The sequence below is a fragment of the Vibrio sp. 10N.261.55.A10 genome, assembly GCF_041470825.1.
Classification (GTDB): Bacteria; Pseudomonadota; Gammaproteobacteria; order Enterobacterales; family Vibrionaceae; genus Vibrio; species Vibrio crassostreae_C.
Window position 1 is genome coordinate 1 of sequence record NZ_JBFRNC010000008.1, and the last position, 57,671, is coordinate 57,671.

Below are 57,671 nucleotides of genomic sequence, written 5' to 3' on the forward strand. Positions count from 1 at the left end.
ATTCTCAGTGTCAAACACTTTTGAAAATTAATTTCTACTTTCTAAAAGTAGGAGCGAATTATCGCTTAAAGCTAGTTGCCTTACTAACATTCTGCGCTGAAGCCTTGTGGCGTCTGCCGTGTCAGTGAGGCGGCATTATAGAGATGTTCATCACATTGGCAAGTGTTTATTAAAGAAAGATGCAAAAACAACGATTACATGGCGAATAAACACTCAAAGCCTTATTTGTGCAAGTTTAACTACAGAGTACTTACAAAATAACCACAGACTTATCCACAATTGATCTAATTTTCATCCTAGAAAACAAAAAAGCTGCCTCATGGCAGCTTTTTAAATGGCAACGAGTCTAAATCCCAGAACCATATTGCTCTCCATCATCTTCATGGAGACCACATTCTCGTTTCAGCCCATTAAAACGAGTTTCCTCTTCAGTCATACCCGGTTCCCACTTCTTAGTTGTATGTGTATCTCCAACAGAAAGGTAACCCTGCTCTCGAAGCGGGTGATAACCGAGACCATGCTCTTCTAGGTAATAGTGAACATCTTTATTCGTCCAATCGATTACCGGCAAAAATTTAAACACACCATTTTGGATAGATAAGATTGGCAAGTTTGCACGCGATTGAGATTGCTCCCTTCTTAAACCGGAAAACCATGTCCCAGCCTCGAGCTCATCCAACGCTCTTCTCATCGGTTCAACTTTATTAAGCTTGTTGTACTTCTCTATCCCTTCTATACCTTGATCCCAAAGTTTTCCATATTGCGCTTCTTGCCAATTAGGGCTCTGTTGGGCGCGAAAGACTTGAAGGTTTAGAGTCAACTTCTGACTTAACTCATCGATAAAGCGATAGGTCTCAGGAAATAGATACCCTGTGTCCGTCAGAATAACCGGAATATCTGGTTTTGCTTGAGTCACTAAGTGCAGCATTAACGCGGCTTGAATGCCGAAACTTGAAGACACAACATGTGATCCTTCCAAGTTTTCTAATGCCCATTTAACTCTTTCTAATGCTGTTAGCTGTTCTAACTCAGCATTAATTTGCCCAAGACGAAGTATTTGCTCCGTCTTAGTCAATGCGAGTAGCTCTGCTAACTTCAATTTTGAAGCGACAGAATTATGCATGCAGATCCCTCTTGGAAATAATCACCTCTTCGATGATGCCAGCTCGGATTGTAAAATCACCGAACCCTTCATTGTCGTTGCGTTCTGTAGCCCAACGTCCCACCAGCGAATCAATCTCCTCTAAGATCTGAGCTGATGTGATGTTCTCTTTATACATCTTAGGGATACGAGTTCCGGCCTTGTTGCCACCTAGGTGCATGTTGTAACGCCCCGGAGCCTTGCCGACTAAACCAAGCTCAGCCAACATTGCACGACCACAACCGTTTGGACAACCCGTAATACGAAGGATGATGTTATCTTCTTCTGGTAATCCATGTTTCTTCAGAATGTCTTCAACATCCGTTACAAACTCAGGAAGAAAGCGCTCAGCTTCTGCCATTGCTAAAGGACATGTTGGGAATGCCACACAAGCCATTGAGTTTTTACGCTGCTCGGAAACGGCATCATCCATCAGACCGTATTGACGTGCCAGCTTTTCAATTTTTGCCTTTTGGCTCTTAGGTACACCTGCAACAATTAGGTTTTGGTTTGCAGTCATGCGGAAGTCACCTTTGTGGATCTTCGCTATTTCAGCAACACCTGTTTTCAGAGCTTTACCCGGAAAATCAAGTAAACGACCATTCTCGATGAATAACGCCAAGTGGTGCTTACCATCAATGCCTTCCGCCCAACCAATGCGATCACCACGGCCAGTAAACTCATAAGGACGGCTTTCAGAAAATTCTACGCCTGCACGCTTTTCTACTTCTGCTTTAAATACATCAATACCAACACGGTCTAGTGTGTATTTGGTTTTTGCATTCTTACGGTTTGAACGGTTACCCCAGTCACGCTGAGTCGTTACCACCGCCGCTGCTACATCTAACGTTTTATCTAATGGCACAAAACCAAAGTCGTCAGCTTTACGTGCATAAGTAGAGGTATCACCATGTGTCATAGCAAGACCGCCACCGACTAACACATTAAAGCCCACCAGCTTTCCGTCTTCAGCAATAGCAACAAAGTTAAGATCGTTAGCATGGACGTCCACATCATTTTGCGGAGGAATGACAACCGTCGTCTTGAACTTACGCGGTAGGTAGTTGCTACCAAGGATAGGTTCTTCATCCGTTGTTTCTAGTTTTTCACCATCTAACCAGATTTCTGCATAAGCACGAGTCTTCGGTAATAGATGTTCACTGATCTTTTTCGCCCACTCGTAAGCTTCTTGATGAAGTTCAGATTCAACCGGGTTTGTCGTACATAGAACATTTCGATTTACATCACCCGCTGTCGCAATTGAATCAATGCCAATGCTATTTAGCGTTTGGTGCATCAACTTAATGTTCGGCTTCAAGACACCGTGGAACTGAAACGTTTGACGAGTTGTTAGACGAATTGAACCGTAAGAGGTACTTTCGTCTGCGAACTTATCAATCGCCAACCACTGCTTAGGGGTAATGATGCCACCAGGCATACGAGCACGAAGCATGACGTTATGTAACGGTTCGAGCTTTTGTTTGGTACGTTCGTTACGAATATCACGGTCGTCTTGTTGATACATACCGTGGAAACGAATCAACTGAAAGTTATCAGCAGTAAAGCCACCTGTTATGCGGTCTTGGAGATCTTGTTCAATCGTACCGCGTAGGTTATTACTTTCACGCTTAAGACGCTCATTGTCAGCCAAAGGTCCAAGTACTTGACCTAGCACTTCTTGCTCTATTACTTGCTTGCTCATTAGTACACATCCCTTTGGTAACGTTTCGCTTTACGTAAATCATTAATATATTGTTCAGCTTGCTCGCGGCTCTGGTTGCCATGCTTTTCCGCTATCGAAACTAACGCTTCATGAACATCTTTAGCCATTCGAGTCGCATCGCCACAGACATAGAGGTACGCGCCCTCTTGCAGCCATTGCCACACCTGCTCTGCTTGTTCGATTAAACGGTCCTGAACATAAACCTTTTCTTTTTGGTCACGGCTAAAGGCAACATCGAGCTTAGTTAGCGCGCCAGACTTGAGGTACTTTTGCCATTCAACTTGGTATAAGAAATCTTGAGTAAAGGTACGGTCACCAAAGAACAACCAGCTTTTTCCTTCAGCATCATTGTTTTCACGCTCTTGAACAAAACTGCGGAACGGTGCGATACCGGTACCCGGGCCGACCATGATGATTGGTGTATTGTCGTCTTGTGGTAATTTGAAGTTATTGTTGTTCTCAACAAACACCTTCACTTCACCACCCTCTTCAAGACGTTGAGCTAAGAAGCTAGAAGCTCCGCCTAAACGAGACTCTTCGCCTTTTTGGTATTCAACCAAACCAACCGTCAAGTGAACTTCTTCATCTACTTCTGCTTGGCTTGATGCAATAGAATAGAGACGCGGTGTCAGCTTACGTAACAGGCCAATTAACTCATCAGCCGATAGCTTAGTTTTCTTCTCAGCTAAAACATCGACAACTTGAGTATTACCCGCGTATTCACGAAGCTTGTCTTTATCTTCCACCAGCTTGATTAACTTCTTGCTGCCCGATAACTCAGCAAACTTAGCCACAAGTTGAGGGTTTGAAGTGGTAATCTCAAATTTACTCACTAGCGCACTATGGATAGATAGATTCTCACCATCGACATCGACACTTTCGATACCCGATAACCCAACCTTAGAAAGAATCTGATTTGCGAGTTCTGAACTGTTTTCATACCATACGCCTAGCGCATCGCCGGGTTGGTAGGTAATGCCCGACTCATCAAGATCAATCTCGATATGACGAACATCTTTACCCGAGTCACGACCCGTGATCTTTTGACTGGTTAATAGTGTCGCTGTATATGGATTTTGTTTGGTGTATTGCGAATGACCGGCAGCTGCTTGGCCTACTGGTAACTGAACGATATCAGCCTCGGCACCTGTCGATAGCGTTTCTTGAACTTGTGATAACGCTTTAGCGCGCCATTCCGTTGCTGACTCTTCGTAATCAACATCACAATCAAGGCGATCGACAAACGATTTCGCACCAAGCTTAGCGAGGAAGTTATCGAAGTCTTTAGCCGTTTGGCAGAAGAACTCATAGCTTGAGTCACCTAAACCAATCACACCGTATTGTAGGTTTGATAATTTTGGCGCTTTCTTCGATTGAAGGAATTCATGCAACTCAATCGCGTTATCAGGGGCTTCGCCCTCACCATTGGTTGAAGCGACGAAAATGACGTGTGTCTCTTTGGCTAAGTTCTTACCTTTATAATCACTCGCATCGAAAAGCTCGACGGCGATACCTAAGGCTTTTGCTTCTGCCTCGAGCGATTCAGCGACGCCTTTAGCATTACCGGTTTGAGAAGCGAAGATAATGCTGAGCTTACCCGCTGGCTTAGCCGCTACTGCAGCGGCCGCTTGAGCGATTGGCGCAGCAGCACCGACAGGCTGAGCTTGGCTCACTCCCCAAAGGTATCCACTGACCCATGCCAGTTGCTGTGAAGACAGTTCAGAAACAGTTTGCTGAAGATGACCTAATTGTTGGTCATTAAGTGGTGCTGCTAGCCCAGGTAACTCATTAGCCCCAGACTGTGCATTATTGTTTTGTGAAGACTCTTTCTTATTTAAAGACATGGTCACGACATCCCTAATCATTGCGTGACGATAGATTAACCACTCCTTTTAATAACAAGAAAGAATAGAAAAGTATGTTTTATAACTTTTTGGAAGTAAAAACCGATTGAAACGTAAATTGTCTTACTGGTTTTCAATGCGTACTTGCTGAAAGCCAACCGCCATTGCCGACTTAGATGCCAAGTCTAAATCCGCGTAATGACATTCTTCACCATGAACATCAGTAAGCAGAACGAAGCCACCACCCATATGACGAAACTCCACAACCCAAGACCCTTCTTGAATTGAGGGCTCTATGATGGCTTCAACTAACAGGTTTTCTCTATATAAATTTCTCAATTCATTGAGTGTCATATTCCATCCCTTGCTTTGACCTCACTACATAGACCTTATAAGAATAGACGCAAATTAGCTCTCTGTATTAAGGATGGTCGAAAGTGATGAATGTGCTAACTAATTCCAGAAAGATATATACTCAAGTAACCAATAGATATAAAAAAACGCCACTTAATAAAGTGGCGTTCTTAAAATTCGTTCTAAATTTGCTTTATATGGCCTAGAAGCGCACTTCAGCACCAGCAAACCAACCATCGACCATGACAAAGCTCTTGCCTAGTTCTGAGCTAAAGAACTCATCCGAATCTAAATCGATAACACGGTAACCACCACGCAGGGCAATCTCAGATTCTGCTACTGGAATTCGGTACTGAACACCCGCCATCAAGTCAGTGCTCTTAATACCACTGCTATCACCAAACTCGATGGTACCAATGATATCGAAGTTGGTGTCAGGAACGTTGATCTCTGCGTTACCGTAGAAGCTCCAAGTAAATTCATCAAAGGTTGCTTGAGTACTCGTTTTAGGCTCAATGTAGTTAGAGTTTGAGTACTGAGTGAACGTCACACCTGCATCAAAGTTCATCAGCTTGTGATCTAACAACGTGTAATAGAAGGTGTAATCGTACTTATCGAAAGCCAATGAATCTGCATCAACAGAAGTATAGCGAAAGCTAGCGTTTGGTAGCATCGGGGCATTATGCTCAAATGCGAAATACAACGAAGGTGAGTTAGAGTCATCATCTTGTCTAACTTCGTTTAGCTTTGTACTTCCCCACCACATATCGGCACCGACTTTAGCCGTGTAAGAAAACTCTTCTTCAGCAGACACTGCCGAGCTTAAAGATAGCATTCCCACTAAAGCAATTAATGGCATTTTATTCATTTGAGATAGCTCCAATTCCATATCGTTGTGCTAATTGTATGCACATTCATAGATTATTGGGGAAAATTCTATCACACATCTTAAATTCTCAAACGATAAACCGCTGACGATCAAAGATTTGACGACACCATGATCTTAGTAACGTCTTTGGTTAGAACTGTGTACAAAGTTTTTGAAAAACCACACACCGATTGCAATCACGATCAACCAAGGCAGTAACTTAAACACGACCCCCATCATACCTAAGACCAACATGACTAATAACGCTACTCCGGTTGCAGCCAATACCGTCATAAACGTGATACCAGTGACAAGTAGAGTTGCGACGAAAATAAGAACAAAGATTAATTCAAACATAATGGTCTCCCTAATGAGTTAATGACCTATCTTTCCTACTTTCTAACATTGCAGCTTCCATACCAAGTGTGCCAAACCAATAAAACCCTTATTTATCAGATAAATAAAAAGCCACACATCTTCATGCGTGGCTTTTCAGAAACTTACAGTGGTAAATTTAGCCTCTAATGGCGAATTTAACCTTAAGTTTTTAACTTAGAGGGAGCTTAAACATTTAGCTCTTTAGGGATCTTAGCCAATGCTGTTTGCATCACTTCAATACCTGCACCTTTCTTATGTGCGTTTTCACTGATGTAGCGACGCCATTGTCTTGCACCAGGCATGCTTTGAAACAAACCAAGCATGTGACGAGATATGTGACCTAAGCTTGCGCCATTTGAAAGTTCACGCTCGATGTACGGGTACATCTCTTCGACAACCTGTGAGCGCTTCTTAATTGGTGTGTCTAAACCAAAGATCTGTTGATCAACTTCAGCCAAAATAAATGGGCTATGGTAAGCCTCACGACCAATCATCACACCATCAAGGTGTTGCAAGTGCTCCTTAGTTTGCTCAAGAGTAGTAATGCCACCATTCACGGCAATCACCAGATCAGAGAAATCTTTCTTGATTTGGTATGCACGATCGTAATCTAGCGGTGGGATCTCACGGTTCTCTTTCGGGCTAAGGCCACTCAACCACGCTTTACGCGCGTGAATAGTAAATTGCTCACAGCCACCTTTTTCAGAAACCGTCGAAACAAACTTAGTTAGAAACTCATAAGAGTCTTGGTCATCGATACCGATACGCGTTTTCACGGTAATTGGAATATCAGTGACTTCTTTCATCGCTGAAACACAATCTGCCACCAACTCGGGCTCAGCCATCAAGCATGCACCAAATCGACCATTCTGAACTCGGTCTGAAGGGCAACCTACGTTAAGATTCACTTCATCATAACCGCGTTCACCAGCAAGCTTGGCACAAGCAGCAAGATCAACCGGGTTTGAACCACCGAGTTGAAGTGCAAGAGGATGTTCTTGCTCGTTATATTCTAGGAAGTCGCCCTTACCATGTAAGATCGCGCCCGTTGTTACCATTTCCGTGTACAGAAGAGTCTGCTGAGAAAGCAAACGGTGAAAGTAACGACAGTGGCGGTCAGTCCAATCGAGCATTGGAGCAACTGAAAATCGAGATTTTGGAAAATCTAAGCCAATATCTTGTTTTTCATTAAGTTTATCTGATTTGTGACTAGCACTATTTTGCATCATTTAACCCTATTTGTGCCCATTTTGGACCATTTTTCACCGACTGTGGGCACGTATTGGTCCCAAAAATTGGTAAAACTACAGCTTGTAAATTAACTAGCGAAAAAGACCTGCTTATTTGCAAAAGCCCTTTTCGAATCGTGGTTTCATTTGAAGAGCGCAGATTCTACATCAAGTTCAATCTGCGCCCAAGTATAGAGGTGCACGATGGCGTCATATCACATTCAAAAAATCAAAACACAATCAGGCATAACTAAATATAAGTGCCGGGTACGCGAAAGACAATCTGGTGTAACTACGGTTGATAAGACTAAGACTTTTACAAAGAAAGCATCTGCTACTGCTTGGGAAGATCAAGAAGTTGAGAAGATTGAAAGTGTTCGGCATGGGGGCATTATTCCAACGAAACAGACCATAGGTTTCTTGATTGAAAAAGCATTACAAACCCCCGAATTTTCGGATAAGCGAACTATGAGTTTCAACCTCCGACTTTTACTTCGCTACCCAATAGCCAGCACCACACTTACTGATTTTAACGATCATGACCTCATCAAGCATTGCCAATACCGAAGAGAACATGATGGTGTATTACCACAAACTATCGCTGTCGAGGTTTCAAATCTACGCTCGATATTTAAGCAAGCTAAACCTTTATGGCAAATAGCAATTAATGATGAAGTATTCAAATCAGCTCACCACACTTTAGTATTTATGGGCCTAGTCGGAAAAAGCGCTCGCCGAAGTAGACGACCAAATCAATTAGAAATAGAAATACTGGTCGCTGGATTAAAAGAGAGAGAGCAATCATTTGTCTCTTTCATTCCGTTTACCGACATTTTTGTTATATCAATACTGACATGTATGCGCATTGGAGAGATTTGCGATATCCGATGGGCTGACATCAATGAAACCCAACGAGCTGTTATGGTCAGAAATAGGAAAGATCCCCGTAAAAAGGCAGGTAACCATCAATGGGTACCTCTACTAGGCGATTCATGGGAAATCATTCAAAGACAGCCAAAGAATAATGAGCGCGTCTTTCCATATAACTCTCGCTCGGTTTCCGCAGGCTTTCAGCGGGTGCGAGATAGCTTAGGGATTAAAGACTTACGCTACCATGATCTTCGCAGGGAAGGAGCTAGTCGTCTTTTCGAAGCCGGTTTTTCGATAGAAGAGGTTGCACAGGTCACAGGTCACCGCTCCCTCAACACATTATGGCAAGTTTACACAGAGCTCTACCCGAACAGGCTTCATGGCAAGAAAGTTCGCTCAGTCATCTGATTTTGAAAACGGGGGGAGATATCTTGGCCAAATATGCACCTTGTGTAACACTAAATTTGTTCCTCCAAAGCTGAGGTGGGGACCTCAAGCAAGGGTTTAAGCCGCCTATATTGGCGGCTTTACTTTTTTATGAACTTAAACTTACAGGAAGTAGGAGTTTCTAATGAAGATCGCCAACCATTTAATTCTTTTGTCACTACCGTTTGTAATCACAGGTTGTGTGACACCCAAAACAAATGTCCATATAGATGGCCTCAATTACATCGATAACGAAATAGCTCAAGTACGGACTCGTGGTCACGCGTCTATTGGGAGTGACAGCGTCGATGCTTATGTTGAACAAGTTCAAGGGGTTAATGTCGAATCAGTTTCACTATTCAACACAAATAAAACATTCGCATTTCCAGCAAACAAACAACTTATGGTTACTTCTTCTTGCAAGATGACATTTAAAGGAGTGGATACCCCACCGAAGTACAAGAGATTCAGTACGACACTCTCTGCAGGCAAATGCTACATACTCGATGGACATAAAACGTTAACCACAACAGGAGCAGTCACAGAAATGGATGAATATGGTAATGTTCTCGACATAAAATATTCATCACTATCTAAGCAAACCGTCACCCCCTTTTGCCAAACATTGCACTTCAGACAAGTACCATGTGACAACATAAATTAGAAATTTGGTTTTGGTTCGTAGTAAATGCAAGAACCGAATATTTTAACATATTTGGCTTTTGCATTTACTCTCCAGAGATACACTTTAAATTAAACTGGGGTGATAACGTCTAATCTCTTGTTTCAAGATTTCCAAGTTCCGAACATTCATTTTATGAGCTTCTATATCTATCCCCTCAAATGAACAATACTTAATCAAGAGATCTGCCTCACACTCAAATGTAGAATAATACTGATTTTTTAAGTGGAAATATGTGTAAACAGCGGATGAGTTTTGGCGAAGAAACAAGCAAAACAGCTTATACTCAAACTCCTGCATAGAACGTTTAATTGCTTTAAAGTCGAAAAGACCAAACATGGGATCGCTAATTATATAGCAGTCCTTTATGTGCAACTCTAATTCTTTCCCCCGCATCCCACCATAGAACTTTTTATAACCGTCCCAGCGGCGCCAGTAATCCTTTATAACCCAGTTATAGCGAAATTCTTGATGAAAATTTTTCTCCCTCACCCTCTCCCTCTCAGTCGAAAAAGATACCTGCACCTCACCTTTATTAAGGTACTTATAGCGGCCAAGTTCTTCATTTTGAGCCATAGTTTTGCGATTCTTTTCCTGTTGAGGAATCGTATAGCAGCGTTCAACTTCTTCCTGAATAAACCGACCTAAACCAGTGACTATCTGAACTAAATTTTCGCGATTTGTATCAATGATACGTAAATTCTGCTCTAGGGCAGCAAAGCCCAATGATTGTTTGTCCATATAAACGCCTTTTTTGTTGGGATGGGACAAACGTAGTTTCAATCATCGTTGAGCTGTTTTTTTCAATTAGTGGGGCTTTTTTGGCTGTTTAACTGTCTAAGTTAGAAAATATAACGTCACCTTGCACTTTTCTATATCTACCAATCGTCATCAAAACCACCAGATGTAAAATCACTATCAAATGTGTCACTGTCGAACGAATCACTATCAAAAGAGTCACTTTCAAACGAATCGAATCCAACGCCATCATCACTAGAGTAATCAGTATCAAAGAGCGTAATATCATCATTTGAAAAAGAATCAGTACCGTAAGAGTTTCCCTCCGTATCAATTCCACCAACCCCACCAACCATTAAATTTCCATTAGCTGGATTGACAGCGAAATCATCATTATTGGTACTCATAAACTCTGCAGATGAGCAAGCTAACAGCAACGAATCATTATCTTGAGTGCCATTCAATTCTCTCGGCAAGTCAGCATAGTCATCACATCGGGAAGCCGAGTCATCCAAGTAACTTTCACTTGGATTACTCTCTCTTTCATAGAAATGCGTTAAGCGAAGGTCTGATGATCCTATTGAATCCTCTACATCATACTGAACACCGAATGAATCATCTTCTAAGCTATCAAACTCACAATCGAAACTACCGCTAATAGATGAACTGAGGTCATGGTAATTTCGCCTTACAGATGACTCTCTTCCTTTACTACCTGCATATCTGGCCACGACACTCTTGGTTCCACCATTTATAGCTGCAATAGCGACATCCAAACTCAAGAACTCAATATGCCTCGAACGAGAAAAAAGAACAGGCGCTTTAGTATTCGCCTCTACTGTATTTCTTTTAGGAGCGGCCAGTTTCGTATTGAGGGTTTTACGGTGTATCTCTAATGGCCTCAAAGCAGGTGTAGCTTCAGAAACTGGCTTTGACACATATTTAGGGGCCTCATTTAACATCCAGTCACGCATATGTTCAGACTGTACAAGGCTCTCCCAAAAAGCATCTCGGTTACATGGAATGCACCCAGCGATGATAAATCCAGCGAAGCCGCCAATAAGAAAACCAATAGCACCCAACAATAAAGCGCCTAGAATTCCAAATATCAAAGCGAGGTAAATATTCATTAGAGCCTCTTCACAAAGGTTTGGTTTCAACTTATGTAAACCATAGCATGACGATTTGCCTGCTCCCCCCGCTTTGACATCCAGCCCTCTTCTACTCTAGCTATAAAAATTTCAATGAAAGTACTAAACAGCTAAATTGGACTCCTTATTTGAGAAATGACCATAAAAAAGCAGGTATCTTGTATGTAAACCATGAGGTGAGAAAAGCATTCTTAATGCTGTGATTACCTCCCACATGTTAGAGCGCATGTACGAAATGCTCTCATCAGTTTGATGCCCCAATAGAGTATGTATTGCTCACTCACTCAAATGAAAGAACACTTTCAACCCTGAGAGTATGACTCCATTACTCAAGATTTATTATCTGCGTTGCGAAAAGGACCGCTAAAGTCTCCGTCTATTTTGGACGGCAGACAAAAATAGACGGAGACTGCATCCGATAACAGATCCATTGGTATCTCTAGCCTGACAAAGGTATTGAGAGGTATTCGAAAACATGAAAATGCATGAAATGCATCGAACCAATCCATCAGTTACTGCCGGAACTCGTGATCATTTCATTCACTTGTACGTGACAGCAGCCACCAAGCAGCCTGAATTCAACGGACAAAACCTCTAGCTGACCGCTAAGGCCAACCTCAAAGCAAAACATAGATTGTTCTCTTCCACTAACCAGTGGCGTCTTCGCCCACTCTATGTAAGCGCCTTTGAGTACCAACCTTTGCCAAGTCAGCTTCAACTGCGTAAGCGCTGGGATCGCTTCTTATCTTCCCAACCTCTGCTAATGACGTGCGACATTTTAAACGCGCATAAACACTTAACACGATTCGCTGCTTGCAGAGCCTATAACTGAAAGAAACTGAGAGGAAAGTATGAGTCTAACAAGGTTCCCCACATCTAGGATGGACAGAGAAAACCCTAATGCCAGAAACTGTGGCCTAGGATCCCGAGATATAAATCAAGCGGCTAAGAACGCGCTTTACGAAAAATTTAATGCGGGTCAAATCGGGTTCAAAACCGTAGCAGATCAAACAACTCGATTCACACAGTTCTCGACATTTATCAAAGACCATCATGGTGTCAAAGACATGAGAGGGATAACGAAAGAGCATGTAACGCAATACGCTCAAGAATTAGATTCGAAAATTGATAACGGCTCAATCAGTATCAAAACAGCACATGAGTACTTATCTGCCGTCAACTCCGTTCTTAGTCAGGCTATTGGGGATTCATCTCTTAGGGTTACAGCATCGGAAGCTGGACTTCCAAATCGTTCTGGCATAACTACGGAAAATAGAGCGATTTCCCAAGAACAACATAACAAAATCACATCACAGCTTTCTGACAGGCTCTCTGCTATCAGTGAAATGCAAAGGTCATTAGGCTTGAGATTCGAAGAGGCCTGTAAAGGTAACCCAGCAGCCATGCTAAAAGAAGCCATTATAAAGCAGAGCATTTCTGTCACAGACGGAACTAAAGGCGGTCAAGCACGAACAGTTCCAATCGTATCCCAAAATCAACTTGATGCACTTCAGAATGCCAGTGTCATTCAGGGACATCATCATTCCATGATCCCAGCAAATCAGAGCTATATACAATTCCAATCTCAATCTTATCGAAAGTTTGGAAAGCTTGATTATAAGTCACACGGTGAACGGCACGCCTATGCGCAAAACAGTTACACCAACCACATGCAACAGCAAACCGCAGTAGCAGGAATTAAATCAGTTGTGGAGTCGGGTTATAAGCATGGTTCTTCACACCACCAATACATTGCCAACAAAGTGGGGTGCACAGTTAAACAAGCTAAAGATTTTGACAGTGCGGCTAGGCTGTCCGTCGCGGAAGAACTTGGTCACCATCGAACCGACATAACAAATGCATATCTGGGGTGAACTATGACAAGAATGGAATATGAGTTAAACCGAGCTATACATCTATATCTAAGAACCGGAGGTAAAAAGAACCGTAAAAATCAGGTAGAGAAAATGAAGAGTTTTTGCCGAGATATTCAGAAGCATAATCCAAAAACAAGATCACTTGCTCAGATTGGGCGATCGCAAGTTTGTGACTTTTGGAGACGCAAAGCTGACCTAGCTCCTTCGACTAAGGCCGCCTATTACTACGCAATTTGTTATATTTGGGGGGAAGTACTTAATAGAAAATCAGCTCCACCACATTTCACGCATAAGTAATACAATAGGTACTCACGACAGCGCACTAATACAGAAAATCACTCGACTTCCAAACACGTTTTTGGACATCTTCGTTTTAGTGAAAATCCCTATTTAGCAAAAGTACGGAAAAGTCGCTTACGTGAATGTCCATTATCACTGGTTCAGATCACCACTACGAAAGGGGTCACAGTGGAACGGTACACTTTGCTGGTTAGGAGAGCTACCTTACGAGACCCACATGTACTTATCTGAGGTGGCTAATTTTCCGGTTCTTTAAGTACTTAGATGCGGGGTTCATCCATCGTTCACTTAAATGCGGACAGTATATATCACGCCCCTGCATAATTACTTTCAAGTAGTGTCATCACGACATTACCTATTTGCTGTGCCAAATATGGTGGCACAGCATTTCCTACCTGCACATACTGCTGCGTTCTTGTTCCTTCAAAAAGGTAATTATCAGGAAAAGTTTGTAATCTAGCTGCTTCACGAACGGTTAGGCTACGGCATTGCTGTGGATCGTAATGTATGAAGTAATGACCGTCCTTAGAGATGTGACTCGTCACAGTCGTAGCACACTTGTTTGCCGCTTGAGTTCGGAAACGATCAGCATGCGCCCCCGAATCCCAATTTTCATGAGCAGGAGCTAACTCTAATGGGTAATCTCTTGCTTTAGGTGATATGCCACCACTTAATTTGGTAAACGCAGCACTGTAAGCGTAGCGAAGTAAATCTGAGGTCATATGCCCGCGACTAGCATGATTTAACACACAACCAGGATGGTTATCTAAATACCAGTCCTGTATGTGAGTAGGTATATTGCGCTCTAATTCTAGAAGTCGAGAACTTTGACGCTCTAAACCTAGCATCGGTTCAAGATTTAAGTTATCGACAGACTCTTTATCGAATCGCGATTTCAAAATGTTTTTTAATTTTTTCGCATTTATTTGTACTTGTTTTTCCCAATCTTTTTGAATATCTTTTTGCTTAGACAAGCCACTTCTTAACGGAGGTAAATCAGACAGTACTTGTTCAACAGATACAGATTGCTCCATCGGTTGGAGGGTATCTGGTACACGGTCTATGTCTTGTCGAACTCCCAACAAAATTACACGATGTCGTGCTTGAGGGATTCCATATTTTTCAGAACGAATAAGAAAGTCTGAAGAATCTGGGTATTGAGGATCTTTTGGATCTCTCGCCTCTACAACAAGTGAAAAAACTCTATATTTAGCAACATCACTCACTTCTGTAACTAGTCCAGGATCTCTCAAATCTTCCAAAATCTGTGGAAACATAACCTTGCCATTGAGTTTGGCAGACAAAATACCACGTACATTTTCCATAACAAACACATCAGGTTGTGCTATGGATAATACTTTAAGATATTCTTTATATAGGAAGTTTCTATGGTCATTTTCAGCCTTATAGTCTTTGATCCCTGCATTGCGAGAACGTCCAGCTAAAGAATATGCTTGGCAGGGCGGTCCACCAATGACTATTTTGGGGCCTTGATGAGCTGTAAGTAGCTCACGAATGCGAGTATGAATTAGCTCGTTGTCTTCACCTAAAGCTCTAGGTTCTTCTAACGTTTCGTAAACAGCCTCTTGAGCTTGTTGAGGGTATAACTCAAAAATTTCATCCCGGGTCAACTTCCCACGAACATAATTGAAGTAGTCTTCTGATCCACTATCCAATTCTTTGATTTTTCTGTAGAAGGCACGTGTTGTTAAGGTTTTATGTGCTGAAGGCTCTTTCTCGACTGATACACCAATTTGGAACGGTTTATTACCATTGGTATCAGTTACAGAAGATATCCCCTCCCCAAGCCCGCCGGGACCCGCAAAAAGGTCGATTACAAGAACTTCACCAGTTTCCATTTAACTACTTACTATCAAAAAATTTCCAAGTAATCATACCAGGTTAAGATTATCGAGCAATTGATTTCTCTACTTTCGGTAGATTAGTCTTCAATAGCTTTTACATACTCTTAGTTGTTCTATATCACGATGAAAAAGCTCAAACTTGTAAGTTGTACTTTCGTAAACACCCCTGCACAAACTTTATGACAATCTTCTTGCAGGATATGGCTTGGGCACAATAAACATTTCAACAAAACTAACTTAATAAATCCATTTACCTATTAATTTAAACAGACTAAATATTGAACATCTCTTTTGTCCTCGCTAAAGCCATGAAGTTCTTTAACTCTGATGATTCTTTTATTGCTAGCCATAACTCTTCTTTTTTAGAATACTCTCCATAATCGTCACTTAAAGAGTACTTTTTAATAAGTTCATTCATAAGGAATAACAGCTCTTTTAGATACTCTATAAGTTCATCACTTAAGCATTCCTGCTTCCATATTTTTTGCAAAAGAAAGATCCCATCATTATTAGTATGAGACCACTTGTAAATAGCCGATATGGTATATGGCACAACCGCAGAACGAAGCTGCCCAATAGCATTTTTTCCTTGGCCATACACTTCCTCCATTGTTCTGAATAATATTATTTTGGCTATAAGTTGTTCATAGAATTCACGGTTGATATCTATGCCATCACCTTGTTCTGGCTCAATATCTTCAATAAACATACGAAAAACTTTCTCTCCACCCTTTTTAACGAGATGTGGTGCATCTCCCCATGCACAATAATATTTGGCGAGTAGCTCTTTAGTGAAGCGTTTTTTAGGAGGAAATTCATTCTTTAATTTCTGACCATTTGTACTCTTTCTAACTTGAGTATTGAAGTCACCTTTCGCTCGCTCAAAAAACCACTTCTTTCCTGATGGGGGCAGGACACTTTCACTGAGTGATTTTAACTGTACCAATTTAGGACTACGGGATCGAAGGTCTACTTTAGATACTCTAGATTGACTATTTGAAAACTCACTTATTTTAGAAATAAGATCATCTAAATCCTTAGATTTACAAGTCTTAGCGATATTAATCTTAGCCACCACTTTTACATTACTAATATCTAAACCTTCTTTACTAGAAAAATAAATAGAAGCCGTAGTCTGTCCGCCATTTACAATCTGAAAGTCTTGTAGGCTTTCTAGATACAGTGATTTTTTATAGTAAGATGTTTTTGCTGCTGTAGCAGTGATAGTTAAACCATTATTAAAGGCAATGAACTTTTCTGGATCATCCTTAATAGTTTTCTTAATCCCCTTATTAACACCTTTGAACTGTAAAAATGAACGAACATTCTTTTCCAATAGCTGACTTGAATATCTTTTATAAAGATCGGCCAAAATAGGTGCATCTAAAACGCATAAGTAAGATTCAAAATCCTCTTCATCAGCTGCTTTAATAACCTCGATATTCTTGCCAATTACATCCTTAAAAACGACTTTAAGTGGCTCAGCCCTACCTTGTGAGGCATATATACTCGCCAAATAATTTAGATCAACAACTCTTCTAATGAAAAGAAGTTCTTTTGATTGAGCTTTTTTTCCTACAACTCTATGTGAGAAGTTTTTGTTGTCATCTTTATAATGAATAGTGCGTAATTGAGGCTCTTCTCCTCTAAAAGAAACGGTAGCAGATAAAGTTACCAAAAATATTTCAATAACATCAAATTGATTCAATCCGTCTTCGCTTCCTAATTTAGTAATTAGTGGTTTAATAGGTTCAGATTCTTGGATATTTTCAAGCTTATTTTTAATTGCAGAAGAAACTAATCTGATAGCTTTCTTAAACTGTTCTTCATAGTTATTTCTCTTAGACACATAGAAGTCATCATTGTTTTCTGATAAGTAACTATCATCAACTATAAATATTTGTAATCGCTCACCAGTGCTATTCACCGTATATCCGTTGATTTTAATTTTATCATCATTCGAAAGATAATAAGTATGATTAACATCTTCTGAGTCAACCACCTTAGTCTCTAATAACAATGGCATAACTTCATCAATCAACAAATTTTGTTGAACAAAACCGTCATCATCTTTGCTTGAGTTTAATAAGTCTTCTCTAGTATTTAATACTGCGCCTAATTCCACTAATAGTTCTCCTGTGAAACTTTAAACTCTTGTAATTCTCTGACATCCAGATTGTATTTAACTGTCGAAATAGCCTTATGTAATCCAGAGGCTTTAATTTTTGGGAAGTAATCAACATCACAATCGAAGGTTTCTGTCTTCTTTCTAGCAAACAAAAAGCTTGAATACTTTGACAGACCTTCCTCACTCATATTTTCCTTTTCTAAAGCAGATAAAAGTATAGTGACATCTCCACTTTTCTTATTTATATGCCCCTTAATTTTCAGAAATAAATCTTTGAGCGATAAGCCATGTTCCGATTCTATAACAGAGATGACTTCTAAAATGAGAGGTTTTTCTTCAATATTTTCGAGTTGGTACTCACTAGAAATTTTTATCACCCTAGAGTTTAATGGCTTAGTCTTTACTTCAATTGAGGAGCAGGATAACTCAAAATCATGTGATGCACCAAGTGGTCCTACCCACGATTTTAAAATATTATCAATCGGAACACTTGAACATGCGACTTGAATTAGTTTTAGTAAATAACTCAATTCCCCCCAAAGACCTATTACCCTCTCTTTGCTCAGTTTTTTATCTATAGTTTTTTTAAAAAACGTACTCCACTTTAAATAACAAGTTATGAAGTTTTTTGATGCTTCTTCTGCGTTATCAGTATTTTTTATTGAATCAATTAAAGAAATAATCAGGTCATCGAACAATGATGTAAAGTCTGAGTCTAATAATTTAATTTGAAGATAATGTCCTTGCTTAACAAAAAGCAACTCTAAGTTATCGTTATTTATAACATCAAACTTAGGAGTAAATGAGGAAGGAAGAGAAATTAATATCGCATGATTCGAGTTTTCGTCAACAGCCAAAAAAATTTCTAAAGGCCCATCAGGCTCAAATCTGATTGTACTTAAGCCTGAATCAATATTTTGAGATTCTAGTAGCTTCCATTTATCACTTAATTCCATGATATCTCCGCGTCTGTTGGTAATAACTCATCCGAAGCTTCATCTTCATCTTCATCTAGTATTTCTAGATCGTAATCACCTTTAACATACTCTCCATAGGGATCTAACTTTCTTGATATAGGAGGGAAGCCCATCGCCATGCCAACCAATGGTTCATTAAGTAATTGGCCTTTTTCTTTCAATAGCTTTTGAATATTGGTATCTACTTTCCCAGGAATTTGATTGAAAACGTAGTGGGGGTCAAATAAATAAAATATAAGCACACCTTGGTTTTTAGTTAGCTTTTCTCGATATATTCTTTCCGGTTTGGTTTTTCGTTGAGCTTTTTTCAGAGCCTCTTTTTCGCTTATATTTGGGTCATCTTTTAAAATTTCAGATACTTTTTGGTTGATGAATTCTTTTTCAGCTATACGTATTTGGTCTTCTTCAAGAGCAACCTTCATATCTGCTCCTCCGCTCATTATATTCGCAGATGAACCAGTAGGTTTAAACCTCTGATCTTTTATGAATTCATCATAAAAATGATTACCTTTCTCTTGAGTAGGCCCAGTTCGGATCGCTAATTGTACATCTTTAGGTAGGCCTGTTTCATCAGAAGTGAGCTTTCCTAAACCACTATTTTTAGAGGCTGAACCTGTCAGTTTAATTGCTATGGTCCAAGATGTTAGTAAGTTTTTTTCAACACACTTATTTACGTATTGTTTTATCAGATTATTTCTAGTCTCATCAAAGTTGTTATTTGATTCAATAATCTTTATGAGTTCATTAGAAGATACTGTAGTAGCAAGCAATGATTCTTTTATCTTAGCATCAGAAAACAAAGGAGAAACAATACCTTTAAACTCAGCCCATACATTACTAATTTTTTCCTTAGTAATATCAAGCTCTGTTGTCATTACTAGAGAGTCTTGATACGACCATTTTATGCTTGTTGTGTTTTTCAAAATTGTTGGACGAGTAATTTGTAAAACTCCTGGGTGCTTTCTAACCCTTAGTTCAAAATCTCTTGGTGTTCCCCCTTTTTGATCCATCTTTTTGAATTCTTCTTTTAACTCATCAATGCATAAAGATGTTGAATCATATTTAGAAATTAAATCCCTAGATGTAAATAATTTGCAGCAGTCTAAATAGCCAGGTCGATAACCAAACCATCGACCCATTTGAAGGAGAGAGTCTGAATAGTTTGTCGAACGTACAAAATAGCTAACCGTCAAGCCTTCAAGAGTAAAGCCTCTAGATAATCTATTTCCCCCAATAGCTATAACTTTGCGAGGTTTCTCATCTTGGTATTTAAGCTCTTTTCCTGTAGTGCTGTTTAATGCCAGAACCTCAATATTTGACACTGCATCCACCAATAAAGGACTTATAGAATCAAACGAGACTGGTTGCATGTAGTCATCAACATAACTTTCAGGTAGGTGACTATGGATAGAGCCAACAATTTCAGCGCAATAATCGGACCAAACTTTTTCAAATTTTCGATAGATCGAATTTGACCCGTTTGGCTTATCCATTTTTAGTCTAGTCTCGATATCGCTATAAAATTCATGAATCAACTTACTAGATTTATTTTGCCATGAAGTGAATCTTGAAATATGCACAAGCATAGTGTTATGAGGTTGATGTACTTTAGAAAGAATAAGGTCTTTTCGTCTAGTTTCTCTAACAGCAATACCAAGAATAAAGCACATTACAGAATCTTTGATACTGTTAGGTAAATCAATTGGGAAATTATCGACAGATTTTGAAGCTCTAGTGCCTTTTTTGTATTCACTAAATGAAGTGAAATTTAAATAGCAACCAAACTTACCTATTTTGCTTTCCCAGTCTTGTTTATTATCAAACCGTTCAACACCAATTATTTCATCACCATTTTCCATTACCCGACTTGGAAAATTGGCTGTATAATCATCAATATCAAATACAATCGGAAGTTTTTTGCTTGGCTGTAGCGTTTCAAAAATCCGATGAGCTCCTATATAATTGGTAGGCGTATCTAACAGAAATATAAAGTCATCAGGAAATAAATTATCGACTTGCTCAAATAAAGATTCAGTTATTTTTTCATTAGATTTATCGGGAATACTCCACATTTCATCTGATGCTACATTTCTATCTTGAATGACATTAGCGAATGGAGTCGCCGTGTATCCCAAATAAGACTTTTTATGAAATAGACCTAATATTGCTCTAATATGACCATTAATTTTAGATGCATAATTTTGACCTTTGTGGCCTTCATTGTTGAGCGAAGCATTGTCAGCTTCATCATCAATAATCAACAAAGGTAGGCTATGCTTAGTTGCACCTGTAGGCAAATTGTCTTTTAACCAAAGTAAGATGTTTTTTAATATACTGACATTTTTTTTACAAACCATAATATTGGTTTGATTTAAAGAGAAGTTAGCATCTGCTAAAGGTCTATTAAAGTCAGCGTCTTCAGATGTAATTGAAACAACTTGGAAAACACTTTCATCACCTTGATGGCCAAAAGCTTGCCTAAGACCAACACCTTTACCATCTCCAATTACGTCTTTATCTATCCTAGCTTGCGTTTGTGATCTGAGATCATCCATAATTCCTGATAAAACAATAATCAGCTTATAACCAGAGTCTAACGCTCTATTGATTACAGCATTAAAATTACCTGTTTTACCTGACTGTACATCACCATCGACAAGTCCTTTAATAAAAGTAGATGATTGACTCTTAGGATCCGCCAATTTACTTAAAATTTTATAACTCGAGTTTTTAATTTCTTCTACTACTGTTTCAGCACGTCCTTGTCCACGCAAATACTCTAAGTATCTTTCAGTATAATTCCATGTGATTTCATTTTCTCTAGAATCATTTAGCCAAGTTGATTTATTCTTTGATAAAAGGTTGGGGGCTTTGATTGTTGTCACATAATTTGACTGAACCTCTTTTCTAACAACTTCAAAGTAGCTTTCAAATGTTTCTCTATCTATATTTGGCCAATTTAAATGCTCAGCAACAACTTCTAAACTAAAAAATATTTTATCAGATAGTTCTGAACGTAATTCTTCCAAAGATTCAAAACTTGCTGTTTTTAAGTGTTCTTTAATTTTATCTTTGATTGCATCTTGGTATTTAAAACGATAATTATCCATATCTGTCACTCCAACATTTCAAGAATATCAGTAGGTAACGTTTTTAAGTCTATACCTAGTTCACTGATGAGATTTTTTTTAATAAAATCATTGCTATATCCATGTTCCCTTAGGTTCAAAATAGCTTCAACAAAATTAGTTTCTTTAGTTTCTTCGCATTTATAAAAAGGTATATCTTCATGCGTATCTCTAATTTTATTGATAGTAGTATTGATCATTCTAACTAATAAATTTAATTTAGCTTTTTGTTTTGAGTCACATGAATCTACCAAATCATTCAGTAACGGAAAGTCATAATTAATCTCAAGCAAAGGGCCTTTATTAGAATGAATTTTTCGCAAAAACTTGGCCTCTTTATCACTTGGTTTATGATCAAACTTCCTTATTCCTCTATTGTAAAATTCCTTTTCAGCTTCAGCTGTTAGTTCTTCAACATACCCTTTAAAAGCTTTAATTAGGTCATGAGGGATCATGACTTGAGATTTAGCAACATTAAGATGGAGTAAATGATCAGCTTTATTTCCGATATCAACTCTTAACCTAGCCAGCTGGATTCGGGGAGCCTTTCTGATCAAGCCATTCCAACCACCATAAATTATCAAGCGATTTGCACGATAGATATATACACCTTCCATATCTAACAAGCTTTTGTTCGGTGTTGTCCAAGCATTATCTGGTTGTTGTGAGTCTTTAATACTGGATGAGGGTAAAATAAACCCTTCCAATTTTATATTATCGTTACCAAAGCCTTTTTGCCTAAACTCAAGCTTCCTAAGGCTCTGTTTGCTTTCAGGAAATGGGTTGAATGGCCTGATATGGGTGTTATTAACTCTAATAGTTAATGGGTCTTTAGAGCTTTCTAAAAACCTATGGAAAACTATCCCCAAATGCTCAGTGGTATTTTGAACGATTTCTCTATGTAATGCCTTTTTTCTGTTATGCTCTTTAAGATATTTTTCAAACTTATAAAGCCCTGACCATATGACTATCGTATTTGGAGAAAAATCCGAAACTTGACCATTAAATTCATTGTTTAATTTATTAAATTCACTTACAAGTTGATAAATTTCATCCTGGTTGTTAACTACTATTTCCCACTTCTTTGTTTTTACTAAGTGATCTACATCCCAGGTTAAGCCATAGTAGTTCTTTTCCCCTTGCTTTCTAGACAATACAGTAAATTTCCGAGTCTGAGAGAATGAAGCAGCCTTCATCCCAAGGCCAAATCGCCCTAAATCAAGTTGAGTTCGCTCCCCCTCTGGGCTCGAACTTGGAAATTGCATGTTATGGATAAGCTCATCACCAGACATACCGTCCCCATTATCAGCAAGAAACAGCTGAAATGGCTCGATATCAGAATCTATCAAGACTTGGATTACATTAGCGTTAGCTGTAACGGAGTTATCGATTAAGTCAGCGATAGCAGCCTCAAGAGTGTATCCCTGTTCAGCAAGAGACTTTATTAAAAAGTCAGCCTTCGGTATCGCATCAATTACATTCATACAGTTAGACAACACAGCTCAAAAATTCCCTACAATATATAGAGTTACTACTTATTTGTACCATTAAAAAGCTAAAAATTCATACTTTGTTTATCGGTTTTCATTTGTTTTTTGATCATTGCATAAATCTGTCTATTCATTCCTTTCCATTCTCCAGTCTTGCACTCCACTCTCCACCTAGGCTACGGTTCTAGAACCAAGGCTTAAGGTATTTGGAAAAGTTTCGCCTACCATTGTTGTAACTTATAATCTGTAAACCTTTGCAGCTGTATGTAGTGAATTAGACAATTTGGCAACATAGTCAGAGCTCTAGATACAAGAAAAAGTAAATCAATTTACGGGGATTGTAATCAGCGTCAATTTTGCTCTGGCATATTGTGGGGTATTTTCAATTTATCTCTAGTATACAGTCCTCCAAAACGCAGCAAGTTACTAAAAATGCCGAGACTGATACATCCCAGCAAACCTTGATGTGCTTATGCTCAACATAGACAAATTATTGGCTAGCTTGATAAGAAAGAAGCAGATTATTGAAAAAGAGGGATTAGCGCAGCTACCTACGCTTTGCATCTACGAACTTAGCTAAGTCTTCCAGATGAACCACCAGCTTTGCCTTTTGCCCTTCCCCCATAGCCACAACAGGAATGAGTAAGCTTCCCGAAAGGTAATGTCGCCTTGCAACCCTATAGGTGACTCCTAGGTACTCTTCACAAAGCTCTGAGAGCGGGACAAGGACTTTTCCATGTTGTTTTAGGAGCAAATCAAAAGTTGAGATTCTTTTCATAGCCTCGATCTCCAGTTATCTACTGGTTATACTATGAACAATGATTTGAAAAGTTTGGCAAAATAACAGGACGTTTTTGCGTGTTTCGACTTTGACTAGCCAATTTATGACGTGAAAAGTTAACTATGGGCACGCAGTGGGCACAAACCAATAATTAAATAGCTTAAATTCATTAGGTTAGTAAAAATTCGCTACTATCGAGCATGGGTGCAACGGATAAGCGGTTAGCCGCGTATTTACTAGTATTGTCAGGTTTCATAAGGTGTTACTCGAAATCTATATACTGCATATATATACAGCAATTTGCTAGAGTTGCCCCAAACTCACCCTTTCAGTACGCATATAGTACGTATCGATGGAGTAGGACGAATGGCATCATTTAGCATTAAAAAAAGAACACTAAAAAGCGGTGAATCACGCTTCACAGTGGACATTGTAGTCAAAAAGAATTCGGCGATTATACACAGGGAATCGAAAACATTCAGGAAAAAAGAACTCGCTAGAACCTATGCAAACAAGCGGGTTCTTGAGCTAGAAAACCCTGACGAATCCGGACAGAAATCCGTACCGCTGTACGTACTTCTGGACAAGTTTATGGAAGAGCCTGATTTATGGGATAAAACAGGGCGAACGAAGCAATACGTTATCAAGCTTCTTCGAGACTGCGACATATCCAAGGTTGAAAGCGACAAGCTAAGAACTAGCGATTTAATCCAACACTGTAAAAACCGGAAAGGTGGAGGAGCTGGCGGTGCAACGGTCTATCACGATGTTGCTTACCTCCGTTCTGTAATGAAAAAGTCTAAGCCTGTCTTCAACGTCGACACCAATCACCAGATATTTGATGAAGCCGTACCCGTCCTGATTGATATGGGATTAGTCGGCAAGAGTCAGAAACAAACACGTCGCCCTACCTCTGAAGAACTGAAACTCTTAAAGCTTGGGTTAGAGCAACGTGAGTCTTTCCGGCCAAACGGTACAACTCGAATCCCATTCACTGACATTCTTGAGTTCAGCATTCTTACTTGTATGCGAATTGGTGAAGTCTGCAAGCTGCGTTGGGAAGATCTCAACCAAGAACATAAAACGATACTCGTTAGAGATAGAAAAGACCCAAGGAAGAAAGATGGCAATCACATGATTGTTCCGTTACTTGGTGAATCATTCGAGATCGCACTTAAACAACCGAACAAAGGCGAACTCATTTTCCCGTACAACTCACGAAGTGTTAGCGCAGGCTTTCAAAGAGTTAGAGATGAGCTGGGTATAGAAGACTTGAGATATCACGATTTGAGGAGAGAGGGAGCAAGTCGATTGTTTGAAAAGGGCTACTCAATTGAAGAAGTAGCCCAAGTGACTGGTCATCGGAACTTGAATATCTTATGGCAAGTTTATACTCAATTATTTCCACACAAACTACATACCAAGCATAACAACTAGTTACTAACCCTCTGATACCGATAAGCTTGAAACTGCCCTGGAGTTTTCATTAGCTACAAAGCTTAATTTAACTCTTTCACCATCCACCGACGCATCTATATCCATATCAAAATAGGTGCGTTCAAACCTTAATGATTTAAAATCAACACCAAAAATCTCAGGTAAAATGTCTTTCTTACGAAGTGTCAGCTCATTTGCCCGACCTGCTTCTCTACTTTCAAGTATTTTTTCGTACTCTTCAATACTCGTATCGAAATTAAAGGTTTTGATATTCTTACCGACAACAATGTCTTCACCTTCGAGTAGGTTAGAAATATAAGACAACGTCTCATAATCTTTTCCTGAAATTTCAAAGTCGTCAAATATTGGAACTTTCAAGTTAAACTTAGCTGTTATTTTTTTATAACAATCAATGATATGAATAAGATCACCAAACTCAGAAAAATACTTCAGCTTTTCTTGGTTACCTTCCTCAATCATCAGAGGCTTACTAGCGTCACCTTCTTCAAGTTCAAACCCTAGACTCAAACCACCTCCAGTTTGAAGAACCTCTTTGGCCATCAATATTTTACTAAAAAATGGCAATCTGTTGAGGTCTTTCCCCACCCACTGAGCAGTGTTAATCGTATAACTACATGTAAATTTTGGGCTATTAGCTTCAGATAAATCACAAAAACATGATATGTCGATCAGCTGATTAAAAGCACGAACATCAAATTTAATACCGCCGTTCAAACTTATCAGCTTACCTTTAAAGCTACCAAGATAGACTTCTTCTGAATGTGATAATGCATAAAGGTCGACAGAAATCTTTTTTGAGCTTGGTTGGATGATTAGTTCTTTGCAACCTCCCTCACTGGTATTTAAGGTTTCGAATAGTTTAGACCCGGTGAGCTTAAATTTTTTGCTTGATAGTTTTACTGGCTTACCTGTTTCTCTCATCTTTTCCAAGCTAGATTGAAACTCTTCACCATCTGATTTGTTCATTGATATAGAGAAGCTAGCATCACTTGTTAAAGGGATAACATTTCGAAATGTAGTCCCATTTACAACGTCAGTTTGGACAGAAAATCTACTATCTAATTGGTTAAGGCGATCATCAATAAAACCAACCATCTTTGATGGTACATCCGCAGAAAAAATGGTGTCCTTACCAGATACATAATCCAATGTATTCTTTAGTGCTTTTGATTCAATTTCTTCTTTAGGGAGGAGTTGCTTACCAAGGTTATCTCTCGCAAAGATTAACGTTTGATTCTTCCAATCACGTAAGAGCTCTTCAGAGTAGGAACCATCATCAACATCGATAAGCCTAGAACAAGTAGTACACAGCCAAATACCATTGTCATAATGCTTTCTTTCTGCTTCTGTTTGCTCTTTCTTATAACGAGGCCCTCCAGGTGCAGCAGCACAAATATGAGCCGCGACACCCACGTTCGATAATGAACAGTTATCAATTTTAGACGCTACGGTAAGAACTCTACAGTCGGGTTTTGAACATAAATTCGCAACGTTCTCTCTTAACGAGCGTTTAGTCGATTCAAGAAAATCATGTCTTTTATGAATTGGAGCCATTCACTACAACCTATGAAGTTAACATTGGAGAAACAGCAACACTCTATCCCTTAAGTGTATAAAACAACAAGATATTATTGAGAACCCTTATTTTTATCTAGCTCTACCACTCTTACTTTAAGTTCCCCTAATCCAATTTTGAGCCAGTCAATATCCACTCGTATCGCTGCAACAGTAGCTATACTGGAGACACACCCAGTGACAACGGCAACAATGATTGTTTGATACTCTGCCATTACTTGAACTCATTGCGTAGGGTTTCCCATAGGCCAAATACTATGGGAGCACTTACGCCAATAATGCCACCGAATTGAACACCGTCTGCAGATACACTCGCGGTGATAAGTTCAGGGTGACCAGATACCAAAGCAGCTCCCGCTCCAAGTAACGCTAACCCCTTTTTAGTGGAAGGAGCAGATCATTTTCTTCTGTTCACTTTCTATGACGCGGACTTAAATAACCAACTTTTCAAGTTCGATTCGGTGAGAGGCTTTTCCTTTACTGTGCTTTACCCATAAACGCTTTGGTTGGTATCCATTGGCACGGACCTCAACATCATAATTACCCTCTGGCAATCGCATACCGGCTTGGTACCTAGGCTTAATATTCATTATTCGAACCTTAAAACCCGGTTGGTTCTGTGCATTTGAATTGATGTACATAGGAAACTCCGTTTGGGCTTCATTATTGTTTTTAGCTGAACTCACCGGTTCGCTCTCAGCACGCTGAGTTAAATAACGAGCAAAAACACCATCCAACTCCGCTACCGAATGCTCCAAAGAGGCAGAAAACCCATCAGTAATACGCATACTTTTGTCTATTTGAGCGCCAAGTGGATGAATCAACGGTTGAGTATGTATCACCCAACGAACGGCATAAGAAGCCGACGGAGATAGTGTGTCACTGACTTGCTCTAAGAAAAAGCCAATCGTTGAGTCCGTTTGAGTGTACTTGGATGAAAATACATTCACAGGCACAACAAGAATAACGAATATGACGATAAACGAGCTGCCTATATTCAGAGCCTTGCTCTTCAAGTTCGGTGCTGGCCGTGGTTTATGGTAATTCATCAACACGATAAATTTTCCTGGCAGCTTAAACACCGTTAGGACAACGAGAAATAGCGATAGTCCCATTGATATTGGCGGCACAATGATAGAACGCAATGCCGCTTTGCCTTGTTCAGCATAAGGGCCATCATCAGCAAACTGAGCGCGTGACGCCTCAATATAACCTAGCCAATAATCTCTCTCACGCCTCACATTTGGAACAATAACCTGTTGGTAAAATTGCTTATTATTCCACGTCGCCATCATGGGCTCGACGTAATAACGTTCGCCCATACGATTCTTTATTTGTTGCTGAACTTCGGCTACTTTTTGAAAATCATTCCAAGATAAGTTCGGTTCAATGTCGTAACCCCGCTGCTTTGCCTCGGCATGCCAACGAGCTTTGGTGTCCTTCATAACTTTGTTTCTGACTGCATTTTTAAACACGCTAATTTGGTTTATTTGCCAATTGGAGTCTAAATGGATCCCCTTTCGATGAACTTGAGTACGAACCTTACTTGCTGTTGTAGAGTGGGAGCGAAACTCCGACATAGAGTCGATTCCCATAGGATAACCGGTCTCTTTTAAGAACTGTTTTTGCCACACTGCCAGTATTCGTGGTGTGTAATGAGCGACACTATTGGTATACGTTTTATCTTGAATGGCTTCTCCAGCTTGCCCTGTCGCCTGCTCAATACCGGCTTGGATAACTGATAAGCCTAGAGAACCGAATGCTTCCCCCCAAGATGTTTCACCTTTCGTTCGTCGAAAGGTTTTCTCTAACCAATAATCCATCGGTTGGTGGGGAATCGAGTTATCTTTTAATAAGCGTTCATAGCGATCTTCAATGCGGCTGATACAATTGGCTCTTGAGCTTCCTTTGCGTTTATAACAGCGTTCTTTATCATCAAATAGGTCAAAAATAGGTTGTGCAACTCTTTGTGCTCTCGCCTCTGCTCTCGTTAAATAGGCCTTACTCGCCTGTTGATAATCACGATACCCCGTCGCGACGGTCGACTCGACCTCTTCCCACGCTTGATTGGCCTTTTGATGGCGAGACTCTACCCTCTGATTATACGCCCCAACATGTTTTTGATATTGATGCCACGATTGCTGAACTTCACTCCGTAATACTTTATAGTTCGCATAGTGCTCATCGAAATTGGCGTTTGCTCGATTTTGAATATAACGATCCAAAATTTGAACTTTCTTATCATCAATATGACTTAAGAATGCATCATTGCTGTAAACCAACCCACCGATCAAAGCGAGAAAAGTCATTTCTGACGACTCGGTACTCGCCTCTGAGTTATAAGGGATCCCTTCGATATTAATCGCATTCATCGCTAAACTAGATCGCAGTACAGAGGAAAAGAAAGCCTCCTGTCTCTGCTTTGCACTACTCGGTTCAATCAACCATTTATCTATTACCGCCTTTTGACCAAAAAAAACCGTTGGCCAAACCAAAGCTGTAATCACGACCAACGATGAAATAGCGCGAAACTTCGTCGTGGTCAGCCATCCTTTAAGTAGAAAATCCGCAACAATTAAAGTCACCCCGATCCCTGAGATGGTTCGGCCAAATAGCTCCGTTTTATGTAATTGAGCATCACTAACATCGATTCCACCCGCAATTTCAACCAACTTGGCGTTGAAAGCGACTTCAGGAAAAAGATAAAGAAGTGAACAAAAAAACAACAAAATAGCCAACCATTTCGGCTTCTTATTATTTGTGGTTATTACGTCCTGGCTAGGAACTGGTTTCATCTTAACGCTTCCAAAATTTGTCTATCCCTGTTCTCATCAAACATCATTTTTCTGTCGGCATCGAAATGCTGATCGCATCGTTACTTAAATTTAAATCTTCATCTTGAATATCAAACAGCACTGCTGGCTTCGCGCTCTGCGTTGTTTGCGTTCTTTTTTTCACACCTTTCACGCTAGCAGGCTTGGAATATGACACACTCCTAATGAGACCTCGGTTAGTGATGTAATGGCCATCTTTGAGGTAATCTATTTGTTCATAGAGTCGGTGAAAATCAGCGTCATTGGGTAGGCCAGCAACGGTTTCGCCTGCTAACGTTGTGGGTTGGTAGCCATTTGATTGAACGACAAGCTGTGGAGCAAGCTGCTGACAAATAGAGAACTTACTGGTATCCATGATCGCCTCATCTGGTAGAGGTCGACCTGCCTTAGCTAACGAGACCAATTGATCTTGGTGGTAATCCGTTCCGTTAATCGTATAAGTCACCACCTTCATGCCTTGCGCTTTCGCACGGCTGTAAATTGTCGCATATTGTCGGTAACTTCTTATATCAACATGTAATCCACTATTGGGGCCAAGTATTCGTTTTACCGTTTTAGCGGAATGTTTGGGCTTATGCTTACGATAACGCCCCTCCATAGCAAAGGCGCGATCGATATTCTTTTTATTTTTCTGATAATAATCATCAGAACCCATGCCTCGTTTTGCATCCCGCTTAAACTGAGCAACCGACGCCGAATGAGGCTCCCATACATACCCAAGATAAACACTTGAATTGATTTCCCGCATTTTTTTCAGAACGTCCATATCCATTGATGAATAAAAATAGTTTCTATAGGGGAGACTTTGTCTGGCCATTTCGTCGAGTTTAAACAAATCTTCCATGGAGCCATCTGATGTTTTTATTTCAATATTAAGGGGTTGTTCAATCGTTGCGTAATGGTACCAATCATTCACGGCTTCATTGAAATAAGCGGGACGATACCCATCTAATGTTCCGTCAGGGCTCCTTCCACTCAGAGAGTTCCACTCACTACTCTTCATACGACTCACGCGATATCGCTTACCATCACTACGAGCGGTTGCTCTTCCTGTTTCTATGTCGTGATGTACAACCCAATCTTTATCACGCGTCAGCATCACATCAATTTCTGCTCCATCAAAACCACTTACCGCCGCCATTTGAATCGCATTACGAGAGTTTTCAGCATAATTAGAGCTGCCACGGTGGGCGATAACATCAATAGGGCACTGCCCTTTGATGTAAGAGATATCCCCTCCCATGGTTTGATAAAGATTGCGCGATTTTAACGCCAACTGCATATCACGAAACATTTCTCGCCCCTCTGCTGAGTTATGATTCGAGATTAGTTTTGCATCTGCAGGTAATCCAAGCCCTCGCTCCAAGGTTGGTTGTGGTGGTGTTACTTTATCTGTAGATGAACATCCCTGAATAAGAGCAATAGTAGTGACAAGCAGCCCTCTTGAAAGCGTGGTTACACGTGAAGGTGGTGAAAACATGAGATCCTTATCCGTTGGTAGCTTATATGTGACATAACTGGGTTTCACACGCTGAGCACGACAAAGTCGGCCTCCAAGCACGGAGACCGCAAAGTGCTAATATATGATGACTCCAACCATTGATTTCGATTGTTGATATGTTGTTGGAGTGGACGTATTTAATGGTTCAATTTGATTGAAAGCAAAGGCTCAAAAACTCATAAATACAAATCATGATTACATTATTTCATCAAATAATAATTGAATAAGCCCTTGTTCATCTGGGATGTCATACCCCTTTCGACATGGATAAGCCAAACCATCTGTGAAGTTCAAAAACGAAAAGCTATTGTCTATGCTTTCGCTCCCCTCTTCATCCTGCCATGGTTCAATAGTACTGTTCTGTTTAGTCACGATATAACCACACGAATTGACAGGCATCTCGGTCTTACGATTTAAGACTATCTTATGATTGGAATTATTGTAGTGATTTACTCGAATCTTACCGGCTAACGCTAGATATATCGCCCCTGCGGCGCCCAAAAGCAAAGTATGGCCGATAACTTTACCTGTCGCACTCGCTACGGCGATTCCAACATTAGCAGTCGCACTCGCGATGCTTTGACCTCGGTTTCCATAACGGTCTGTAGAATACACGTAATCCACGCTATGTTTTCTTTCAACGCGAGCACGTTGTCTGACAGGAGTATGGTTTATGTACTCTTGACCACCAAAAGCATCAAAGTTGTGTATTAATACCGGAACACAATGATAAGTTTCTCCATTCCAGTTCACTACACGAGCCTTCATTTGCCATGGATAATACTCTTCATCTAAATATTTCTTACATAAAGCTGGTAACAAATGGCTAAGTAACGCTGTGTTGTGATCGCTCTGCGCCATGTTGTACAGTCCTTGCGTTATTGATCGGGCCTGCTCTTGATCTCCTGATCTTGCGGCAACGATAAAGAGAATGACCTCGCCCCAAAAAGTATCGTTGATCAAGTAGTCAACCGGCAAATTATCGATTTCGATTAAAGCTCGTGGAACATCTTCATCGGACAAAGCCTCCAATACTGCAGACAAGTGATGCACGCGATCTTGAGGCTTTGCAATAGGTTCGTAATATGCGTCCCATCGTTCAACAAAGGTCTTCCAACGCATTATTTTTTTAAACTCCTCAGTTACTCCTTCCGTGGTGAGTAACTTAGGTTCAATATATTTTGCAATGTGCTTTTTATGACCGTCTCGCTTTTTCATCGCCTTTGTGTAAATTTTGCTATCAGACTTGAATAAGTGCAGTGCTAAACCATAGCTTTCATACCATTCACCAAGGTTAAGATGACTACTTTCTAATGAAGCTTTAGCCAAAGCGTCAAAATGCTTTTTCATTTTATTCCCTTCCAATTTGACGACTTAAATAAAGATAAAGGCGATGACTAAAATAATAGCTGCGGCTATAGCCAGTTTGATGTATAGCTCATTTTTTTTAACTCTTGGTTCTTCCACTTCTTCAAGCTTATCCCTCATGGCCTTAAAGTCATCCAAACGTTGTTGATAACGTTTTTCTCTTTGATTATAGATGGACAACAGTTTCAGAAATGATTCTTTGTTTACTTGCTCCACAGCTTAACTCCAAGCATTTGAAATTAAGACTAAAACTCCAATACACCATGACAAGCTCATGTTGACAGGAGGGGTCAATAGTCTTCTTCTAGTCTATATTAGGCATCGATTTTAGCGAATAAGGAACAATATGCGATAAGAAATGTGATTTAAAACAGCACATTATTGTAAGAAAAATTAATTGAGCTAAATTGAACTCAAATGAAGATGTCATATCAACTTTACCTCATACTTTTTTATAAACCTATTCACCAGATCTCTAATTCAACCTCATTAATCAGTTATGCCTTGAGTCACACTGTCATTTTGAGTTACCTTGTCTTATTCAAAGTCGTGGGTCACAATACGCTCTGTACCTGACTTTAATAGAAATCATTGGCTCCCAAAACGTAATAACCTAGAAATAAGGTTTGATTAGGGATGTCCGATTGAATGGTGAAAAATTTGGACCACACATTAATAGAGCAAGTTGAAGGGATATGCGCATCGCGAGGCGTTAGATTAACACCTCAAAGAAAGCGAGTGTTTGAGCTCATCCTCTCTAATAAAAAAGCCTCCAGTGCTTATGAATTATTAGAGCAGTTGAAAGTCAGTGAACCGCAAGCCAAGCCACCTACAGTATATCGCGCTTTGGATTTCTTGTTGGAGCAAGGTTTCATTCACAGAGTTGAGTCAACCAATAGCTTCATATGCTGCTGCTCTTGCAATGCCAACAAACATTTCTCCCAACTACTGATCTGCGATAAATGTGGCACTGTGATAGAACTGCAGGACGATGCGCTTGTCACCCTACTCGCCAGTAACGCTGAGAAGCATGGCTTTCAATTGACTAATCATGTCATTGAATCGCATGGCATTTGCCAATCTTGCTCCTCCGAGATGAAAGAATAAGATTATAGAAGAACATTATGCGCGCTGAATTTGTAAACCCGTTTTTAGCTTCTTTGATGAACGTATTAAAAACGATGGCTTCTCTAGAATTGAAGCCACAAAAACCGAGAGTTAAGAAAGATGAAATCGCTCGTGGTGATGTATCCGGCCTAATTGGTATGGTGGGTACACAATCTCGTGGCTCTATGTCGATCACCTTTGATGAAGGTCTCGCTCTCGAAATCATGGAAAACATGCTTGGTGAACGACCAAACGGCCTCAACGAAGAAGTGACCGATATGGTGGGTGAAATCACTAACATGGTGACTGGCGGTGCGAAACGTATTCTTGCGGAAAGCGGTTTTGACTTCGATATGGCAACACCAATCGTGGTTTCCGGTAAAGGTCATACGATTCGTCACAAGTGTGATGGGGCAATCATCATCATGCCTTTCTCATCTCAATGGGGTAATGCTTTCATCGAGATCTGTTTCGAATAGAGACAATCGAGTAAATATAAAACGAAAGGCTGACGTACATACGTCAGCCTTTTTTATTGCCGTAAAATCAACGGACATAAAAAACGCCAACCGAAAGGCTGGCGTTTACAGTTATTACTTGGTGTTACTTAAACAGTCTTAAGCTTTAAGCGCTTTAAATGCGTTGATTAGACCGTTAGTTGAGCTGTCGTGAGACGTTACTTGAGCATCGTCAGCAAGCTCTGGAAGAATTTGGTTTGCTAGTTGCTTACCAAGTTCTACACCCCATTGGTCGAAGCTGAAGATGTTCCAGATAACGCCTTGAACGAAGATCTTGTGCTCGTACATCGCGATTAGGTTACCTAAAGAGCGAGGGTTGATTTGCTTAACAAGAATAGAGTTCGTTGGACGGTTACCTTCAAATACTTTGAAAGGTACAAGCTCAGCCACTTCTTCAGCTGTTTTGCCAGCCGCTAGGAATTCAGCTTCCACTGTCTCTTTTGTCTTACCGAATGCTAGTGCTTCAGTTTGAGCAAAGAAGTTAGACATCAACTTCTGGTGGTGATCAGATGCTGGGTTGTGGCTGATAGCAGGAGCAATGAAGTCTGATGGGATCAGCTTAGTGCCTTGGTGAATCAGTTGGTAGAAAGCATGCTGACCGTTTGTACCAGGTTCGCCCCAGATGATAGGACCTGTTTGGTACTCTACCGGGTTGCCTTCACGGTCTACAAACTTACCGTTTGATTCCATGTTGCCTTGCTGGAAGTAAGCTGCAAAACGGTGCATGTACTGGTCGTAAGGTAGAATTGCTTCTGACTCAGCGCCGTGGAAGTTGTTATACCAAATACCGATAAGCGCAAGGATTACTGGAATGTTGCTTTCAAACTCAGTTGAAGCAAAGTGGTTATCCATCTCGTGAGCACCTTCTAGTAGCTCAACGAAGTTATCGAAGCCAACAGATAGTGAGATAGAAAGACCGATTGCAGACCATAGTGAGTAACGACCACCAACCCAGTCCCAGAATTCGAACATGTTGTCAGTATCAATACCAAACTCAGCGACCGCAGTTGCGTTAGTTGATAGTGCTGCGAAGTGTTTAGCTACGTGTGCGTTGTCACCCGCTTCAGCCAAGAACCAATCACGTGCAGAGTGCGCGTTAGTCATTGTTTCTTGAGTCGTGAATGTTTTAGATGCCACTAAGAATAGCGTTGTTTCTGGGTTAAGAGGCTTAAGTGTCTCAACGATGTGAGTGCCATCTACGTTAGAAACGAAGTGCATGTTTAGGCGAGTTTTGTATGGCGTTAGTGCTTCAGTCACCATGTATGGACCAAGATCCGAACCGCCGATACCGATGTTTACAACATCAGTGATCTCTTTACCTGTGTAACCTTTCCACTCACCAGAAACGATGCGGTGTGTGAACAGTTCCATTTTTGCTAGTACAGCGTTAACTGCTGGCATTACGTCTTTGCCGTCAACCATTACTGGCTTGTCGCTACGGTTACGTAGAGCAGTGTGAAGTACTGAACGACCTTCAGTCTTGTTGATTGCATCACCACCGAACATTGCTTCGATTGCAGACTTAACTTCAGTCTCGTTCGCAAGAGCAAATAGGTGCTGCATAGTTTCAGCATCGATAAGGTTCTTAGAGTAATCCACTAAGATGTCAGAACCGAAACGAGTAGAAAAGCTCTCGAAACGCTTTGCATCTTGAGCAAACAGCTCTTTCATATCCATATCTTGAGCAGACTCAAAATGTGCCGTTAGAGCTTTCCACGCTTGTGTTTGCGTTGGGTTGATATTTTTCAACATGGTATCTATCCCGATGTTACTGTAGGTTTTATTCTAAACGTCACCTGGGTGATGAATAGAACCCCCGATTAGGCGAAAGTTTATATTTTTCTGTGATGACCAAACCGCGTCACCACTGAAAGATTCTTTGTAATTTTTTTTCACGACGTATTATGCCGCATATGAAGAGCTGTACCTTGAGATAAATCAGGATTAGATTTCCTGACAGAAGAATCGGTACAGACTCTAGCTCTAACATAATTAAATGTGAGCGATACCTGATAAATTCAAGTTCAAAAGATAGCGTTAAACCACTTTTTTTCCAAATACATTATAAAGGATGGCGTATGTGGATTCAGAAGACTATACACCTAAATGCACGAAAGCGTGGATTTCATCTCATTACTGATGAAATTGAACAACAGATACACGATATCAATTCTCTATCTGTTGGTTTATTACATCTTTTTATCCAACATACCTCTGCCAGCCTCACGCTAAACGAGAACGCTGATCCTACCGTCCGTACCGATATGGAGTCGCACTTTAATAAGTTTGTCCCAGAGCGAGCGCCCTACTACAGACACACCTATGAAGGTGATGATGACATGCCTGCCCACATTAAAGCATCGACACTTGGCACCAGTGTGACAATACCAATTAGCAATGGTCGTTTAGCTTTAGGAACATGGCAGGGTATTTACTTAGGAGAGCACCGAGATTGTGGTGGAAGCCGAACTGTGATTGCTACGATGCAAGGTGAGTAGACTGCTTGAAAACAAGATCTCCTTAATAAAAACAATATCTTGTTAATAAAAAAGAGTGATGTGTTTCCACGACCACTCTTATAAAAATAGTATTTGGCCTACTGTAGGCCGAAAGGTTTAGAAGGGCTGGTTTATCATAACCCTAAAGGCCCCTTCGTCACCACCTCGCGCCAACTCAGCACGTACAACAATACCTTCCACTTGGAAACGCACCGCGCCACCTAAGCTCCATTTCATGTCCGAGTGCAGTGTTTTGATGTCGTACTCATCGGCAACGCGCCCTAATTCAGCAAACGCTACCCATTGCCACCAAGGCAAATCGTAGTAGTTTATCAGTGGGATATCGCCAAGTGGTTGCCAGTCAGGAAGTACTCGGTACTCAGCAGAATAATGAACTGCAGAGCGACCGTGATAACGACCTCCGGTATAACCTCGTAAACGATACAAGCCACCCAATCGAGCTTGCTCCGTTTCTGGTGGGCGAGCACAATCTTGCCCAGAGCAGTTATCCCACGTTGGCGTGTCAGCGGTATAGAAATCAAATGCTAAAACTTGTTGATCGAATAAGTCCCCTAAAGGACCTAAAGCAAAGTACTGGCTATTTTGGAAGGTCCACTTAAGCCACAAGTCATCGTTAGACCAACTCTCTGCGCCAGTGGTGAACTCAAGGTTAGTGTGAGAACCTCTGGTCGGGTTGCGTGTGCTATCACGGTTATCCCAATCAAACGCCAAACTAAAGCCTGTTGCCTCCTCGGTATTATTTAAACCTTCCAACTCACGAGCAGTATAAAAAGGCGTAAATAGAATCGAACTGACACCCGATTCGATTGGCGAAGCAAAGCTCACATCTTTGATTGGCTGAAAAGCACCGAGTAAACCGTGTTCTGCAACGTTGCCCCAAGGTAGCAAATACTTAAACTCAAACTGATAGTTTTGCTCTAAGCCATCAGCAATGGTTTTGTCATCGATAGATGAATCATTATCGCCTTGAGAACCAATGTAATACGGGTTGTCGTTGAAGCGCGCTTGATACATCTGAGTGCTAAACAATACGTTCTCAGACAAGGCATAGTTAAAAGCCGATAGAAAACCGACGTAACTGTCTTTGTCTGAATAGAGTGCCATACCAAACAGAGCGGCTTGAGGTTGCCAAACACCCTTTGCGACACCCGCAACCCCAAAGGTGTTACCCATGGTTTCGGTGCTGAAGTAGAAAGGGACAAAAGCTGAATCTTTTTCTTCACTCGCAGCGGAAGAAGAAAAGCTGACACCGAGTAATGTCATTGCAGACATTAGCCAGTTTCGAGTCGTTCGCTTGAACATAATTTACTTATCAAGATCCATGATTACTTCACATATTCCATCGCAACACGCGAAGTCAGCTTAGTGACTAACTCGTAAGCGATAGTGCCGATATGTTCAGCCACTTCTTCTGAAGGTAAATCTTTACCCCACAGAGTCGCTTCATCACCCACTTTATCTGCCGCATCAGGGCCTAGATCAACCGTTAGCATGTCCATTGATACACGTCCTGCGATCGGTACTTTTCGACCGTTAACGAACACTGGAGTACCGTTAGGTGCAGTACGAGGATAACCATCACCGTAACCAATCGCGATAACACCAACCTTGGTATCACGTTCACTGGTCCAGTTTCCGCCATAACCCACACTTTCACCGGCTTTCACATCGCGAACGGCAATTAGGTGTGAGGTCAGGGTCATCACAGGCAAAAATCCAAGCTCTTGCGCTGATTTATCAACAAACGGAGAGACACCGTAAGATATGATTCCCGGACGAACCCAATCAAGGTGGCTGTCTGGCCAAGCGAGTAAACCCGCAGAGGCAGCAAGTGAACGCTCCCCTTCACAACCTTCAGTAAGCGACAAGAAAAGCTCTGTCTGTTCAACGGTGGTTGCTCTATCCAGTTCATCAGCACAACCGAAGTGGCTCATGTAACGTAGAGGTTTGGCAACATTCGCACATTGATGCAAACGCTCAACAAAGTTTTGGTATTGCTCAGGGCGAACACCTAATCGGTGCATACCACTGTCGACTTTTAGCCATACCACAACGGGTGTTTCCAAATCCGCATTCTCTAGCGCGCTTAATTGCTCTTCACAATGCACCACCGTTTGAATGTTATTGGTCACCAAGATTGGCAAATCGCCCGAAGAGTAAAATCCTTCCAGCAACAAAATAGGTTTAACAATGCCACCAGCACGAAGTTGTAACGCTTCTTCAATACGCGCCACACCAAAAGCATCAGAGCTTTTTGAATGCTTGGCTATATGCAGTAAGCCGTGTCCGTAGCCATTGGCTTTCACAACAGACATGACCTTGCACTGAGGAGCCTTCGACTTTATCTGGTTCAGGTTATGTTCGAGCGCGTTTAAGTCAATGCTCGCCGTCGCCGCTTTCATGTAAGTCATTAGCGATTACTCATCATCAAATGCAGGGCCTGCATAGTTATCAAATCGGGAGTGTTGGCCTTGGAACGTAAGACGAACCGAACCGATCGGGCCGTTACGTTGCTTACCAAGGATGATCTCAGCAATGCCTTTCAATGAACTATCTGGGTTATAAACCTCATCACGATAGATGAACATGATCAAATCGGCATCTTGCTCAATCGAACCTGATTCACGCAAGTCCGAGTTAACTGGGCGCTTATCAGCACGTTGCTCTAGGGAACGGTTAAGCTGAGAAAGTGCCACAACCGGAACGTTGAGCTCTTTTGCTAGCGCTTTCAATGAGCGAGAAATCTCGGCGATTTCAAGAGTACGGTTATCAGATAACGAAGGTACACGCATTAATTGAAGGTAATCTATCATGATCATAGAGATACCATCGTGTTCACGAGCAATACGTCGAGCACGAGAACGCACCTCTGTTGGCGTTAGACCCGAGCTGTCATCGATATACATATTCTTCTTATCCATCAGAATACCCATACTCGACGAAATACGAGCCCAATCTTCATCGTCTAACTGACCAGTACGAATCTTGGTTTGATCTACGCGAGAAAGTGACGCAAGCATACGCATCATCAGCTGTTCGGCTGGCATCTCTAGCGAGAAGATTAAAACCGGTTTGTCTTGCTTCATCGCTGCGTTTTCACACAAGTTCATCGCAAATGTGGTTTTACCCATCGATGGACGAGCAGCAACAATGATTAAGTCAGAGCCTTGTAGGCCTGCTGTTTTCTTGTTGAGGTCGTTGAAGCCAGTATCGACACCTGTCACACCATCTTGCGGTGTTTTGTACAGGATCTCGATACGCTCTAGTGTCTTCTCCAGAATGCTATCAACGTTTTGTGGACCTTCGTTTTCACTTGCACGGCCTTCGGCAATCGCGAAGACTTTACTTTCAGCCAGATCAACAAGTTCTTCCGATGTACGACCTTGAGGGTCATAACCAGAATCAGCAATCTCATTCGCGACACCAATTAGGCTACGAACAAGTGCACGTTGCGCTACGATATCCGCATACGCATTGATGTTTGCGGCACTTGGTGTGTTTTTCGCTAAGTCAGCTAGGTAAGCAAAGCCACCCACTTCTTCAAGTTGCTCACGCAGCTCTAAATGTTCAGAGAGTGTAATAAGATCCAGAGGAGAACTTTCTTCAAGGATATCCTTTACCGCTTCAAAGATCAGACGGTGAGGACGGCTATAAAAGTCTTTGGCCACAACCTTTTCGGCAACCGTATCCCAGCGTTCGTTATCTAATAACAAACCGCCAATAACAGATTGCTCAGCTTCTAATGAATGTGGCGGGACCTTGATGGCGTCCACCTGATCGTTGGCTGATTTCTGACTTTTGGTATCCACTATGACTACACTCAATAACTAATAATGATCGTTCATTATACCCAAGAACATCCGTTTGTAATCCGATCCTATGAGTTTGTTTTATTCTTCAGGAAGAATTTACCTATTGCTGACGGAATTAACCAAGGGTAGCATTACGATCCTGCCATTCACTCACTGTATAACTAGAGGTATGCGTGTCCAAATTATTGGCTCTGAGCACTTGTCTTCTAAGCACTGGTCTCCTGAGCGCTCCGATGGCCTTAGCTGATGATGCTAAAGCCTCTGTTGATGCAATCCTCGACTCTATAGTAGTTCCAGAACCTACTGCTGAGCCGATCGTCGTTGCACCGACACCTGAAGAAAAAGATATGGATATCGCACCAAGTGATACGGCTGATACAGAACTGCCGAGCCCACTAAAAACGGAAGTCGAATTCGGATATCAGTCGCATACTGGTAATTCTGATTCACGATCGCTTAACGCACGCCTTAACGGTGAGTACACGGCTGGCCGTCATAGAACCAGTGGTGAATGGAAATACTACAACCTCTACAAAGATGGCGAAGAAGATAAAAGGCAATCGACTTACTCAGCTCAGAGTGACTACAAGTTAAGCCCTAAAACCTACCTTTACGGCAGTTTCAAAGGTGTCGATTCACGATACAGTGCTTACTTTAAGGACTACACTATTTCGAGTGGTCTGGGTTACCAGTTTTCGAATACCGAAGAGTTTGTGTTGGAAGTCGAAGTTGGCCCAGGTTTTCGTTACCAAGAACCTAACCTTGATGAATTAGACGACGATGACATCATCTTCCCTGAGATTGTTGAAGAGGCAATTTTCCGTGGCAACGTGAATACGTCATGGCAGGTGTTGAAGAATTTGCAGCTCAAGGCAGACGTGACGCTTGTCTCTGGTCACAGTAACCTAAAGTTTGATACTGAGTTAGAAGCCATCAACGATATTACTGACAATATCGCGCTGAAGATCGCTCACTCTCGCCAGTACCACGATAAAGTGCCTGAAGGCTTAAGCAAACAAGACTCTGTTCTATCGATCAACTTGCTCTTCCAGTTCTAATCTTAGGCCACCTCTAACCTTGAGAACAACTTGTTCAGCAATAACAGCTTATGGATCACCGTAAGCTTTTTACCTACTGTAGCCCTTCCTTGTACTTTCCTATATTCCAGACATAAAAAAACACCAGCCGAAGCTGGTGTTTAAAACTTTCAAAAGAAAGAATTCGTCTTGGTACTGAAATTACTCAGCTGCAACGATAGCGATTTTCGCAGTAGCAAAAACTTCAGAGTGAAGTTGGATGCTTACTTCGAATTCGCCGATGTTACGTAGAGCGCCTTCAGGTAGGCGTACTTCGCTCTTAGCTACTGCAACACCTGCCGCTGTAATAGCGTCAGCGATGTCACGAGTACCGATAGAACCGAATAGTTTACCTTCGTCACCAGCTTTAGAAGCGATTGTAACGCCTTCTAGAGTGTTAACGCTCTCTGCACGAGCTTCAGCAGCAGCTAGTTGCTCAGCAACTTTAGCTTCTAGTTCAGCACGACGAGTTTCGAACATAGCAACGTTGTCTTTAGTTGCCATAACTGCTTTACCCTGTGGGATAAGGAAGTTACGAGCGTAACCAGATTTAACGTTTACTTGGTCGCCAAGGCCACCTAGGTTACCGATCTTATCAAGTAGAATAACTTGCATTATCTTAGTCCTCTTAAACTATTATTAACTATTACCGATTACTGATGCTTGTCAGTGTACGGTAGTAGAGCTAGGTAACGAGAACGCTTGATAGCGCGAGCTAGTTGACGCTGGTACTTAGCGCTTGTACCAGTGATACGGCTAGGTACGATTTTACCAGCTTCAGTGATGTAGTTTTTAAGAGTTGCTACGTCTTTGTAGTCAATCTCTTGTACGCCTTCTGCAGTGAAACGGCAGAATTTACGACGACGGAAGAAACGAGCCATGGGCTATCTCCTGATCTTAAATTTAGTAAAGCGGTCTTTCACAATTATCGAAATAACTATCAATGACCTAAAACAAGTTGAGAATTTTTTAAGGCGTTAAGCCAAAAAAGAATTACTCAGCAGCTGCTTCTGGTTTAGCTTCTGTACGCTCTTCGCGACGAGGAGCACGCTCTGCACGCTCTTCTTTTTGCTTAAGCATAATAGATTGCTCAGTCACAGCGCCTTTAGTGCGCATGATCATGTTACGTAGAACTGCATCGTTGAAACGGAAAGCAGTTTCTAGCTCGTCAATCACTTCTTGACCAGCTTCAACGTTCATAAGAACGTAGTGAGCTTTGTGAAGCTTGTTGATTGGGTAAGCCATTTGACGACGACCCCAGTCTTCTAGACGGTGGATAGTACCGCCAGCTTCAGTGATAGAACCAGTGTAACGCTCGATCATGCCAGCAACTTGCTCGCTTTGATCAGGGTGAACCATGAATACGATTTCGTAATGACGCATTTGGTTGCTCCTTACGGATTATTAGCTTCCACGAGTGGCCCGGTCGTCCAGAGGAAGCAAGGAACTAAAGATAAATGACCGAGTTTTAAGGACGGCAAATGTTATAGAAAGAACCCGGTATTGGCAAGCGCTATTTGGTGAATAATGAAACAGTTTTTCTGTCGCCATCTAGCCATCCGACAAACCGATGGATTTTGCTATAACAGCCTAAAAAGAAACGCCCACCAGCAAGTGGTGAGCGCTAATAAATTCATAGACTTAAAGCAGCGTTAACGCATTACTGAGCTAAACGCTGTCTTACCGCTTCGAACAGGCAAATACCCGACGCCACAGAAACATTTAAGCTCGATACGCTACCTGCCATTGGAATCTTAATCAGATCATCGCAAGTTTCACGAGTTAAACGACGCATACCGTCACCTTCTGCACCCATAACTACCGCAAGAGGACCCGTTAGCTTCGCTTGATAGATATCATGCGTTGCTTCACCTGCCGTACCCACAAACCATACGCCCTGCTCTTGCAGTGCACGCATTGTGCGAGCTAGGTTGGTTACGCGCACGAGAGGAACCGTTTCAGCTGCGCCACATGCAACCTTGCTTACCGTTGCTGTTAACGGCGAAGAGCGATCTTTAGGTACGATAACAGCAGCGACACCTGCGGCATCCGCGTTACGTAGACAAGCGCCTAGGTTATGAGGGTCTGTTACGCCGTCTAGAACTAACAGCAAAGGCTGTTCGTGCTGCGCTAGGATATCGTCTAGGTGAGTTTCATTAAGCTGCTTAGCAGGCTTCACCTTAGCAATAAGACCTTGGTGATTCGCACCTTGTGCTTTTTCATCCAACGGCTTACGACCCATCTGTTGAATCGACACACCAAACTGTTGCAGTTGGTTCAGTAATGGAAGAAGACGCTCGTCTTGGCGACCTTTCAATACATACGCTTCGATAAAACGTGCAGGATCTTTTTCTAGTACGGCTTTCACCGCGTGAATACCGTAAATAAATTCGTTACTCATTGTCTCAACTTACTCTTATTGCTCAGAGATGAATGACATCAATGCCGATGCATCCCTCTCTGTGTTGTTCATTTCGAGAGTATGCGTCTTGTGCCTGATACTCTCGCATTAAAGTCATTTCACACTAAATCAGTAGGCGCTAAACCTGATTAGCAGAGCGCCTTATTTAGCCTTAAGATCTATCAGTCTTAAGAGTTATCAGCCTTTGGCTTACGGCTTGCAGCACGCTTTTTCTTAGCGCGAGCTTTAGCAGCACCGGTTTTATTCGCTGGCTTTTTATTCTTAGCAGGGCCTTCGCTGCTTCCGTCAGGTCGCTTAGTTGGCTCAACCATAGGCTTCGCTGATACACCTGGCTTATTACTCTTCACTGCTGAGCGCTTCTTGCTTTTCGCCTTTTTCATCGCTTCTGCTGCACGCTTCTTGGCTGTTTTGCCTTTGCCACGCGGCTGACGATCAGTGTCTTCTAAGTCAAAGTCGATTTGGCGAGTTTCTAAATTAACCGCAGAAACCTTCACTTTAACCGAATCACCTAAGCGGTAGATATTACCTGAGCTTTCACCCACTAGACGCTGACCAACAGCATCAAATTGGTAGTAATCATTCGCTAGCGCTGAGATGTGTACCAAGCCATCAATGTGCAGTTCAGTTAGACGAACAAAGAAGCCAAAACCAGTCACGTTGGCAATCACACCATCCATCACCTCACCGACATGGTCTTGCATGTATTCACACTTCAACCAGTCGTTTACTTCACGCGTTGCGTCATCAGCACGACGTTCAGTCATTGAACACTGCTCGCCGTAGAAGTCCATATCATCGAAAGTGTAGTGGTAACCACCAGTTGGCGTCCAACGTTCGCTGTTACGACCTTCTTCTTTCGCAATAAGGTACTTAATCGCACGGTGCAATAGCAAATCTGGGTAACGACGAATTGGCGAGGTAAAGTGAGCATAGCGTTTAAGAGCTAAACCAAAGTGACCCGCGTTATCCGCGTTGTATACCGCTTGCTTCATTGAGCGTAGCAGCATAGTTTGGATTAATTCACGATCTTCACGTTCATTAATCTGTTGCATCAGTTGTGCATAGTCTACTGGTGATGGCGACAGACCACCTTCCAGTGTTAAACCTAATTCACTTAAAAAGCTCTTGAAGCCCATTAAGCGCTCTTCGCCCGGAGTTTCGTGAACACGGTACAGCGCAGGCTCTTTCGCTTTTTCTACGTAAGATGCCGATGCGATATTCGCAAGAATCATACATTCTTCGATGATCTTGTGTGCATCGTTACGAATTACTGGCTCAATACGGTCAATCTTACGATCCGCATTGAAGATAAACTTAGTTTCTACCGTTTCAAATTCAATCGCACCACGTTCGTCACGCGTTTTCTTAAGCACCTTATACATCTTATGAAGCTCTTCAAGATGTGGTACTTCAGGTTCGTAACGCTCACGTAATTCTTCATTGCCATCTAAGATCGCGCCTACTTTGTTATAAGTAAGACGAGCATGAGAATTCATTACCGCTTCGTAGTGCTTGTAGCCTGACAGTTTACCTTTGTCTGAGATAGTCATCTCACACACCATACATAAACGGTCTACCTGAGGGTTCAATGAACACAAACCATTTGAAAGCACTTCTGGCAGCATTGGCACGACTTGTGACGGGAAGTATACCGAGTTACCACGGTTAATCGCTTCTTTGTCTAGCGCTGTATCTGGGCGAACGTAGTAACTTACGTCAGCAATCGCTACCCATAGACGCCAGCCGCCGCCTTTCTTCGCTTCACAGTAAACCGCATCATCGAAGTCACGCGCATCTTCACCATCAATGGTAACCAATGGCAGTTTACGCAGGTCTACACGTCCTTCTTTTGCTTCTTCAGGAACATGCTCACCTAGGTTTTCGATTTGCTTATCTACCGCTTCAGGCCACTCTTGTGGGATCTGGTGAGTACGGATCGCAATCTGCGTTTCCATACCCGGCGCCATGTTTTCACCAAGAACTTCGGTTACTTTCCCCATCATGTTACGAGAACGACCACCGCGATCCGTAATTTCAATCACAACCACATTACCCATTCGAGCACCGCCTTTATGCTCAGTAGGGATCTGGATGTCGTGACTAATACGCGAATCATCAGCAACAACGTAAGAATGCCCGTACTCTAGGAAGAAGCGACCAACAAGTGGCGTTTTACGCTCTTCAAGCACACGAACCAAGCGACCTTCACGACGGCCACGCTTACTGTTGTCAGTAGGCTGAACCAATACGTAATCACCGTGCATGATGGTTTTCATCTGATGATGCGGCAGCACGATATCATTGTCTTTACCCACACTGCCGTCTGGGCGAACCCAACCATGACCGTCTTTATGACCAATCACATAGCCTTTGATCAGTTCCATCTTCTCAGGCAATGCGTAGCACTGACGACGAGTAAAGATAAGCTGTCCATCACGCTCCATTGCACGCAAACGACGACGCAGCCCTTCATATTGTTCCTCTCCAGCAAGACCCAAAGCTTCGAATAGATCGTTGCGGTTCATCGGAATATTCGCGTCTGTTAGAAACGAAATAATGAACTCTCGGCTTGGTACTGGGTTATCGTAATTTTTCGACTCTCGGTCGGCAAAAGGATCAACAGTGGTTGTCGCTGTCGTATTTTCTGACGTTGGTGTGTTTTTTGACATAGGCGGGCCTGCTTAAGCAAGGAAGGTATATACCCCTAGTATATCTGATGCTAGGGGTAAGCTACAGATATGCTTTAGAAAACACTCAAATAACCTCAGATTGATACATATCTTCACTTTGTGAAACATCGCTTCATAGACGTGGATTATCATCAAAATTTCAAGCAAACGATAAAACAAACGTTTGCGCCATGAATGAAATACACTATTATCCACGCACTTTACCAACTCCTGTTCTGGGTATGATATGAAACTAAAACGCACTTTATTGGCTTCAGCTATGGCGAGCCTAGCGCTGTTCCCATTCGCAAGTTCGGCAATGGAAAAGGCTGACCTGATGATTACCGATGCGATGGTTCTAACCATGAACCAAGACAAAACGGTTTATGAAAGCGGTACTGTTGTCGTCAAAGACAACAAAATCATTGCGGTTGGTGATGCTTCACTAGAGAAGCAGTACCAAGCTAAGCAAGTGTTAGACGTTGATGGCGATATCGTTATGCCAGGTCTCATCAATACCCATACTCATGTATCAATGACAGTTTTTCGTTCGTTGGCCGATGATGTGCCAGATCGCCTACACCGCTACATCTTCCCGCTAGAGAAGAAGCTAGTATCGCGAGACATGGTACGCATTGGTGCCAACCTAGGTAACGTTGAAATGGTGAAAGGCGGTGTGACCACTTACGCCGACATGTACTACTTCGAAGATGAAGTCGCAAAAACCGTCGATAAGATCGGTATGCGTGCCATCCTAGGTGAAACGGTGATTAAGTTCCCAGTCGCCGACGCTGCCAACGCAGAAGAAGGCATTAAGTACGCGTTGAACTTCATTGAAGAATACAAAGATCACCCACGCATCACACCAGCGTTTGCCCCGCATGCGCCTTACACCAACACCACAGAGATCCTTCAGAAAATATCTAAACTATCCCTAGAATTAGATGTTCCAGTAATGATTCACCTTGCAGAATCACACCGTGAAGAAGAGAAAATCGCAGAGCGTTCTGATGGATTGTCCCCGGTTCAATACATGGACAGCATTGGCGCACTCAACAAGAACTTGGTGGGTGCACACATGATCCTTGTTGACGATCATGATATCGAACTGGTGAAGAAATCGGATATGGGCGTGGCTCATAACATGAGTGCTAACATCAAGTCAGCAAAAGGCGTATCACCTGCGCTTAAGATGTATGACGAAAACGTGCGTATCGGTTTAGGTACTGATGGCCCAATGTCTGGTAACACACTGAGCACCATTGATGAATTCAACCAAGTCGCTAAGGTTCACAAGTTAGTTAACAAAGATCGTGCTGCGATGCCGCCGATCAAAGTGATCGACATGGCGACAATGGGTGCAGCAAAAGCGCTGCACATGGAAGATAAGATCGGCTCTCTTGAAGCAGGCAAACTGGCTGACATCATAGTGATCGATACTAAGGCGCCAAACATGGTTCCAGTCTACAACCCATACTCAGCACTGGTGTACTCAGCTAACTCAGGCAATGTTCGTCACTCCATCGTTGATGGCAAGATCATCATGCAAGATCGCGACATGCTAACGGTAGACGAAGATAAGATTCGTCAAGAAGCACTCGATTTCACCAAGGTTGTTCGTGAAACGGTGATTGAGTCTGGTGAGGTGGTTCAATAACGCTACCGAATTAGATAAACGGTTTTCCGTTCAGATCAAAAAAGGCCTCGCTGATGAATCTCAGCGAGGCCTTTTTAATACGAGTTTTTTTGATGATTAACGAGTGCAGTCATTAATCATCATTGCTCATTCAATAATCTGTCTTACCAGAATACGTCTCGACGTTTTGCTCGAGCAATAATATTGTCTGGCATTCTCTGTTCCAGACCGCTACGAAGCACAGTGATACGTCTGTGTTGTCTTTGATCTGCGGTTACCGAGTTATACAACCAACGGTAAGCATCTTCATAATCCAATGGGCTACCGTAGTCACGTAACAAGAGTTCCGCTAAGTGAATGCTCGCACTTAAGTTGCCCATAGAGGCCGCTTCACGTAGATACGGAATCGCACGCTCTTGATCTTGTTGTACCAAAGTACCACGAGAGTAATAACGACCTAACTGCTCTAATGCAGCGGGTAAACCTTGATGTGCCGCGTTTTCCATATAGTAAAGGCCAAGCTCTACATCTTGTGGAACACACACACCCCAAGCCAACATATCACCGTATAAAAACTCATAAGAAGGCAAGCTAATACGCGTTGCACGAGCAACGATATCTTCAACTAACTGGCACTTATCAGCTTTCACTCGCTCTAGATGTTGATTATTTTCGATTAAATTAATCAGTTCAGCTTCTGTATATATTGGAACGGGCTCTCCCACATCAGCCAAATTAGCATGACTCAAGGGTGAGCTCAGCGCCATTATTAATGAAGCTGCCACAATTCGTAGCTTCATACCTGCACTCTATTATCTGTCGCTAAAGTTATCTATTGAGGAATGCAGAGGATTTCTACACGCACAAAACAGGGTGAACTTCACTTTCCATGATATCTGTATCGGCAATAACCCCGACGGCTTTAGACAAAACTTGCCGCTAATGGGCAATATTTTGCCTGATGACGCTTAAAAGATCACCATCAAAGAGTGAACGGCTAAATTGCAGGTATTAAAAAGCCGACTTAATAAAGTCGGCTTTTAGAAAACTATTTTATTATCAAAGCACTGTTCGTGCCTGGTAATCACTCAGCAGGCATTATGCGCCGTATGGGTGAACCTTGATGATAGTTTCGTTACGATCTGGGCCAGTTGATACGATATCAATTGGAACGCCAGTTAGGTCTTCGATACGCTTGATGTAATCTAGAGCAGCTTGTGGAAGCGCGTCGATAGATTTAGCACCAAATGTGTTTTCAGACCAACCAGGCATTGTTTCGTAGATTGGCGTCGCTTCTTCGAATGACTCAGCAGCCATTGGAGAAACTTCTAGGATAGAACCATCTTTCATCTTGTAACCAGTACAGATTTTTAGTTCTTCTAGGCCATCTAGAACGTCTAGTTTAGTTAGACACATACCAGATAGAGAGTTGATTTGGATTGCACGACGCATAGCAACAGCATCGAACCAACCAGTACGACGTAGACGACCAGTTGTTGCGCCAAACTCGTGACCAACATCGCCGAGGTGTTTACCAACTGGGTCTTGCTTCTCAAGGCCATCGTATAACTCAGTAGGGAATGGACCTGAACCAACACGAGTACAGTAAGCCTTAGTAATACCAAGGATGTAACCGATGTGACGAGGACCGAAACCAGAACCTGCAGCAACACCACCAGCAGTCGTGTTAGAAGACGTTACGTATGGGTAAGTACCGTGGTCGATATCTAGTAGCGTACCTTGAGCACCTTCGAACATGATCTTGTCGCCGCGCTTACGTGCTGCGTCTAGTTCGTCAGTTACGTCGATAACCATCGCAGTTAACATGTCTGCGTAGCTCATCGCTTGCTCAAGAACTTCTTCGTAGCTTACTGTTTCAGCTTTGTAGAAGTGCTCTAGTTGGAAGTTGTGGAATTCCATCACTTCTTTTAGCTTCTCAGCAAATGCTTCTTTATCGAAAAGGTCGCCAACGCGTAGACCGCGACGAGCAACTTTATCTTCGTAAGCAGGACCGATACCACGACCCGTTGTACCGATAGCTTTAGCGCCACGAGCGATTTCACGCGCGTTGTCGATTGCAATGTGGTACGGAAGAATTAGAGGACAAGCTTCAGAGATGAAAAGACGTTCACGTACTGGAATACCGCGATCTTCAAGAGGCTTCATTTCTTTTAGAAGTGCGTCAGGCGATAATACTACACCGTTACCAATAACACATTTAACGTTATTACGTAGGATGCCTGATGGAATTAAGTGAAGAACGGTTTTTTCACCGTCAATTACAAGTGTGTGACCTGCATTGTGACCGCCTTGGTAGCGAACCACGTATTTTGCATCTTCAGTTAAAAGGTCAACGATTTTACCTTTACCTTCATCACCCCATTGGGTGCCTAGAACGACTACGTTATTTCCCATCTTTCCAATTTCTGTTGCTAATTAAAAATGGATTCTAGCACTGAATCACACTTCTTGCAGTCACTTTTTGTTCATAAACGTTAACGCTGTACAAAAATAAACCAGCCATAACTGGGGGCAGATGTGTAAAGATACTGATATCATTGCTTTTTTACAGACAAAAGGCAGAACCATGTCTCAATCAATTTGGCTCGCTATTGGGCTCGTACTTATTGTGGAAGGGCTCGGCCCCTTGATTGCACCCAATGGCTGGAGAAACATGGTCGCGCAACTGAGCGAGCAACCAGACACGCAACTGCGCCGCATTGGAGGCTGTCTTGTGGTGGCTGGAGCGGTTATCGCTTTCATGACCTACCGCTAGGTTTCTATAAGTAGAACGCTGTTAAGCGCCTTCCCTCGCGCCCCAATAGTGAATCCACAAACATGTCTCCTCCTGAAAGAAGTCATAGAAAACAAAAAGGCTCCCACAATGGGAGCCTTTTAAGTTTTAACGTATTTTGCTTATTAAGCTAAGCATTCGCTAACGCATCAGCTTATTTTGCTGGAGCGCCGCTTGCTTGATTCATGTATTGGAAGAAGTCAGTCTTCGGATCCAGTACTAGAATGTCGCTCTTATCGCTAAATGATGTCTCATAAGCTTGCAATGAACGCATGAAGCCGTAGAACTCAGGATCTTTGCTGAACGCATCAGAGTAGATCTTCGCTGCTTCTGCATCCGCATCACCACGAGTGATTCGAGCTGTACGGTCAGCTTCAGCAAGAACTGTTGCCACTTCTAGCTCAGCTTGAGCACGGATAACTTCCGCTTTCTCACGACCTTGAGAACGGTGTCTACGAGCAACCGATTCACGTTCTGCACGCATACGGCGGTAGATAGATTCACTGATTTCGTCAGGAAGGTTAATCTTCTTCATACGAAAATCAACAACTTCAACACCTAAATCAGCCATCGCACTTTCTGCCGTTCCAGACAAAACGTTTTCCATGATCTTATCGCGTTCGCCATCAACTTCTAGTGCTTCTGCAGCCGCTACCGTTGTGACGACTTCGCTATCAGCAGAGTCTGGCAGGATGTCCTTGTTGCGAGGGCCTGACACGATCTGCTTAATTTCACGAGAACCAATTTCAGAACGAAGAACATCTGTCACTTTACGCTCAAGAAGTGCTTCTGCCGTCATGATATTACCGCCACCGGTACTCAGATAGAAACGTCCAAAATCAGCAATACGCCATTTTGCGTAAGTATCAATTAGAACGTCTTTTTTCTCTGATGTTACGAAACGGTCAGAACGGCCATCCATCGTTTGAATACGAGCATCAAGTACTTTTACGCGATCAAACATCGGTAGTTTAAAGTGCAGACCTGGTTCATAGATTCGTGATACGCCGTTGTCATCGAGAACTCGACCAAAACGAATTACCATGCCACGCTCACCTTCTTGAATCACAAACACTGACATCAATAGAAGGGCAATCGTCACAACTAATACAGGGATCATTAATTTACGCATTATTAGTATCTCCCTTGGCGTGAACTGTCTGAACGAGTTTGAGTGCTAGGCTTTGGATCCGCTTGAGTTTCTAACTCAATTTGATCGTAAGTTGATGATGCTTTTGCAGGGCGAGAGCCCGACTGAGAACCACCTTGTGCGCCTAGCTTATCAATTGGTAGGTATAGCAAGTTACCGCTTGATTCAGAATCAATCAGGACTTTCGATGTGCTTGAGTACACTTTTTCCATTGTATCTAGGTACATACGGTTACGTGTTACTTCAGGAGCAGCTTGGTATTCAGGTAGCAGTTTCTCGAATTGAGCAACTTGACCTAGAGCACCATTAACTGTGCGCTCTGAGTAACCCACCGCTTCTTTCTTCAAACGCTCAGCACGACCTGTTGCTTTTGGAAGAATGTCATTTCGGTAAGCTTCAGCTTCACGCTCGAAACGCTCTTCATCCTCACGAGCCGCGATAGCATCATCAAATGCATCTTTCACTTGCTCAGGTGGACGTGCTGACTGGAAGTTCACATCAACAATCAGAATACCCATATCGTAGCTATCAATAATACGGTTCAACGTTTCTTGAGTGCTTTGACGAATCTGCTGACGACCACTTGTCAGGATACTATCCATTAGTGAGTCACCAATTACCGCACGAAGCGCGGAATCGGTTGCTTGACGTAAACTGTCGTCTGCATTCGTTACACGATACAAGTACTTGTATGGGTCAGAAACACGGTATTGAACACCCATTTCAACGGTCACAACGTTTTCATCTTTCGTTAGCATCGTGCCAGCAGCACGTAGAGAACGAATCGCTTGAACGTTTACTAGTTGCTCATCACTGATTTCATCGATGAAGCGTGGGTGCCAGTTAAGACCAGGTTCTTCGATACGGTCGAACTGACCCAGTCGAAGTACTACTGCTCTTTCTGCTTCGCCAACGGTGTAGAAACCAGCGAAGAACCAGATAGCAATAGCAATAACGGCAATGACACCAAAGCCAATTGCACCGCCACCACCAATAGATGGCCCGTTACCGTTGCCACCCTTTTTACCAAACTTGCCACCTAACTTTTGACTTAGTTTATTAAACACTTCGTCTAGATCTGGCGGTCCTTGATCTCGGCCGCCGCGATTATTTTTATTACCCCAAGGGTCATTATCGCGGCCGTTATTATCGCCGTTGTTGTTATTTCCAGGCTCATTCCACGCCATTAGAAAGCTCCATCATTTGATATGACGTTATACTGTAGCAGTCTCTTTGGTAACGATAAAGTCACCTAAGAGCGCCCCTTCTCTTTTTTCAAGTTTAGACCAATCTATTTGTTGCATTCGGATATCTATCAACAAGTTACCATTTTCATCATACTCTTCCTGTTGAATACATTTCATCTCGAAGAATAAGCTGCGAATGCGACCCTGATGTTGATGTGGAATACACAACCGGAATTGAACCATCTGGCTAGCTAAACGCTCAGTTAAAGCTTCAAACAGTAGCTCAATACCTTCTCCTTCCATTGCAGAAACCCAAACAGCGCGAGGTGCGCCCTCTTCGTCTCTTTCAATTCGAGGTTTTTGGTCTTCCATGCAGTCAATTTTGTTCATGACTACAAGGGTTGGCACTTCATGAGCATCGATTTCTTCTAATACTTCATGAACAGCCTGAATGTTCTCACGAAAACGGTCATCACTGGCATCAACAACATGTAACAAAATGTCAGCTTCCTGCGTCTCTTGTAATGTTGCCTTGAACGCAGCGACCAAGTCGTGTGGTAGATGACGGATAAAACCTACGGTATCTGCGAGAATTGCAGGCCCGACATCTGCCAAATCAATCTTACGTAGTGTTGGGTCTAGGGTTGCAAACAGTTGGTCTGCCGCATAAACACCAGCACTTGTGATGCGATTGAAAAGTGTTGATTTCCCTGCGTTGGTATAACCAACCAAAGAAATTGTTGGGATTTCAGCTCGATTACGAGCACGTCGTCCTTGTTCACGCTGTTTAGCAACTTTCGCTAAACGACGTAGTATTGCCTTTATACGGTCACGCAACAAACGTCGATCGGTTTCCAGTTGAGTTTCACCTGGACCACGAAGACCAATACCACCTTTCTGCCTTTCAAGGTGAGTCCAACCACGAATCAATCGGGTAGAGATATGACGAAGCTGAGCGAGCTCAACTTGTAGCTTACCTTCATGAGTTCGCGCACGTTGTGCAAAAATATCTAAGATCAAACCCGTGCGATCAATCACACGACATTTACACAATTGCTCGAGGTTGCGCTCTTGGGCAGGAGAGAGGGAGTGGTTAAAAATCACAATTTCAGCACCGGTCAGCTGAACAGCTTGTGCGATTTCTAGGGCTTTACCTTCTCCAACGTAGTATTTAGGGAGTGGGGATTGTCGGCTACCAGTAATCACTTGTAGCGTTTCTACCCCCGCTGAGGAGACCAGCATTTCACATTCGCTTAGATCTTCCCATTCTCCCTCTTGCGTGAAGTTGATATGAACAAGTACGGCTCGCTCGCCGGATTCATAACGGTCAAACAAGCAACCAACTCCTTATTACAGCGCAAGCTGTACAAATTGAACGATTAATCTTCAGTCTTCTCTGGACGATCAGATGGCGTGCGTTGCTCGCCGCTGTGGTGACTAACTGCGCGAGCAGGTACCACAGTAGAAATCGCATGCTTGTAAACCATTTGGTTTACTGTGTTCTTCAATAAGATCACGAATTGATCGAAAGACTCGATCTGACCTTGCAGCTTAATGCCGTTAACAAGATAGATAGAGACTGGAATGCGCTCACGACGGAGTGCATTTAGGAATGGGTCTTGTAGCGATTGCCCCTTAGCCATTTTATTTTCCTTATTTGTATTTTGTTGTAATTATTTAGCTAGTGGTGCACAAAAAGGTGCGGCCTTTGCATCTGAGCTAAATGAATAAAAAAACTCCGTTGTTATTGAAAGGCTGTGATTTTTAAAAGCCTCAATAACGGATCCTTTCCAGAGTATATTCACGCAAAAGCGATCACATTATACACAGCAATACTAATCAGATGCTATTGCATCTGAAAGAGTTTCTAACGCTTGATCAATGTTTTCGCTATCTAACCAAGTTAAATCATCCCAACTGCGCAACCAGGTGATTTGTCGCTTGGCCAACTGACGGGTTGCACAGACACCACGGAAAACCGCTTCGTCTAAATCACAATTACCGTCTAAATAATCCCACATCTGCCTATAACCAACGCATCGGATCGATGGCAGTTCAGGGTGAAGATCTTCTCTGGCGTACAACGCCTTCATTTCATCTTCAAACCCAGCTTCTATCATCTTCTCGAAACGCAGCTCAATGCGGCGATGGAGTTCAGTCCTTTCCTTGGGAGCTATTGCAAATTGTTTTACACGAAATGGCAGGCTATCGCCTTTCGTTTGAGTTAGCTCTGTTAATGTTTTACCCGAAATTCGGTAAACTTCCAATGCCCTTGAAAGCCTTTGTGGATCATTTGGGTGTATTCTTTCAGCGGATACGGGATCTATCTCTCTTAATTGATCGTGCAATGCCTGCCAACCTTGTTCGATAGATTCCGCTTCAATCTGCTTACGAATCTCTTGATCCGCGGCTGGTAATGGCGATAAACCTTCCAACAATGCTTTGTAGTACAGCATTGTGCCACCAACAAGTAACGGGATTTTGCCTTCCGCTACAATCTTATTCATTTCATTGATCGCATCACGACGAAAATCTGCCGCAGAATACGCTTCGCTTGGATCCAAAATATCAATCAAGCGATGAGGCGCGAGCTCAAGCTCTTCCGCATCCGGTTTAGCGGTACCAATATCCATGTCTTTGTAGATCAATGCCGAATCGACGCTGATGATCTCTACAGGGTATTTCTGACGTAAGCGGATAGCTAAATCTGTTTTTCCTGACGCCGTTGGGCCCATTAAAAACAACGCTAAAGGTAATTTTTCAGTCATGATATTTTGTATTTGCTTCTCTGTTTTAGCGCTTTTTAGCAAAGGGCTTTGTGTCGCGACGTATTCAGCTAAAAAGACAAAGGTCGTCGCGAAAAAATTAAACCGTAAACGCGGCTATAGTCGCTGAAAAGTCGATAGGATTAACAAACTCTGGATCATCTAATGGAAGTAGACCATGCCAAAGTTGTTCTAGTTCCCCAACTAGTTGAACCGCTTCAGATAAAGTGTAGTCGCTTTTTACTTGTGCGGTTTGAATCCCGATCCAGTTAACCAAAGCTGACAACATGTCATTAGGTTGCTTCACTGCACCCTGGGCATTTATTGAAGCCGCGTAAGATAACAGATCTGGGATCAAAATTTGTAAGTTTTGCTGCCTTAAAGGAGAAGGCACGCCCATCACCATTACCGCCTCGCTGTTTCGCGCCTTAAGCTCAATCCCCAGTAATGCCAGAGTTTGACTCAGCGCCTTAGCAACTTCGACAAGTTCACTACCCAGCTTAATCGATAAAGGCACCAATAGTGGTTGGCTTTTTAACGCACCACCTCGAGTATCAAGCTGACCAACAACACGCAATAACTCAGCCTTAGCCAAGGAAACCAGCACACTGCCGTTCTTATTGCCCATTACCAGATACTGACGTTCCACAATCGAGACCGCTTTGCCCAAGTCCGTTACAGGTGCTCTTGGCTTTAAATGAACAGGATTCTGTTGAGCAGGCTTAGCTTCTTTATTTTCTTTATTTTCTAAGTTGTTTCTGGTTTCTACTGGTGCCACATGCTCTTGAGAAAGTGAAGGCTGTACAACTTGCTCATCAAAATCTGGCGTTTTCAGAAGCTCTTTATAGGCTTTCACTTCTCGCTTAGATGGCGCGGGTTCACCATGATGTTGGTGTGGCTCTTTCTCTTTTTTAGGTTCAGGTCGAGACTCTATCCACTCTTGGCGAGAGGAACCGGTAAAACTGCTGTCACTAGTAGCCGAGCTTCGGCCAGCAGATGAACTTGGACTGGTTGATGAGCTTGGGCTAATTGATGAAACATAGTGTCGCCCACCATCATTAACGCTGTGTTGAGGCTTATCAAAAGCGTGCTCTGATTCTGCTTTTCTCGGGTAGGCAGGCGTTTGCTCAATAGCGTGTCGCACCCTATCCGAAACTTGGGTTTGATCCGAACTGCTAGGCATTACGCTTTCTGGCTCAGCGAAACTTGCAACACCATCAACTGCAGAGCTCGTACTATCTTGCTGATGATGAATCACTTCTGACTGATGAAAAGCCGACTGATTGATTGGTGCAGCATCGATCTGCTTGCTCTGCGCTAAACCATCGCT

The 57,671-nt window shown here is 42.2% G+C and carries 50 protein-coding genes (1 of these 50 running past the window's edge); 11 read left to right on the forward strand and 39 right to left on the reverse strand.

The features are described 5' to 3' along the window. Positions 1 to 346: 346 nt before the first annotated feature. From AB4274_RS02355 to dusA, 7 genes are all read right to left on the reverse strand, one after another. Positions 347 to 1,123, reverse strand: a complete 777-nt coding sequence (locus tag AB4274_RS02355) for a phosphoadenylyl-sulfate reductase (RefSeq protein WP_372110806.1) — start codon at positions 1,121 to 1,123, stop codon at positions 347 to 349. After that, a complete protein-coding gene (cysI, locus tag AB4274_RS02360) occupies positions 1,116 to 2,843 on the reverse strand; it encodes an assimilatory sulfite reductase (NADPH) hemoprotein subunit (protein ID WP_017069028.1) in 1,728 nt (575 codons plus the stop codon). The genes AB4274_RS02355 and cysI overlap by 8 nt, the downstream gene beginning before the upstream one ends. Next, positions 2,843 to 4,708, reverse strand: coding sequence for an assimilatory sulfite reductase (NADPH) flavoprotein subunit (locus AB4274_RS02365; RefSeq protein WP_372110810.1), 1,866 nt, complete (start codon positions 4,706 to 4,708; stop codon positions 2,843 to 2,845). The genes cysI and AB4274_RS02365 overlap by 1 nt, the downstream gene beginning before the upstream one ends. 123 nt (positions 4,709 to 4,831) lie before the next feature. Then, a complete protein-coding gene (locus AB4274_RS02370) occupies positions 4,832 to 5,062 on the reverse strand; it encodes a hypothetical protein (RefSeq protein WP_004735813.1) in 231 nt (76 codons plus the stop codon). 202 nt (positions 5,063 to 5,264) lie between these two features. Beyond that, on the reverse strand, positions 5,265 to 5,930 hold the full coding sequence (locus tag AB4274_RS02375; protein WP_372110812.1) for a TIGR04219 family outer membrane beta-barrel protein: 666 nt from the start codon (positions 5,928 to 5,930) through the stop codon (positions 5,265 to 5,267). A 135-nt stretch (positions 5,931 to 6,065) separates the two neighbouring features. Then, positions 6,066 to 6,287, reverse strand: coding sequence for an envelope stress response protein PspG (gene pspG / locus AB4274_RS02380; protein WP_017059950.1), 222 nt, complete (start codon positions 6,285 to 6,287; stop codon positions 6,066 to 6,068). A 206-nt stretch (positions 6,288 to 6,493) separates the two neighbouring features. After that, positions 6,494 to 7,534 (reverse strand): tRNA dihydrouridine(20/20a) synthase DusA, encoded by a 1,041-nt coding sequence (gene dusA / locus AB4274_RS02385; RefSeq protein ID WP_372104660.1) that lies wholly within the window; start codon positions 7,532 to 7,534, stop codon positions 6,494 to 6,496. A 207-nt stretch (positions 7,535 to 7,741) separates the two neighbouring features. Here dusA and AB4274_RS02390 point away from each other — a divergent pair, with 207 nt between their 5' ends. After that, on the forward strand, positions 7,742 to 8,815 hold the full coding sequence (locus tag AB4274_RS02390; RefSeq protein ID WP_372110815.1) for a tyrosine-type recombinase/integrase: 1,074 nt from the start codon (positions 7,742 to 7,744) through the stop codon (positions 8,813 to 8,815). Positions 8,816 to 8,978: 163 nt separating this feature from the next. Beyond that, positions 8,979 to 9,497 carry a hypothetical protein gene (locus tag AB4274_RS02395; protein WP_372110817.1) on the forward strand — a complete coding sequence of 173 codons (519 nt, stop codon included), beginning with the start codon at positions 8,979 to 8,981 and terminating at the stop codon, positions 9,495 to 9,497. A gap of 84 nt (positions 9,498 to 9,581) precedes the next feature. Here AB4274_RS02395 and AB4274_RS02400 read toward each other — a convergent pair whose 3' ends face one another. Next, entirely contained in the window at positions 9,582 to 10,256 is a 675-nt protein-coding gene (locus AB4274_RS02400; protein WP_372110819.1) for a hypothetical protein, read from the reverse strand. A 137-nt stretch (positions 10,257 to 10,393) separates the two neighbouring features. Next, entirely contained in the window at positions 10,394 to 11,383 is a 990-nt protein-coding gene (locus tag AB4274_RS02405) for a hypothetical protein (protein ID WP_372110821.1), read from the reverse strand. 496 nt (positions 11,384 to 11,879) lie between these two features. Between AB4274_RS02405 and AB4274_RS02410 the strand changes: the two genes are divergently transcribed. Beyond that, a complete protein-coding gene (locus AB4274_RS02410; protein ID WP_372110824.1) occupies positions 11,880 to 12,002 on the forward strand; it encodes a hypothetical protein in 123 nt (40 codons plus the stop codon). 283 nt (positions 12,003 to 12,285) lie between these two features. After that, positions 12,286 to 13,278, forward strand: coding sequence for an integrase domain-containing protein (locus AB4274_RS02415; protein ID WP_372110826.1), 993 nt, complete (start codon positions 12,286 to 12,288; stop codon positions 13,276 to 13,278). Between the two features lie 611 nt (positions 13,279 to 13,889). On the opposite strand, the gene AB4274_RS02420 is transcribed toward AB4274_RS02415, so the two are convergent. From AB4274_RS02420 to AB4274_RS02445, 6 genes are all read right to left on the reverse strand, one after another. Then, a complete protein-coding gene (locus AB4274_RS02420; protein WP_372110828.1) occupies positions 13,890 to 15,440 on the reverse strand; it encodes a DNA cytosine methyltransferase in 1,551 nt (516 codons plus the stop codon). Positions 15,441 to 15,717: 277 nt separating this feature from the next. Beyond that, the gene (locus tag AB4274_RS02425) at positions 15,718 to 17,571 is read right to left on the reverse strand and encodes an AIPR family protein (protein WP_372110830.1); all 1,854 of its coding nucleotides are present in this window, start codon (positions 17,569 to 17,571) and stop codon (positions 15,718 to 15,720) included. After that, positions 17,571 to 18,530, reverse strand: coding sequence for a PD-(D/E)XK motif protein (locus AB4274_RS02430; RefSeq protein ID WP_372110832.1), 960 nt, complete (start codon positions 18,528 to 18,530; stop codon positions 17,571 to 17,573). The genes AB4274_RS02425 and AB4274_RS02430 overlap by 1 nt, the downstream gene beginning before the upstream one ends. Further along, entirely contained in the window at positions 18,521 to 21,661 is a 3,141-nt protein-coding gene (locus tag AB4274_RS02435) for a Z1 domain-containing protein (protein ID WP_372110835.1), read from the reverse strand. Before AB4274_RS02435 ends, AB4274_RS02430 begins: the two co-directional genes overlap by 10 nt. A gap of 5 nt (positions 21,662 to 21,666) precedes the next feature. Beyond that, a complete protein-coding gene (locus AB4274_RS02440) occupies positions 21,667 to 23,163 on the reverse strand; it encodes an ATP-binding protein (protein WP_372110837.1) in 1,497 nt (498 codons plus the stop codon). A 553-nt stretch (positions 23,164 to 23,716) separates the two neighbouring features. Beyond that, entirely contained in the window at positions 23,717 to 23,947 is a 231-nt protein-coding gene (locus AB4274_RS02445) for a pyocin activator PrtN family protein (RefSeq protein WP_372110839.1), read from the reverse strand. Between the two features lie 369 nt (positions 23,948 to 24,316). On the opposite strand from AB4274_RS02445, the gene AB4274_RS02450 reads away from it, so the two are divergent. Then, positions 24,317 to 25,387: a site-specific integrase gene (locus tag AB4274_RS02450; protein WP_372110842.1), complete on the forward strand. Its 1,071-nt coding sequence runs from the start codon at positions 24,317 to 24,319 to the stop codon at positions 25,385 to 25,387. Between the two features lie 3 nt (positions 25,388 to 25,390). On the opposite strand, the gene AB4274_RS02455 is transcribed toward AB4274_RS02450, so the two are convergent. From AB4274_RS02455 to AB4274_RS02485, 7 genes are all read right to left on the reverse strand, one after another. Beyond that, positions 25,391 to 26,962: a hypothetical protein gene (locus AB4274_RS02455; RefSeq protein ID WP_372110845.1), complete on the reverse strand. Its 1,572-nt coding sequence runs from the start codon at positions 26,960 to 26,962 to the stop codon at positions 25,391 to 25,393. Between the two features lie 74 nt (positions 26,963 to 27,036). Then, the gene (locus AB4274_RS02460; protein ID WP_372110847.1) at positions 27,037 to 27,198 is read right to left on the reverse strand and encodes a hypothetical protein; all 162 of its coding nucleotides are present in this window, start codon (positions 27,196 to 27,198) and stop codon (positions 27,037 to 27,039) included. Next, complete coding sequence (locus AB4274_RS02465; protein ID WP_372110850.1) at positions 27,198 to 27,329, reverse strand: hypothetical protein; 132 nt, start codon at positions 27,327 to 27,329, stop codon at positions 27,198 to 27,200. The genes AB4274_RS02460 and AB4274_RS02465 overlap by 1 nt, the downstream gene beginning before the upstream one ends. An 85-nt stretch (positions 27,330 to 27,414) precedes the next feature. Continuing rightward, the gene (locus AB4274_RS02470; RefSeq protein WP_372110853.1) at positions 27,415 to 29,778 is read right to left on the reverse strand and encodes a hypothetical protein; all 2,364 of its coding nucleotides are present in this window, start codon (positions 29,776 to 29,778) and stop codon (positions 27,415 to 27,417) included. Between the two features lie 43 nt (positions 29,779 to 29,821). Further along, entirely contained in the window at positions 29,822 to 31,297 is a 1,476-nt protein-coding gene (locus tag AB4274_RS02475) for a glycerophosphodiester phosphodiesterase (protein ID WP_017065767.1), read from the reverse strand. A gap of 216 nt (positions 31,298 to 31,513) precedes the next feature. Next, complete coding sequence (locus AB4274_RS02480) at positions 31,514 to 32,668, reverse strand: hypothetical protein (RefSeq protein ID WP_102394619.1); 1,155 nt, start codon at positions 32,666 to 32,668, stop codon at positions 31,514 to 31,516. A gap of 24 nt (positions 32,669 to 32,692) precedes the next feature. Beyond that, positions 32,693 to 32,902 (reverse strand): hypothetical protein, encoded by a 210-nt coding sequence (locus tag AB4274_RS02485; protein WP_017059942.1) that lies wholly within the window; start codon positions 32,900 to 32,902, stop codon positions 32,693 to 32,695. Between the two features lie 432 nt (positions 32,903 to 33,334). Here AB4274_RS02485 and zur point away from each other — a divergent pair, with 432 nt between their 5' ends. Then, positions 33,335 to 33,793, forward strand: coding sequence for a zinc uptake transcriptional repressor Zur (zur, locus tag AB4274_RS02490; protein ID WP_017059941.1), 459 nt, complete (start codon positions 33,335 to 33,337; stop codon positions 33,791 to 33,793). A 17-nt stretch (positions 33,794 to 33,810) separates the two neighbouring features. Continuing rightward, positions 33,811 to 34,272 carry a chemotaxis protein CheX gene (locus AB4274_RS02495; protein WP_017059940.1) on the forward strand — a complete coding sequence of 154 codons (462 nt, stop codon included), beginning with the start codon at positions 33,811 to 33,813 and terminating at the stop codon, positions 34,270 to 34,272. Between the two features lie 138 nt (positions 34,273 to 34,410). Here the strand turns inward: AB4274_RS02495 and pgi are convergent, their stop codons facing one another. Further along, complete coding sequence (gene pgi, locus AB4274_RS02500; protein ID WP_017065622.1) at positions 34,411 to 36,063, reverse strand: glucose-6-phosphate isomerase; 1,653 nt, start codon at positions 36,061 to 36,063, stop codon at positions 34,411 to 34,413. A gap of 326 nt (positions 36,064 to 36,389) precedes the next feature. Here pgi and AB4274_RS02505 point away from each other — a divergent pair, with 326 nt between their 5' ends. Further along, entirely contained in the window at positions 36,390 to 36,809 is a 420-nt protein-coding gene (locus tag AB4274_RS02505; protein WP_017059938.1) for a secondary thiamine-phosphate synthase enzyme YjbQ, read from the forward strand. 117 nt (positions 36,810 to 36,926) lie between these two features. On the opposite strand, the gene AB4274_RS02510 is transcribed toward AB4274_RS02505, so the two are convergent. The 3 genes from AB4274_RS02510 to AB4274_RS02520 are packed head-to-tail and all read right to left on the reverse strand — an operon-like array spanning position 36,927 to position 40,639. After that, the gene (locus tag AB4274_RS02510; RefSeq protein WP_371722146.1) at positions 36,927 to 38,132 is read right to left on the reverse strand and encodes a BamA/TamA family outer membrane protein; all 1,206 of its coding nucleotides are present in this window, start codon (positions 38,130 to 38,132) and stop codon (positions 36,927 to 36,929) included. A gap of 23 nt (positions 38,133 to 38,155) precedes the next feature. Then, the gene (alr, locus tag AB4274_RS02515) at positions 38,156 to 39,241 is read right to left on the reverse strand and encodes an alanine racemase (RefSeq protein ID WP_017065624.1); all 1,086 of its coding nucleotides are present in this window, start codon (positions 39,239 to 39,241) and stop codon (positions 38,156 to 38,158) included. A gap of 6 nt (positions 39,242 to 39,247) precedes the next feature. Then, positions 39,248 to 40,639 carry a replicative DNA helicase gene (locus AB4274_RS02520; RefSeq protein WP_016767560.1) on the reverse strand — a complete coding sequence of 464 codons (1,392 nt, stop codon included), beginning with the start codon at positions 40,637 to 40,639 and terminating at the stop codon, positions 39,248 to 39,250. 176 nt (positions 40,640 to 40,815) lie between these two features. Between AB4274_RS02520 and AB4274_RS02525 the strand changes: the two genes are divergently transcribed. Then, complete coding sequence (locus tag AB4274_RS02525) at positions 40,816 to 41,700, forward strand: DUF481 domain-containing protein (protein WP_372110856.1); 885 nt, start codon at positions 40,816 to 40,818, stop codon at positions 41,698 to 41,700. Between the two features lie 180 nt (positions 41,701 to 41,880). Here the strand turns inward: AB4274_RS02525 and rplI are convergent, their stop codons facing one another. The 5 genes from rplI to rnr form a co-directional block, all read right to left on the reverse strand. Then, complete coding sequence (gene rplI / locus AB4274_RS02530; RefSeq protein WP_010434182.1) at positions 41,881 to 42,333, reverse strand: 50S ribosomal protein L9; 453 nt, start codon at positions 42,331 to 42,333, stop codon at positions 41,881 to 41,883. Between the two features lie 38 nt (positions 42,334 to 42,371). Continuing rightward, positions 42,372 to 42,599, reverse strand: coding sequence for a 30S ribosomal protein S18 (gene rpsR / locus AB4274_RS02535; protein WP_000090472.1), 228 nt, complete (start codon positions 42,597 to 42,599; stop codon positions 42,372 to 42,374). Between the two features lie 112 nt (positions 42,600 to 42,711). After that, complete coding sequence (gene rpsF / locus AB4274_RS02540; RefSeq protein WP_004741278.1) at positions 42,712 to 43,101, reverse strand: 30S ribosomal protein S6; 390 nt, start codon at positions 43,099 to 43,101, stop codon at positions 42,712 to 42,714. Between the two features lie 277 nt (positions 43,102 to 43,378). Then, complete coding sequence (gene rlmB / locus AB4274_RS02545) at positions 43,379 to 44,119, reverse strand: 23S rRNA (guanosine(2251)-2'-O)-methyltransferase RlmB (protein WP_017063180.1); 741 nt, start codon at positions 44,117 to 44,119, stop codon at positions 43,379 to 43,381. A gap of 188 nt (positions 44,120 to 44,307) precedes the next feature. Next, complete coding sequence (rnr, locus tag AB4274_RS02550; RefSeq protein WP_372110859.1) at positions 44,308 to 46,809, reverse strand: ribonuclease R; 2,502 nt, start codon at positions 46,807 to 46,809, stop codon at positions 44,308 to 44,310. 247 nt (positions 46,810 to 47,056) lie between these two features. On the opposite strand from rnr, the gene AB4274_RS02555 reads away from it, so the two are divergent. Continuing rightward, on the forward strand, positions 47,057 to 48,466 hold the full coding sequence (locus AB4274_RS02555; RefSeq protein ID WP_017063178.1) for an amidohydrolase: 1,410 nt from the start codon (positions 47,057 to 47,059) through the stop codon (positions 48,464 to 48,466). 143 nt (positions 48,467 to 48,609) lie between these two features. Here AB4274_RS02555 and motX read toward each other — a convergent pair whose 3' ends face one another. Both motX and AB4274_RS02565 read right to left on the reverse strand, forming a co-directional pair. Further along, the gene (motX, locus tag AB4274_RS02560) at positions 48,610 to 49,245 is read right to left on the reverse strand and encodes a flagellar protein MotX (RefSeq protein ID WP_017063177.1); all 636 of its coding nucleotides are present in this window, start codon (positions 49,243 to 49,245) and stop codon (positions 48,610 to 48,612) included. Positions 49,246 to 49,543: 298 nt separating this feature from the next. Continuing rightward, positions 49,544 to 50,860, reverse strand: coding sequence for an adenylosuccinate synthase (locus AB4274_RS02565; protein WP_010434108.1), 1,317 nt, complete (start codon positions 50,858 to 50,860; stop codon positions 49,544 to 49,546). A 172-nt stretch (positions 50,861 to 51,032) separates the two neighbouring features. Here AB4274_RS02565 and AB4274_RS02570 point away from each other — a divergent pair, with 172 nt between their 5' ends. Then, on the forward strand, positions 51,033 to 51,221 hold the full coding sequence (locus AB4274_RS02570) for a DUF2065 domain-containing protein (protein WP_010434105.1): 189 nt from the start codon (positions 51,033 to 51,035) through the stop codon (positions 51,219 to 51,221). Between the two features lie 172 nt (positions 51,222 to 51,393). On the opposite strand, the gene hflC is transcribed toward AB4274_RS02570, so the two are convergent. The 6 genes from hflC to mutL form a co-directional block, all read right to left on the reverse strand. Further along, positions 51,394 to 52,371 (reverse strand): protease modulator HflC, encoded by a 978-nt coding sequence (gene hflC / locus AB4274_RS02575; RefSeq protein WP_017059930.1) that lies wholly within the window; start codon positions 52,369 to 52,371, stop codon positions 51,394 to 51,396. Positions 52,372 to 52,373: 2 nt separating this feature from the next. Then, positions 52,374 to 53,576: an FtsH protease activity modulator HflK gene (gene hflK, locus AB4274_RS02580; protein WP_017063176.1), complete on the reverse strand. Its 1,203-nt coding sequence runs from the start codon at positions 53,574 to 53,576 to the stop codon at positions 52,374 to 52,376. Between the two features lie 27 nt (positions 53,577 to 53,603). After that, positions 53,604 to 54,911, reverse strand: a complete 1,308-nt coding sequence (gene hflX / locus AB4274_RS02585) for a ribosome rescue GTPase HflX (protein ID WP_017059928.1) — start codon at positions 54,909 to 54,911, stop codon at positions 53,604 to 53,606. A gap of 44 nt (positions 54,912 to 54,955) precedes the next feature. Next, a complete protein-coding gene (gene hfq, locus AB4274_RS02590) occupies positions 54,956 to 55,219 on the reverse strand; it encodes an RNA chaperone Hfq (RefSeq protein WP_017059927.1) in 264 nt (87 codons plus the stop codon). 192 nt (positions 55,220 to 55,411) lie between these two features. After that, positions 55,412 to 56,344: a tRNA (adenosine(37)-N6)-dimethylallyltransferase MiaA gene (gene miaA / locus AB4274_RS02595; protein ID WP_017059926.1), complete on the reverse strand. Its 933-nt coding sequence runs from the start codon at positions 56,342 to 56,344 to the stop codon at positions 55,412 to 55,414. A 97-nt stretch (positions 56,345 to 56,441) separates the two neighbouring features. Further along, positions 56,442 to 57,671: the 3' portion of a DNA mismatch repair endonuclease MutL gene (gene mutL / locus AB4274_RS02600; protein ID WP_372110862.1), read on the reverse strand. It continues 975 nt past the right edge of the window; only the last 1,230 of its 2,205 coding nucleotides appear in the window; its start codon lies off the right edge, out of view; it ends in the stop codon at positions 56,442 to 56,444.

Coding starts and splice junctions, on each gene's coding strand:
- AB4274_RS02355 (WP_372110806.1), bottom strand. CDS start 1,123: ATGCATAATTCTGTCGCTTCAAAATTGAAGTTAGCAGAGCTACTCGCA.
- cysI (WP_017069028.1), bottom strand. CDS start 2,843: ATGAGCAAGCAAGTAATAGAGCAAGAAGTGCTAGGTCAAGTACTTGGA.
- AB4274_RS02365 (WP_372110810.1), bottom strand. CDS start 4,708: ATGTCTTTAAATAAGAAAGAGTCTTCACAAAACAATAATGCACAGTCT.
- AB4274_RS02370 (WP_004735813.1), bottom strand. CDS start 5,062: ATGACACTCAATGAATTGAGAAATTTATATAGAGAAAACCTGTTAGTT.
- AB4274_RS02375 (WP_372110812.1), bottom strand. CDS start 5,930: ATGAATAAAATGCCATTAATTGCTTTAGTGGGAATGCTATCTTTAAGC.
- pspG (WP_017059950.1), bottom strand. CDS start 6,287: ATGTTTGAATTAATCTTTGTTCTTATTTTCGTCGCAACTCTACTTGTC.
- dusA (WP_372104660.1), bottom strand. CDS start 7,534: ATGCAAAATAGTGCTAGTCACAAATCAGATAAACTTAATGAAAAACAA.
- AB4274_RS02390 (WP_372110815.1), top strand. CDS start 7,742: ATGGCGTCATATCACATTCAAAAAATCAAAACACAATCAGGCATAACT.
- AB4274_RS02395 (WP_372110817.1), top strand. CDS start 8,979: ATGAAGATCGCCAACCATTTAATTCTTTTGTCACTACCGTTTGTAATC.
- AB4274_RS02400 (WP_372110819.1), bottom strand. CDS start 10,256: ATGGACAAACAATCATTGGGCTTTGCTGCCCTAGAGCAGAATTTACGT.
- AB4274_RS02405 (WP_372110821.1), bottom strand. CDS start 11,383: ATGAATATTTACCTCGCTTTGATATTTGGAATTCTAGGCGCTTTATTG.
- AB4274_RS02410 (WP_372110824.1), top strand. CDS start 11,880: ATGAAAATGCATGAAATGCATCGAACCAATCCATCAGTTACTGCCGGA.
- AB4274_RS02415 (WP_372110826.1), top strand. CDS start 12,286: ATGGACAGAGAAAACCCTAATGCCAGAAACTGTGGCCTAGGATCCCGA.
- AB4274_RS02420 (WP_372110828.1), bottom strand. CDS start 15,440: ATGGAAACTGGTGAAGTTCTTGTAATCGACCTTTTTGCGGGTCCCGGC.
- AB4274_RS02430 (WP_372110832.1), bottom strand. CDS start 18,530: ATGGAATTAAGTGATAAATGGAAGCTACTAGAATCTCAAAATATTGAT.
- AB4274_RS02435 (WP_372110835.1), bottom strand. CDS start 21,661: ATGGATAATTATCGTTTTAAATACCAAGATGCAATCAAAGATAAAATT.
- AB4274_RS02440 (WP_372110837.1), bottom strand. CDS start 23,163: ATGAATGTAATTGATGCGATACCGAAGGCTGACTTTTTAATAAAGTCT.
- AB4274_RS02445 (WP_372110839.1), bottom strand. CDS start 23,947: ATGAAAAGAATCTCAACTTTTGATTTGCTCCTAAAACAACATGGAAAA.
- AB4274_RS02450 (WP_372110842.1), top strand. CDS start 24,317: ATGGCATCATTTAGCATTAAAAAAAGAACACTAAAAAGCGGTGAATCA.
- AB4274_RS02455 (WP_372110845.1), bottom strand. CDS start 26,962: ATGGCTCCAATTCATAAAAGACATGATTTTCTTGAATCGACTAAACGC.
- AB4274_RS02460 (WP_372110847.1), bottom strand. CDS start 27,198: ATGGCAGAGTATCAAACAATCATTGTTGCCGTTGTCACTGGGTGTGTC.
- AB4274_RS02470 (WP_372110853.1), bottom strand. CDS start 29,778: ATGAAACCAGTTCCTAGCCAGGACGTAATAACCACAAATAATAAGAAG.
- AB4274_RS02475 (WP_017065767.1), bottom strand. CDS start 31,297: ATGTTTTCACCACCTTCACGTGTAACCACGCTTTCAAGAGGGCTGCTT.
- AB4274_RS02480 (WP_102394619.1), bottom strand. CDS start 32,668: ATGAAAAAGCATTTTGACGCTTTGGCTAAAGCTTCATTAGAAAGTAGT.
- zur (WP_017059941.1), top strand. CDS start 33,335: ATGGTGAAAAATTTGGACCACACATTAATAGAGCAAGTTGAAGGGATA.
- AB4274_RS02495 (WP_017059940.1), top strand. CDS start 33,811: ATGCGCGCTGAATTTGTAAACCCGTTTTTAGCTTCTTTGATGAACGTA.
- pgi (WP_017065622.1), bottom strand. CDS start 36,063: ATGTTGAAAAATATCAACCCAACGCAAACACAAGCGTGGAAAGCTCTA.
- AB4274_RS02505 (WP_017059938.1), top strand. CDS start 36,390: ATGTGGATTCAGAAGACTATACACCTAAATGCACGAAAGCGTGGATTT.
- AB4274_RS02510 (WP_371722146.1), bottom strand. CDS start 38,132: ATGTTCAAGCGAACGACTCGAAACTGGCTAATGTCTGCAATGACATTA.
- alr (WP_017065624.1), bottom strand. CDS start 39,241: ATGACTTACATGAAAGCGGCGACGGCGAGCATTGACTTAAACGCGCTC.
- rplI (WP_010434182.1), bottom strand. CDS start 42,333: ATGCAAGTTATTCTACTTGATAAGATCGGTAACCTAGGTGGCCTTGGC.
- rpsR (WP_000090472.1), bottom strand. CDS start 42,599: ATGGCTCGTTTCTTCCGTCGTCGTAAATTCTGCCGTTTCACTGCAGAA.
- rpsF (WP_004741278.1), bottom strand. CDS start 43,101: ATGCGTCATTACGAAATCGTATTCATGGTTCACCCTGATCAAAGCGAG.
- rlmB (WP_017063180.1), bottom strand. CDS start 44,119: ATGAGTAACGAATTTATTTACGGTATTCACGCGGTGAAAGCCGTACTA.
- rnr (WP_372110859.1), bottom strand. CDS start 46,809: ATGTCAAAAAACACACCAACGTCAGAAAATACGACAGCGACAACCACT.
- AB4274_RS02555 (WP_017063178.1), top strand. CDS start 47,057: ATGAAACTAAAACGCACTTTATTGGCTTCAGCTATGGCGAGCCTAGCG.
- motX (WP_017063177.1), bottom strand. CDS start 49,245: ATGAAGCTACGAATTGTGGCAGCTTCATTAATAATGGCGCTGAGCTCA.
- AB4274_RS02565 (WP_010434108.1), bottom strand. CDS start 50,860: ATGGGAAATAACGTAGTCGTTCTAGGCACCCAATGGGGTGATGAAGGT.
- AB4274_RS02570 (WP_010434105.1), top strand. CDS start 51,033: ATGTCTCAATCAATTTGGCTCGCTATTGGGCTCGTACTTATTGTGGAA.
- hflC (WP_017059930.1), bottom strand. CDS start 52,371: ATGCGTAAATTAATGATCCCTGTATTAGTTGTGACGATTGCCCTTCTA.
- hflK (WP_017063176.1), bottom strand. CDS start 53,576: ATGGCGTGGAATGAGCCTGGAAATAACAACAACGGCGATAATAACGGC.
- hfq (WP_017059927.1), bottom strand. CDS start 55,219: ATGGCTAAGGGGCAATCGCTACAAGACCCATTCCTAAATGCACTCCGT.
- miaA (WP_017059926.1), bottom strand. CDS start 56,344: ATGACTGAAAAATTACCTTTAGCGTTGTTTTTAATGGGCCCAACGGCG.